47 protein-coding genes (1 of these 47 running past the window's edge) are annotated in these 57671 nt (G+C 44.9%); 19 read left to right on the top strand and 28 right to left on the bottom strand.

Annotated elements, in window-relative coordinates; genetic code table 11:
• The 3 genes from F0261_RS09440 to F0261_RS09430 form a co-directional block, all read right to left on the bottom strand.
• A protein-coding gene (locus F0261_RS09440; RefSeq protein ID WP_014979963.1) for a sugar efflux transporter crosses the window boundary here: on the bottom strand, nucleotides 1–1009 show its 5' portion. The gene continues 161 nt to the left of window position 1, outside the view; 1009 of the gene's 1170 nt are visible here — the first part of the coding sequence; it begins with the start codon at nucleotides 1007–1009; its stop codon lies beyond the left edge, outside the window.
• A gap of 189 nt (nucleotides 1010–1198) precedes the next feature.
• Nucleotides 1199–1873: a nitroreductase family protein gene (locus F0261_RS09435; RefSeq protein WP_014979962.1), complete on the bottom strand. Its 675-nt coding sequence runs from the start codon at nucleotides 1871–1873 to the stop codon at nucleotides 1199–1201.
• 195 nt (nucleotides 1874–2068) lie between these two features.
• Nucleotides 2069–2437, bottom strand: a complete 369-nt coding sequence (locus F0261_RS09430; RefSeq protein WP_014977175.1) for a hypothetical protein — start codon at nucleotides 2435–2437, stop codon at nucleotides 2069–2071.
• A 332-nt stretch (nucleotides 2438–2769) separates the two neighbouring features.
• On the opposite strand from F0261_RS09430, the gene F0261_RS09425 reads away from it, so the two are divergent.
• Entirely contained in the window at nucleotides 2770–3228 is a 459-nt protein-coding gene (locus F0261_RS09425) for a retropepsin-like aspartic protease (protein ID WP_014950335.1), read from the top strand.
• A gap of 91 nt (nucleotides 3229–3319) precedes the next feature.
• Here F0261_RS09425 and F0261_RS09420 read toward each other — a convergent pair whose 3' ends face one another.
• From F0261_RS09420 to F0261_RS09410, 3 genes are all read right to left on the bottom strand, one after another.
• Complete coding sequence (locus F0261_RS09420) at nucleotides 3320–3730, bottom strand: hypothetical protein (RefSeq protein ID WP_171337809.1); 411 nt, start codon at nucleotides 3728–3730, stop codon at nucleotides 3320–3322.
• A gap of 265 nt (nucleotides 3731–3995) precedes the next feature.
• A complete protein-coding gene (locus tag F0261_RS09415) occupies nucleotides 3996–4304 on the bottom strand; it encodes a hypothetical protein (RefSeq protein ID WP_171337808.1) in 309 nt (102 codons plus the stop codon).
• Complete coding sequence (locus F0261_RS09410) at nucleotides 4304–4852, bottom strand: YaeQ family protein (RefSeq protein WP_014979959.1); 549 nt, start codon at nucleotides 4850–4852, stop codon at nucleotides 4304–4306. The genes F0261_RS09415 and F0261_RS09410 overlap by 1 nt, the downstream gene beginning before the upstream one ends.
• Before the next feature lie 257 nt (nucleotides 4853–5109).
• On the opposite strand from F0261_RS09410, the gene F0261_RS09405 reads away from it, so the two are divergent.
• On the top strand, nucleotides 5110–5751 hold the full coding sequence (locus F0261_RS09405) for a peroxiredoxin-like family protein (RefSeq protein ID WP_171337807.1): 642 nt from the start codon (nucleotides 5110–5112) through the stop codon (nucleotides 5749–5751).
• A 185-nt stretch (nucleotides 5752–5936) separates the two neighbouring features.
• On the opposite strand, the gene F0261_RS09400 is transcribed toward F0261_RS09405, so the two are convergent.
• Nucleotides 5937–6845 carry a hypothetical protein gene (locus F0261_RS09400; RefSeq protein WP_171337806.1) on the bottom strand — a complete coding sequence of 303 codons (909 nt, stop codon included), beginning with the start codon at nucleotides 6843–6845 and terminating at the stop codon, nucleotides 5937–5939.
• Between the two features lie 305 nt (nucleotides 6846–7150).
• Between F0261_RS09400 and add the strand changes: the two genes are divergently transcribed.
• Both add and F0261_RS09390 read left to right on the top strand, forming a co-directional pair.
• The gene (gene add / locus F0261_RS09395) at nucleotides 7151–8146 is read left to right on the top strand and encodes an adenosine deaminase (protein ID WP_014979955.1); all 996 of its coding nucleotides are present in this window, start codon (nucleotides 7151–7153) and stop codon (nucleotides 8144–8146) included.
• Nucleotides 8147–8287: 141 nt separating this feature from the next.
• Nucleotides 8288–9718 (top strand): glycoside hydrolase family 28 protein, encoded by a 1431-nt coding sequence (locus tag F0261_RS09390; RefSeq protein WP_171337805.1) that lies wholly within the window; start codon nucleotides 8288–8290, stop codon nucleotides 9716–9718.
• A gap of 85 nt (nucleotides 9719–9803) precedes the next feature.
• Here F0261_RS09390 and F0261_RS09385 read toward each other — a convergent pair whose 3' ends face one another.
• From F0261_RS09385 to F0261_RS09370, 4 genes are all read right to left on the bottom strand, one after another.
• Nucleotides 9804–10373, bottom strand: a complete 570-nt coding sequence (locus F0261_RS09385; protein WP_171337804.1) for a class GN sortase — start codon at nucleotides 10371–10373, stop codon at nucleotides 9804–9806.
• 43 nt (nucleotides 10374–10416) lie between these two features.
• A complete protein-coding gene (locus F0261_RS09380; RefSeq protein ID WP_171337803.1) occupies nucleotides 10417–12600 on the bottom strand; it encodes a marine proteobacterial sortase target protein in 2184 nt (727 codons plus the stop codon).
• A 104-nt stretch (nucleotides 12601–12704) separates the two neighbouring features.
• A complete protein-coding gene (locus F0261_RS09375; RefSeq protein WP_171337802.1) occupies nucleotides 12705–13865 on the bottom strand; it encodes an MFS transporter in 1161 nt (386 codons plus the stop codon).
• 162 nt (nucleotides 13866–14027) lie between these two features.
• Nucleotides 14028–14981 carry a YihY/virulence factor BrkB family protein gene (locus tag F0261_RS09370; protein ID WP_171337801.1) on the bottom strand — a complete coding sequence of 318 codons (954 nt, stop codon included), beginning with the start codon at nucleotides 14979–14981 and terminating at the stop codon, nucleotides 14028–14030.
• A 398-nt stretch (nucleotides 14982–15379) separates the two neighbouring features.
• Between F0261_RS09370 and F0261_RS09365 the strand changes: the two genes are divergently transcribed.
• From F0261_RS09365 to F0261_RS09355, 3 genes are all read left to right on the top strand, one after another.
• Nucleotides 15380–15934, top strand: a complete 555-nt coding sequence (locus F0261_RS09365) for a type 1 glutamine amidotransferase domain-containing protein (RefSeq protein WP_171337800.1) — start codon at nucleotides 15380–15382, stop codon at nucleotides 15932–15934.
• Nucleotides 15935–15948: 14 nt separating this feature from the next.
• The gene (locus F0261_RS09360) at nucleotides 15949–16641 is read left to right on the top strand and encodes an SDR family oxidoreductase (protein WP_171337799.1); all 693 of its coding nucleotides are present in this window, start codon (nucleotides 15949–15951) and stop codon (nucleotides 16639–16641) included.
• Between the two features lie 273 nt (nucleotides 16642–16914).
• Nucleotides 16915–17802, top strand: a complete 888-nt coding sequence (locus F0261_RS09355; protein ID WP_171337798.1) for an SDR family NAD(P)-dependent oxidoreductase — start codon at nucleotides 16915–16917, stop codon at nucleotides 17800–17802.
• A gap of 67 nt (nucleotides 17803–17869) precedes the next feature.
• Here F0261_RS09355 and F0261_RS20215 read toward each other — a convergent pair whose 3' ends face one another.
• The 4 genes from F0261_RS20215 to F0261_RS09335 are packed head-to-tail and all read right to left on the bottom strand — an operon-like array spanning nucleotide 17870 to nucleotide 22741.
• On the bottom strand, nucleotides 17870–19285 hold the full coding sequence (locus F0261_RS20215; RefSeq protein ID WP_171337797.1) for an ATP-binding cassette domain-containing protein: 1416 nt from the start codon (nucleotides 19283–19285) through the stop codon (nucleotides 17870–17872).
• The gene (locus F0261_RS09345) at nucleotides 19282–20151 is read right to left on the bottom strand and encodes an ABC transporter permease (protein WP_049587892.1); all 870 of its coding nucleotides are present in this window, start codon (nucleotides 20149–20151) and stop codon (nucleotides 19282–19284) included. Before F0261_RS09345 ends, F0261_RS20215 begins: the two co-directional genes overlap by 4 nt.
• The gene (locus tag F0261_RS09340) at nucleotides 20148–21131 is read right to left on the bottom strand and encodes an ABC transporter permease (RefSeq protein ID WP_171337796.1); all 984 of its coding nucleotides are present in this window, start codon (nucleotides 21129–21131) and stop codon (nucleotides 20148–20150) included. Before F0261_RS09340 ends, F0261_RS09345 begins: the two co-directional genes overlap by 4 nt.
• Nucleotides 21131–22741 (bottom strand): ABC transporter substrate-binding protein, encoded by a 1611-nt coding sequence (locus tag F0261_RS09335; protein ID WP_014979943.1) that lies wholly within the window; start codon nucleotides 22739–22741, stop codon nucleotides 21131–21133. Before F0261_RS09335 ends, F0261_RS09340 begins: the two co-directional genes overlap by 1 nt.
• A gap of 375 nt (nucleotides 22742–23116) precedes the next feature.
• Here F0261_RS09335 and F0261_RS09330 point away from each other — a divergent pair, with 375 nt between their 5' ends.
• Both F0261_RS09330 and F0261_RS09325 read left to right on the top strand, forming a co-directional pair.
• A complete protein-coding gene (locus F0261_RS09330) occupies nucleotides 23117–26371 on the top strand; it encodes a glycosyl hydrolase (RefSeq protein ID WP_171337795.1) in 3255 nt (1084 codons plus the stop codon).
• A 159-nt stretch (nucleotides 26372–26530) separates the two neighbouring features.
• A complete protein-coding gene (locus F0261_RS09325) occupies nucleotides 26531–28546 on the top strand; it encodes a TonB-dependent receptor (RefSeq protein WP_342339969.1) in 2016 nt (671 codons plus the stop codon).
• On the opposite strand, the gene F0261_RS09320 is transcribed toward F0261_RS09325, so the two are convergent.
• Entirely contained in the window at nucleotides 28541–29098 is a 558-nt protein-coding gene (locus F0261_RS09320; protein ID WP_171337794.1) for a PepSY domain-containing protein, read from the bottom strand. The two genes, F0261_RS09325 and F0261_RS09320, sit on opposite strands and share 6 nt — an antisense overlap.
• A gap of 113 nt (nucleotides 29099–29211) precedes the next feature.
• Nucleotides 29212–30255 carry a hypothetical protein gene (locus F0261_RS09315; protein WP_171337793.1) on the bottom strand — a complete coding sequence of 348 codons (1044 nt, stop codon included), beginning with the start codon at nucleotides 30253–30255 and terminating at the stop codon, nucleotides 29212–29214.
• Here F0261_RS09315 and F0261_RS09310 point away from each other — a divergent pair.
• The 3 genes from F0261_RS09310 (at nucleotide 30254) to F0261_RS09300 (ending at nucleotide 34484) form a co-directional block, all read left to right on the top strand.
• Nucleotides 30254–31612: a radical SAM protein gene (locus F0261_RS09310; RefSeq protein WP_171337792.1), complete on the top strand. Its 1359-nt coding sequence runs from the start codon at nucleotides 30254–30256 to the stop codon at nucleotides 31610–31612. The two genes, F0261_RS09315 and F0261_RS09310, sit on opposite strands and share 2 nt — an antisense overlap.
• Before the next feature lie 10 nt (nucleotides 31613–31622).
• Complete coding sequence (locus F0261_RS09305; RefSeq protein ID WP_014979937.1) at nucleotides 31623–33419, top strand: DUF1223 domain-containing protein; 1797 nt, start codon at nucleotides 31623–31625, stop codon at nucleotides 33417–33419.
• A gap of 123 nt (nucleotides 33420–33542) precedes the next feature.
• A complete protein-coding gene (locus tag F0261_RS09300) occupies nucleotides 33543–34484 on the top strand; it encodes a dienelactone hydrolase family protein (RefSeq protein WP_014979936.1) in 942 nt (313 codons plus the stop codon).
• 38 nt (nucleotides 34485–34522) lie between these two features.
• Here the strand turns inward: F0261_RS09300 and F0261_RS09295 are convergent, their stop codons facing one another.
• From F0261_RS09295 to F0261_RS09285, 3 genes are read right to left on the bottom strand one after another with little or no spacing between them, the layout of a single operon-like run.
• A complete protein-coding gene (locus tag F0261_RS09295; protein ID WP_171337791.1) occupies nucleotides 34523–36736 on the bottom strand; it encodes a xanthine dehydrogenase family protein molybdopterin-binding subunit in 2214 nt (737 codons plus the stop codon).
• Nucleotides 36723–37748, bottom strand: a complete 1026-nt coding sequence (locus F0261_RS09290) for a xanthine dehydrogenase family protein subunit M (protein WP_171337790.1) — start codon at nucleotides 37746–37748, stop codon at nucleotides 36723–36725. The genes F0261_RS09295 and F0261_RS09290 overlap by 14 nt, the downstream gene beginning before the upstream one ends.
• Nucleotides 37748–38257, bottom strand: coding sequence for a (2Fe-2S)-binding protein (locus tag F0261_RS09285; protein WP_014950302.1), 510 nt, complete (start codon nucleotides 38255–38257; stop codon nucleotides 37748–37750). Before F0261_RS09285 ends, F0261_RS09290 begins: the two co-directional genes overlap by 1 nt.
• A 243-nt stretch (nucleotides 38258–38500) precedes the next feature.
• On the opposite strand from F0261_RS09285, the gene F0261_RS09280 reads away from it, so the two are divergent.
• Both F0261_RS09280 and gloA read left to right on the top strand, forming a co-directional pair.
• Nucleotides 38501–39151 carry a DUF1456 family protein gene (locus F0261_RS09280; RefSeq protein WP_171337789.1) on the top strand — a complete coding sequence of 217 codons (651 nt, stop codon included), beginning with the start codon at nucleotides 38501–38503 and terminating at the stop codon, nucleotides 39149–39151.
• A gap of 170 nt (nucleotides 39152–39321) precedes the next feature.
• A complete protein-coding gene (gene gloA / locus F0261_RS09275) occupies nucleotides 39322–39870 on the top strand; it encodes a lactoylglutathione lyase (protein WP_014950300.1) in 549 nt (182 codons plus the stop codon).
• Nucleotides 39871–40041: 171 nt separating this feature from the next.
• On the opposite strand, the gene F0261_RS09270 is transcribed toward gloA, so the two are convergent.
• From F0261_RS09270 to F0261_RS09240, 7 genes are all read right to left on the bottom strand, one after another.
• A complete protein-coding gene (locus F0261_RS09270) occupies nucleotides 40042–43518 on the bottom strand; it encodes a DUF748 domain-containing protein (RefSeq protein WP_253819367.1) in 3477 nt (1158 codons plus the stop codon).
• Nucleotides 43519–43663: 145 nt separating this feature from the next.
• The gene (locus F0261_RS09265) at nucleotides 43664–44254 is read right to left on the bottom strand and encodes a DUF2780 domain-containing protein (RefSeq protein WP_171337787.1); all 591 of its coding nucleotides are present in this window, start codon (nucleotides 44252–44254) and stop codon (nucleotides 43664–43666) included.
• A gap of 306 nt (nucleotides 44255–44560) precedes the next feature.
• Nucleotides 44561–45802 carry a TonB family protein gene (locus F0261_RS09260; protein ID WP_014979930.1) on the bottom strand — a complete coding sequence of 414 codons (1242 nt, stop codon included), beginning with the start codon at nucleotides 45800–45802 and terminating at the stop codon, nucleotides 44561–44563.
• The gene (locus F0261_RS09255; RefSeq protein WP_014950296.1) at nucleotides 45795–46187 is read right to left on the bottom strand and encodes a BlaI/MecI/CopY family transcriptional regulator; all 393 of its coding nucleotides are present in this window, start codon (nucleotides 46185–46187) and stop codon (nucleotides 45795–45797) included. The genes F0261_RS09260 and F0261_RS09255 overlap by 8 nt, the downstream gene beginning before the upstream one ends.
• Nucleotides 46188–46349: 162 nt before the next feature.
• Nucleotides 46350–48335: a class I adenylate cyclase gene (locus F0261_RS09250; protein WP_014979929.1), complete on the bottom strand. Its 1986-nt coding sequence runs from the start codon at nucleotides 48333–48335 to the stop codon at nucleotides 46350–46352.
• A gap of 169 nt (nucleotides 48336–48504) precedes the next feature.
• A complete protein-coding gene (locus F0261_RS09245) occupies nucleotides 48505–49164 on the bottom strand; it encodes a hypothetical protein (RefSeq protein ID WP_014979928.1) in 660 nt (219 codons plus the stop codon).
• Nucleotides 49165–49339: 175 nt separating this feature from the next.
• Nucleotides 49340–49915 (bottom strand): DUF4136 domain-containing protein, encoded by a 576-nt coding sequence (locus F0261_RS09240; protein WP_014979927.1) that lies wholly within the window; start codon nucleotides 49913–49915, stop codon nucleotides 49340–49342.
• Nucleotides 49916–50167: 252 nt separating this feature from the next.
• On the opposite strand from F0261_RS09240, the gene F0261_RS09235 reads away from it, so the two are divergent.
• From F0261_RS09235 to F0261_RS09225, 3 genes are all read left to right on the top strand, one after another.
• On the top strand, nucleotides 50168–51229 hold the full coding sequence (locus F0261_RS09235) for an L-dopachrome tautomerase-related protein (RefSeq protein ID WP_014979926.1): 1062 nt from the start codon (nucleotides 50168–50170) through the stop codon (nucleotides 51227–51229).
• 17 nt (nucleotides 51230–51246) lie between these two features.
• Nucleotides 51247–51798: a DsrE family protein gene (locus F0261_RS09230; RefSeq protein ID WP_014979925.1), complete on the top strand. Its 552-nt coding sequence runs from the start codon at nucleotides 51247–51249 to the stop codon at nucleotides 51796–51798.
• Nucleotides 51799–52029: 231 nt separating this feature from the next.
• Nucleotides 52030–53367 carry a GGDEF domain-containing protein gene (locus F0261_RS09225; RefSeq protein WP_171337786.1) on the top strand — a complete coding sequence of 446 codons (1338 nt, stop codon included), beginning with the start codon at nucleotides 52030–52032 and terminating at the stop codon, nucleotides 53365–53367.
• 120 nt (nucleotides 53368–53487) lie between these two features.
• Here the strand turns inward: F0261_RS09225 and F0261_RS09220 are convergent, their stop codons facing one another.
• On the bottom strand, nucleotides 53488–55164 hold the full coding sequence (locus F0261_RS09220) for an acyl-CoA dehydrogenase family protein (protein ID WP_014979923.1): 1677 nt from the start codon (nucleotides 55162–55164) through the stop codon (nucleotides 53488–53490).
• Between the two features lie 249 nt (nucleotides 55165–55413).
• Here F0261_RS09220 and F0261_RS09215 point away from each other — a divergent pair, with 249 nt between their 5' ends.
• On the top strand, nucleotides 55414–56214 hold the full coding sequence (locus F0261_RS09215; protein WP_014979922.1) for a PaaX family transcriptional regulator: 801 nt from the start codon (nucleotides 55414–55416) through the stop codon (nucleotides 56212–56214).
• A 185-nt stretch (nucleotides 56215–56399) separates the two neighbouring features.
• Nucleotides 56400–57512, top strand: a complete 1113-nt coding sequence (locus F0261_RS09210) for a hypothetical protein (RefSeq protein ID WP_014950290.1) — start codon at nucleotides 56400–56402, stop codon at nucleotides 57510–57512.
• Nucleotides 57513–57671: the final 159 nt, after the last annotated feature.

The following is a 57671-nucleotide window of genomic DNA, read 5'->3' as shown; positions in this document are numbered from 1 at the left end:
AATAAAACGCTGAAGTGAATCCAGTTAAGTCAGGTGCTTGTTGTTGCAGTAAGGTCAATCCAATACCAGCATATAAACCGTAGAACAGCGCGTTCAATATTTGAAGGGTCAATAACTCCCAACTTGACTGAGAAAAGTACACGCCAACGTAAAAGCAACAGCCGAAAATAAACGCCACTGCCATGATACCCGCTGGAGGGAATCGTCGGGCTAATTTGGCTGCTAGCAACATCGTAGGTATTTCGAGTGCGGCCACAACACCCATCATTAGCCCAGGCAAATTTTCCGGTAACCCAAGTTCATTCATTACGTACAAAGGCATGGATGATAAATACATGACATTGCCTGCCATTCCGGCAAGTATGGCCAACCCAACAAGCCAAAAAGGCAGCGATAGCGAGCCCTTTAGAGTAGTATTGAGTGACTGTTGATTGGCTTTTTGAGGCGGCACAACGTTCACCACAAAAAGCGTTGCAACAATCACGCATGCAATGGCCACCGAGAAGGACGCTGCGAAGCCAAAATTGGCAACCAGCGTAAATGCCAGCGGCGGACCTACTACCCAAGCGAGAGAAATGGCAGCGCGAACTTTTGAGTTAAATGCGGCTAAGTCGATGTCTTGGTTTTTTGCCCATAATCCCGAAACGGTCAACATTTGAGACACGGCTCCAGCGCCCACCGACATAAACAAGACGCCTGCAAGAAATACGTGCCAAAACTGTTTGCTAAAGATAAAGGCGACCATGGCAATGCCCACGCAAATCATGGTTAGCCCGTAAAGGCGATTTGCGTTAAAACCTTTGTCTGCCAAGTGCCCGAGGTACTGACTGATCACCAACCCTGATAGCGTAACGGACACCATATAAACACTTATATAAATAGGCTCAACGTTGATCTCATCAATGAGGAAATAGCTCATCAGTGGCGTAACAAACGACGATGTTAGGCCAGTTAATAGACTTAACAGTAAAAAAGGAAGTTGTGGAGAGAATGCGTGACGCGATGACATGAGGATACGAGCTCCGAGGGACTGTTAAACGTGGTTGACCGAAATTCGTAAAGAAAGGTCACAGCCCTTAATAACGAGGGCGCATTATAAGTGCTGCGTATCTCATGTCTATGACAAAGCTTTTATTAGTTATGCCGTTTTAAATACTTGGTTTACTTCATATGCTCAAGCACTGCGCGCTTTTTAAATTTAAAGAAAGCTCGCAATTTCGCTAAGCGACTTTTTTTGCATGGCGTGTGCAGGAATTGTGGCGTTATCCGCCGGATAACCTGCAATAATCAGCATGTAAGCGCGCTCGTTATCAGGCCGTTGACAGACTTCGGTTAAAAAGTTCATTGGCTTTGGTGTGTGGGTCAAGGTTGCCAAACCTGCGTTGTGAAGTGAGGTAATAAGCACACCCACCGCGATACCCACCGATTCGTGCACATAGTAGTTTTGGCTTTTTTCGCCCGTTTCTGTCTCTCCAAACTTTTGACTGAATACAGCAATAAGCCAAGGCGCGGTCTCCAGATAGGGTTTACTTGCGTCAGTGCCTAACGGCTTTAGGTCATCTAGCCACTGTTGCCCCGCACGCCCATTATAAAAACCGCGCTCATGCGCTTCAGCCTGTTCGCGTATTTGTTGTTTTACTTCGGGCGACTGAATAGCGGCGAAATGCCAAGGCTGATGATTCGCTCCACTAGGTGCAGTGCCAGCAGTCAAAATACAGTTTTCAATTACCGTTTTACCAACGTGCTTGTCACTAAAGTGACGAATACTGTGGCGGCGCTGCATGGTTTTCAAAAAATCTTCGCTTCGGGAAAGCATTTGCTCTTCAGGGTACTCAATAAAATCACTGAGCGGAGAATGGTCGTGAGGCTGCATTTATAATCTCGTTTTTCTGCTTTTTTACTACTCTATCGTTAGTGACGGGTTATTAAAAATAAAAACGTGCTAACTAGGGCGTGTTATATACATCGAAATAGAAAATGGCGTAAACAAGTATGCACAATAAAAAAGCGACTCACTCAGGCAAAAGTGAATCGCTTTGGTGCAATTTGTTGGTAGTAGAAAACGCTGTTAGTGGCGTTTGAACGGCGGACGAGTGCCGCGTTTTTGCGTGTCAGTTTGCTCTTCTAGCATTTCAAGTTGGGCGACGTCATACACAGGCATCATGGTTGTCACTCTGCGATACGGTGGCTTACCGCGCATGATGACTTCTTTCACTTCTACGTATTCAATAGCTTCTTGCCCTACTGATTCCAATTGCGCTACATCGTTAACCGATAAGCTTACGATCTTGCGTTTAAATGGAGGCTTTCCTGAATAATCAACTACTTGTACATCAACCGTTTCATCAGTTGATGATGTCATAGCTTGCGCTGCGTTTGCAGAAAAACCAAGTGAAACAGCCGTAATTAATGAACCCAATACATAGCGTAATTTCATGTCGTGTCCTCTCGTTGACATACTTACCTTTCTACATTGTATGAGCGAAAAAGTTCTAAACAATGACGATTGGTGATAGGTGATTGCTATCACCTAACTGGATATAGAGAATTTGAGTAATCAAGAGAATGGAGAGCTGTTGAAAGAGAAGCTACTGCGTTGAAAACGGAGTGTTTAACGATGGTGCGGAATGGATGGTTTTGTGCACTATTATGGTGCTTTGGCACCGTCTGGTATTGTAGAGTTTCGGTAAAATCAATCATTTACCCTTTGGTCTTTATCTTGCTGTCCATCAACACCTATGTAAAGAGTCGACAAAGGGTGTATGTGCGGTGAGTGTAAAATCTAAAATTCCCTTATTTGTTCTGCTAACTTTTTGGTTAGCGTGCACATCTGCCGTGTCAGCGATAGAGCAAAATATTCCTCTTTCACAAAGCAAAGGCGGAACACTGTATCTAGAAGCGACCCTAGAATCGAACATAAAGGCTTCGTTTCTATTAGACACGGGTTCAAGCTTGTTAACCCTCAATCAAGCTACGTTCGACGCGCTAACAAGAAATCAAAAGCTTCTTGCCACCAGAACCTCTGCTGCCAGAATGGCAAATGGAAAGATCGTTAAAATATCTCAGTATCAATTAAACTCGGTTCGTATAGGAAATACGTGCGAAGTGGGGCCAGTGGAAGTGGCTGTGCTTCCCAAAGGAAACAATATTTTAGGTATTAATACTTTGCTGCGGGTCGCGCCTTTAACCATAACACCAGACGCTGTGATTTTAGCCGGGTGTGAATAGCGTGAATGATTCACTTTTGTTTGATTAAACAGCAACAAAAAAGCGAACCCGAAGGTTCGCTTTTAAATTTGCTTTTCGCTGGAAGATTAAATTAATCGTCGCACTCGCTAACGTCGCCGCCCATTTGCTCTTTCATTTTTACGCAAGCTTCATAAGCTTTCTTCGCTGCGGCGTCTTTAAATTCGCCTGCTTTTTCAGCCGTTGCGTCGTATGCGTCAGAGGCCATTTTCTTGCTATCTTCGTATGCGTCTGAAGCCATCTCTTTGCCGTCATCAAAGGCATCAGAAGCCATTTCTTTACCGTCTTCGTAAGCTTCAGAGCTCGCGTCTTTGGTTTTATCCCAAGAATCTGCAGCACTTTCTTTTGCGTTGTCATAGGCGTCTGCTGTCGCTTCGCCCGCTTTTTCCATCTCTTTTTTTACTTCGCTTTTCGTCTCTTCGCTAGACTCAGTACAGCCCATTAAAGACAGTAACAGTGCTAACGCCATTGCTTTAGTTTTCATTGTGAAGCTCCTTTTGCTGGGATAGTGGCTTGTTTCAAAGCCGGTCAACATGGTGTGTTCAAATATCCATTCTAAACGTTCAAGATGCCTGCCGTTTTATTGTCATATTCGGCAAGCTGAATATTCGACGAGACCAGTCTAGCCTACTTACCTGATAAAGTGTAAGTAGACTTTATACCGAAAAATGAAAGGATTATAACCAAACATTTACCTTGCAAAACTGCATGCGGATTGTTGAGATATTGTACAGCGAAGTTGAACAAGGCTACGCTTCTGGGCCTTGTGTGGTGAACACGAGGTGCCGGCGCATATCCTTCAACACGACGCCTTTTTTAAGTAGCGCTGCGCTTAATTTTCGCTGCCACTTCTTTAGCTCAGGTTCAGCGTTTGACACCGCTTCTTCATTTTCGAATTGAAAGCGAAGCAGTAACGAGCCGGGGAATTGGTGATACTGAACCTCAAACCAACACTGTTGCATACCATTTAACTCTTCAAGCGCTTGTGCTTCAAGGCTATCGGCTACACTAAAGACCAGTGCTTGCTGTTTGAGTTGAACGGCAGAGAGTTTTTTCATTACAAATGCTTCTCTATAGACACTTCAACGCTCTCGGTGACATCTGCACCTTCAATGGTTAGCCACATTTGCCCATCTTGAATAGTAACCTGTATTTGCATAGAGCGATGAACAGCATTGGCCAAAGTAGTGGCAAGCGACTCTGGCAAAGTAAAAACTGATAAGTTCTTTTTGGTTTGTAGCTTGTTATGTTCTTTCTTCCACCACGCGTCGAAGCTGTTGTCGGCGTAGGAATAAATCATCATTTGTTGGCTTTGATTGCAGCCCTTTTTGATGCGCTGTTCAGAGGGTTGGCCTAACTCAATCCACAGCTCTATTTCATCGCTAAAACTCTTTTGCCATAAATCTGGAACGTCGTCGTCAGACAGCCCTTTGGTAAACTGTAGGCGTTCATGAGCATTAACAATAAACGCAACCACGCGCAGCATCATTCGTTCGTCATTTTCAGAAGGGTGACGGGCAATAGTAAGGTTGTGGTCGTTATAGTAATTGCGATCCATATCCGTTATGGATATGTCAGCTTTAAAAATGGTCGCTTTAAGAGCCATGGTGTTCCTGCTTCGTTCTTAGGAGGCTTGAAGTTAACCCCGTGTGCTATGTAAAAAAATGGCATAGCAAGTTTTGGCGATATAGTAGCAGTAAAAAGCAAATTTCGCTGTAGGTGAGTAGCGCCCAATACAAGTATTTGTCGGTTTATTTTTTGGAGCGCGAAATTGCTAGTGAAGCTTCTCGGTCATATTGGACATCGCGCAAAGCGCGGATAACCAAAAACTAAACAAACAAAAAGTGAAAACGGAGACGGTTAATGAAGAGACTAGTGGCTATGGCGATGTTAATGTTCGGCTGTATAGCAGGCGCATCAAATGCGTACGCTTTGGATCGCGGCACTATTGCAGAAGATGCAGATTCAGTAACGCCGTTGCTTAATGGTCAAGTGGCGCCTAAAACAACGCTTAAAATGGCAGATGGCTCGCCGGTAAGCTTAAAAGCGCTTACCATGCAAAAGCCCAGCATTGTACTTTTTTATCGCGGCGGGTGGTGCCCGTATTGTAATGAGCAGCTTGCCCAGCTTAAAGATATTGAAAAAGACTTGGTGGATATGGGCTATCAGATTTTGGCGATTTCACCTGAATCACCAGATCGCTTGCAAGAGCAAAAGCTTGAAACAGAATTCTTGGTTACGCTTTTATCCGACGACAAACTAGACACTATTCGTGAGTTCGGCGTTGGATTCCATTTAGATACTGTGACTGAGTTAAAGTACAAAACCTATGGCATTAACTTAACAAAAGATGAAAGTGGTAATAGTGTTTTGCCAGCACCCAGCATCTTCATGCTCAATAAAAAAGGGCAGGTTTTGTTTAGCTATGTTAACCCAGACTTCAAAGTTCGCCCGTCGGCAGACCTAGTTTTAGCGGTTGCGAAAACCCTTAAAAAAGAAATGTAATGCGAATAGCCTTACCAAGGCGTTGTTCTTGGTAAGGCATGCCAAAAGAACTTTATGATATCGAGCACTACTTTTCATCGTGTCTAATATTGATTAAGTTAGATTCGCACGTATTTGACAGTCATAACGAGCTGTACTTAACCATTCACCAAGTCACCCTATCTCAAACTGTAAGGAGTAAGCATTTACACTGAGATCAATGAAGTGATGTGCGCGGCTAGACGTTTAGGTTCAATATAAGTGTCGCCTTTACAGTTGTTTACGACGCTCAATAGCTGAGTAAGTAAGTGTTTATTCGCTACGTTCCGCTGACATATAGCGTGAACGGTATTGAGTTCAAGTGTACTTGCTAACGCGTACACACCTTTCAAATTGCGATTTATTAGAAGCGCGTTTAAAACGCGGTTAGCGGTGTATCTACGCCACGCCATATGAAAGCTGTCGAAATCGCACGTTAAGTCAACACTTAACGCCACACGAAGCGCCCAAGACAATGGGCGAAAGTGTAAAAGATGTTCGGTTAGTAAGAATATTTCAAGTGCGTGGTCAACAAACAGTGACGGCTTCGCAGTATCGCTTAGCTCAATAATGGGGAATAGCCCTTCAGCAGCGAACATAGACTCTACGAATTCAAAGGTGTAATACCCGTTACCATGAAGAGCAAGAAGGCATGTCTCAATTTCATCGAGAAGCGTTTCATCGAGGGTATTAGCAATGTCTTGAAGCATTAGGTTATCTAAAAACTTCGCAATGTTCGGGTAGAGGGCATTAATCTCAGCCCATTTACTTTCTTTTGAATGACGTAAGGCCCTCTGATATTTGAGAACGTCGTCATGCCGTGTTAAATCGATTTGGGTGTGCGATTCGTTTCTCGAATAAATCCATCCTGCCCAAGCTATCATTGGCGAGTCCGCTAATCCAAGTGCGTGGAGCTCATTGAGCGAAGAACCTAATGAGCATACCGCTTCCACCAAGCCATGGGCAGCCTTTACATCATTCCCCATAAAATCGGGTTCTTCTTGCATATGTTCGAATGAATACACGCCATTACGCCAGCCTGCTAAATAGCAGCCTTCTATACATTTTCCGCACATGACTGTGCTCCTGTTAGTGTTTTTTGGTGATAACGAAGAGGCCTGTTGCTCTTTGGTGGTATTTAGCCTGTGTGACAAGGCGCACGCCAACGAGCAACTGGCTCGTTGCTACTGAAAGTTATGAAAAGTAATCAAGAAAAGCATCGATAGAGTGAAGTTAGATGCCAAGAGCGAACTTAAAACAAATTTTGTTTCAAAAAAAGTACTGTTTTGTCCCGCTATAAAAAAGTTATTTTCTGCAAGAATGCGAGGTTTACAGCGCCAAGTGGTATAGTAGGGCTTACGCCTTAACTCATCGTATTTCCATGATAAATAAAAACTTTCCATTACTTGATTTACATCGTCATTTAGATGGCAATGTACGTCTGCAAACCATTCTGGAGCTTGGTCAGCAATTTAACATTTGTTTGCCAGCTTATTCGTCAGAGGGCTTGCGACCGCATGTTCAAGTAATGGAGATCGCCCCCGATTTGGTGTCATTTTTAGATAAGCTTACTTGGGGCGTTAAGGTGTTAGGCAGTCTCGACGCCTGCAAACGGGTGGCGATAGAGAATGTAGAAGATGCGGCTAAGCAGGGTATTGACTACACAGAGCTGCGTTTTAGTCCTTATTTTATGGGCGAAAGTCACGGGCTACCAACTCAAGGTGTGGTTGAGGCCGTGATAGACGGTGTAAAAAGCGCAACTAAAAATCACGATGTTAAAGTTAATCTCATCGGTATTTTGTCGCGTTCTTATGGCGCAAAAGTATGTCAGCATGAGCTAGATTCAATTTTGGCCTGTAAAGCGCATATAACTGCAATTGATTTGGCGGGTGATGAAAAAGGCTTTCCTGGCAACATGTTCATAGAGCACTTTACAAAAGTGCGCCGCGAAGAGCTGCCTATTACAATTCATGCAGGTGAAGCAGTAGGCCCGCAGAGCATTTGGCAAGCCATTAACGACTTAGGTGCTGTGCGAATAGGGCACGGCGTTAATGCTATTAATGATGCTAAGCTAATGGACTATTTGCGCGACAACCGTATTGGTATTGAAAGCTGTTTAACCAGCAACGTATTGACGAACACGGTCACATCATTAACTGAGCACCCGTTAACAACTTTTTTGGATCACGGCATACTCGCCTGCCTGAATACCGACGACCCGGCAGTTCAAGGTGTAGAGTTAGATCACGAATTCTCCGTTGCAGCTAAGCAAGCTGGCCTTATGCCTTCTCATATTAAACAAGCGCAAGAGAATGCATTGGCAATTGCTTTTTTAAGTGAAACCGAAAAAGCCGCACTTAAGCGCAAAGTAAACTAATCCGAAAGATAAAAATCGTGCCGTGGTTAAACGGGCCGTAACATTATTTTGATTAATAATGCCACCGGTGGCATTATTGTCGTGATGTGAATATTTTGTTTCTTAAACGTAATCAGTTACGACTTAAATAATGGAGCTTTTATGCTGCGCTTTATACCTGATGTTGACCGTTCTATGAGTAGCTACCCCAGCCGTTTCACACACCGCCGGGCTTTGGGATGGGTGGCGTTTATTGTGACCCTTCTAACTTGTTCCTATGCGTCGGCATCTACTGACGAAGACTGGGAAATTGCTGAACAGATTGTAAATCAGATCCAGCTGCCCACTATTCCAAACGAAAAATTTGTGGTTGATGTGAGTGATACTTCACTAAGTGCAGCGCGAGCGCCAATTCAACGTGTAATTGACAAGGCTTCGGCTAGCGGCGGCGGTATTGTTGTTGTGCCCAAAGGAACATGGCAAGTAGACGGTCCTATTCGTCTTAAAAGCAAAGTGAACTTGCACCTAGAGGAAGGCGCTACTCTGCTGTTTTCCGGCGACCCTTCGCACTACCTACCGGTGGTTAAAACCCGTTGGGAGGGTACTGAGGTATTTACCTATTCACCGCTAATTTATGCGCTAAATGTGGAAGATGTGGCAATTACAGGTAAAGGTACTATCGACGGAAATGCCCAATCGGCGTTCATTGGCTGGTATGAGAAACAAAATACAGATATGCATGCGCTTCGTAAAATGGGGTTTGATGGCGTTCCAGTAGAGAAGCGTCAGTTCGGAGAAGGGCATTACTTGCGCCCTCCGCTTATTCAGTTTTTCCACGCCAAGCGTGTGCTGCTTGAAGATTATACGGCCCTGAACTCACCGTTTTGGGTTAATCACTTAGTTTATACTTCTCATGCTACGGTAAGACGAGTGAAGGTAGAAAGTCACCTGTACAACAACGATGGGTTAGACATTGAGTCGAGCCAGTTTGTGCTTGCTGAAGATAATCACTTTAGAACCGGTGATGACGGTATCGTTATTAAGTCTGGTAGAGACGCCGACGGTCGAAATATAGGTATACCTAGCAAAGACATTGTTGCGCGAAACAATGATTTAGGCGGGGAAGACGGCATTGGTCTTGGTTCGGAAATGTCTGGCGGCATTAAGCGCGTATTTTTTGAGAACAACATCTTGCATGAAGGCGACTCAGCATATCGCTTTAAGAGTAACTTAGACAGAGGCGGGCGCGTCAAAATGGTTCGAATTAGAGGCAGTAAAGTGGCTTCGTTTAAGCACTTATTCTGGTTCCAGCTAAACTACCCAAGTAATTTACACGGTAATTTTCCGGCTACCTATACCGACATTATTATTGAAGATTTAACGGTAGAAAATGTAGGAACGGTTTTGGAAATTCACGCTCCGGACGCAGCCCCTGTGCACAACGTTAAGTTTAAAGACATTAAAATCAAGGAAGCAGAAGAAATTCTTATCCTAGAAAATGCCGACGATATTAGCTTTGAAAATGTCACCATAGGTGAGCAAATCTGGAACGGCACGTTTTCTTCGCTGCACATTGAATCTGTTACTCGCTAGAAAACAGGTTAAACGCGATAGGTTGTTCGCATTGGTCCTTTATTTTCGCCCAAACAAGCGGCTAATTAATTGTGGGCGAACCTATTTAGGTTCGCTGGCTTTCAGTTTCGACCAGCTCAACAACAAGGCGTAAATTACTTTGTGTTGATACCGCATTAAATGGGTAGCAGGTAACTAAATAGAGCTGCTGCCCATTTACATCTACTTTCATTGCCGAGGCGGCATCGACTATCGTCTTCGATACAACCCGATAGGTTACCCACTGTGAGTTCGGCAACTGCAATTGCATAATATCTCTGGCTCTCACCTTCTTTAAGAACGTGAAGTGAGTATCTCTATGCCCGCCAATCACACTACCACCCTGTCCGAGTGGGGGCGAGTCGGTGTGGTGTCCAGGGCCAAATGCAAGGGCGTTTCCCTGTGCGCCTTCTAGTACATACAGCTGCGTTTCGCTTTTGGCATGAACCAGCTTGCTCACTGGCCAGGTATCAGACCAACGCCAAGGCTTCTGGTTAGCACCAGTGGTTAGCGTTTCTTCCCACGAAGATTGAATCAAATACTGCGCGAGCTCGGCTTTCAGTAATATCCAGCCAGCTTTGCCAAAGCTGGCTGTGGCGATCAAGACTAAGATGATGGTAAAAGAGTATTTAATCATTGTTTGTCCAAGCAATATTCAGTCAAAAAATAAAGAAATGAGCCTAAGGTGCTAACCTCGTTCCCCCTTTGTTTCGCAAAAAGGCGATGCTGTGAAAAAGCGACAATAAAAGCATGGCAATCATGCCTAATACGACATGTTCAGATACACCCGCTGCGGTTTGGGGGTAACTGATTTGTCTGAATTGCGTTCCCTGTGGCATTAAGTTTCTTACGTTTTCGGTGGAAGAAGGTATGCGCTGTGTATTTGCTATTTTTTCTTCAATAGCAACGAAGCTGGTGAACTCTGTTATAAGTTTATGGGGCAGGGCTACAGCAAGAATGTCCTGTTTTACTTCATCTACATTTCGCCCTAACGCTTTTTCATCCATTAACGCCGCCACTTTCTTTCTTGCCCACGCAGTCGCTACGCCAATGTGTTGGGTAGAACCTGTCGACGTTGGCGATATTGCTACCGAACTGGTCCACTCGCGAGTGGTGCCCTGCTTGTCTACTAGTGTGCCTTTAAGGGTTATTTTTCCGCTTGTACCGGCGTTATGAGGCAGTTTCACATTCAAGAGCAAAGGTACTCCCGCGTATAAATCAGGGATCTTAGAAGGGTAAATCTCTGCTGACTGTGCATAGCCAGCTGGTAGAGTGAGGCTTAAATTACTCAACACAGGGCTTTCTAACTTATAAAGCAAGCTATCCATTTGCTGTTTAATATCTGCAGTATTGCTAACAAATACATAGCTTCCGCGACCAAACTGAGCGGCTCGGGTCATAAAATAACTATTGGGCGCGCTGCCTATGCCTACTGTAAAAAGGCGCGCATCACCCAGTTCGTTCTTTATTTGCGAGAACAATGCAGCTTCATTGCCTACCGCCCCATCGGTGATAAAGACAACTTGTTTTATAAAGTTTTCAGCTGTCGTGGGTTTAAGTGCGGCATTAAGCGCTGGTGCCATTTCAGTGCCGCCCCCTGCATTGAGGTGCTTTACAAAGTTCCTCGCATATTGCTTGTTTCGTGTTGTTCCCTCTACCGAGGTTTCAAACAAACGCGTGGTGTCATTGTTAAATGCTACAACATTAAATCGGTCTTTCTCACTCAAGCGGTCTATCGCTAATTGTAAACTCTCTTTTGCGTCGACAATTGGCCGACCTCCCATAGAGCCTGACGTGTCGATAACGAAGGTGATATCGCGATCAAAATCCTGTAAATCTTGGCTCTTCACTTGTGGCGGCATTAGCATAACAAGGGCGTAGTCATGCTGATCTTTTGATTCAGTGAAAATAGCTGCTTGTGGTGCACTAGAGGGCGAAGGCTGCCACTCTAGCCAAATGTCTCGGTCCATTTTGATATTGCTTTGATTAAAGGTGACAAGATAATTACCTGTGGATTCTGACCAATTCACACGGTGATTTCTGCTAGTGACGCTATTAAGCGTTAAACCAGTATTTAGTGTTGCGTTGAACGTAAGTTGCGGGCCTTCATTGCCTTCTCTCATATAAGGCGTGATAGCTCTGGCATCGGGTACCTGATCTGTGGGTTCTCCCCAACCTGTACCTGATATTTCAGCCACTGTATTCTCGTTAAACTGATTTAGGGGAATGCCGGGCGAATAGCGAGGAGTGAGCGTAGTAGGCAAGTGAAAAGTAAATTTTCCATCGCGGTAGTCTACCTGTTGGACGTACTGAAGTGTCACCGTTATTTCCTCACCCGGCGCTATATTCGCGACCTGCTGAGTAAATAAATTTGGGCGTTGTTGCTCTGTTAAACTGGCTTTCTTTCCCGCTTTTTTGGCCGCTTCAAATGCTTCTTTCGCTTCTGCCTTCGGCTTAATTTGCCCCCGGATTATTCTGTCTCCTATTAGCATTTCCATACTGTTAATCGCCGCGTTTTCATTAAGCGGAAAGGTATACACAGCATGCTTCCATTCATTCCTAGTGTTAGTGAATTTTTGAGAATAGGTAACGTGCGCAATCATGCCATTCACCTGTAAATCCACGTCAGTTGAATGCAATAGAGCGGGGGAATACTCACCGTCCACGCTTTGCAGCATCAATTCGCCAGACTCAGCGCGACTTAGCGGGCTAACTACTATGCCAAGCAAAAAGCAGAGGAAGGAAGTAAGGATAAGCAACCTGTGATTACGCGGCTTGGCTGCATGTTGCCGTTCCCTAAACCAAGGTTTGTGAGTATTGGCAGGCGTTAAATAATCCCGTTTGGGTGTTTTGGAAAATAGCATCAGGTAAGCTCGCTTTAGTATCGACACTTACCATTAAGCGCCCTGAATAGGGCGAATTGTGAACAGAGATTATGGCAATCTAATGGGCAATGGTGGCGAAGGTGTTACTCGCCTGCCATGGCGCGACCTTTGGTTTTAACACTGGCTATCAGCATATAAATACTGGTAGCAAGTAAGCACGCAAATAAGTAACCCATCAACCCTTGAGGGCCGACTAAAAAGTTATCGGCAATAAGTGGGCCTACTACTGAACCCACGCTGTAGCTGAAAAGCATGACCTGTGTGGCGCATACAATGAAGCTAGCATCGAGTTTGTCGCAGGCCAGATTTATTGCCACTGGGTATAAGGCAAATATTGCCATCCCTAATAGAAACAGACCTGTTCCCAAAGCGTATATACCGCTAACCGCTGCGGTTAATGTTATGGCGGCGACACCCAGTAAACAAAATAGTGCCATGAGTAACGTGCGGCCTAAGTACTTGGATAGTGCAGGAATTAAAGGTTGAACTGCCATAGCGCCTAAAATAATTAAGGCCATTAAGCTACCCAAATCGTCATGAGCAATGCCGCGGCTTAATAGTTCAAGGGGCATTAAGCCGTAAATGGCACCTAGGGTTAAGCCTGACACTATGCAACCAATAATTGCGGCATGATTTAGTTTCGATATTTGCTTTAGCGACAGTGGCGTACTGTGGGAAGCTTCAGGCTGTTCGCTCTTTGCAAACAAAAGTACGCCAATGGCTAAAATCAACATGGTGAAAATGGCAGCAAAAGGAAGCATGCCGCCTACGCCAATAGCGCCAATACCTAACTGACCTAAAGAACTTCCCCCGTAAAGTGCGCCCATGTACAAACCTAAACGTTTGGCTCTATCAGCTTCGTCGCCGTGTAAAAGCCACGACTCTACGATAACAAATACACCCGCTACAGCAACGCCAGCCACTAACCGAGCCACAAGCCAAACTGCGGTGTGAGCAAACAAAGGCATTACTACAATAGTTAGTAATAGTACGCCTAAACACAGCGCAAAACCGTGCTTGTAACCAACGCGGGTTACCAACGGTTCAATACTAAGGGCACCCACTAGTAGCCCAGCGTAAAAGCTGCTAGCCAGCCAACTGGCGATAGCCGTGTCTAGGTTGTAATGGCTGAGCATTAGTGGGATCAGACTCATCAAATAGCCAGACGCAACTGCGTACATACCCAGCGCAATAACGGGAACAGAGATTCGCGCTTTGGCGGGCGGAATTAAGGTGTTGTCCAAGGTAATGCCTTACATCAGAGGAAAGAGAAGATAATTTCGCGGCGCGAATATGAGGCAAATTCTGATATAGGTAAAATGAAAAGAAATGCTCGTAAAGATGCTAAAAAGTGATGGTGAGGAAGGCGCTGCTAGATAGTGCATGCGCCTCAGATAGTTTTAGTATTAGTGCCTTAAGTCATCCGGTGTATGATCTGCTACAAATGCATTTCTTTCGCCCATGGGTCTGTCTTCACCCACCGTACTGTCTGCAGTAGTTTGGAGCTCTATCGACGAGTTCACCTCTGCACCAATTAGAATGATATAGGCGGTTAAATACAACCACATGAGCAAGATAATAATTCCCCCAACGGAGCCGTAGGTTTTGTTGTAACTTCCAAATTCATTGAGGTATATCGAAAAGCCATACGAGGCTACTACCCATAACAACGTGGCAAAAACTGAACCCGGCGTCACCCAGCGCCACTGAGCTTCTCGTCGGTGAGGCGCATAACGATATAAGGCAGAGAGCGCAATATTAAATAGGGCCAGCATCACCGGCCAAGTCACCCACATGGCTTGCTCGGTACTAAGGGCATTTGACGTCATCCAGCTTATTGCTTCGGGTAAAATAGTGATGCAGGCGAGGGATACAATTACAGTAAGGATCATAAATATGGTGCAGGTGATGCGTGCCAGGATACTTTTGAAAAAGCCTCTTCCTTCCGCCTCGCTATAGGTAATGTTGCAAGCCTTTATCAGAGCGTTAGCGCCTTTGCTGCTGCTCCACAGTGACAAGAGCAGAGTAAATAAAAAACTCCAGCCTAATGCAGTATTCGACTTCTCGGTTAAATTTTTAAGCTGTTCTTCAATGATGTAGCGACTGTCATTTGGCACCACGTTTACCAGCAATGCCATGTGGCGTTGCAGTTCGTCGGGTGATACAACAAGCCCATACAAAGCAATGGTTGCCCCTAGTAAGGGGAAGATAGCCAGCAAGCAGTAAAAGGCAACCCCAGCGGAGATAAGAGGAATGTTATCTTTTTGCAGGCTAGTGAAAATACGCTTTGAAATACTCCACCAACTTTTCAAAGAAAGCTCGAATGCAGATTTAGCGTGGTTGAAACGTTCCTTGCTCATGTGTCCTCATGTTTTGCCTAAACGATAGAACTCTTAAAGCTTGATACATGAAAACTTCGCTGTCGGCTTACATCAACTTAAAAAAGGAGCGAGAAAGAAGCTCTGTAAATCGTTCACAAAATCTGAATATGTGCGTGACTATCAATGTTGATGAAAATGTTGGTTTTTTATTTATTGTAATTGAATCAATGGCTTGCGCTTCTTGGTTTGGATGGTTTGTAATTTGCACCTTCAATAGCATCGTAGCTAGATAGTAAGAGCTAGGTTATGCCATGCACAAACTAACGCGTTCACCTGATGGGATTTGCTAAAGGTGGTAGGCGGACAGTTATTTCTGTCGTGCAGTGACCCCTGTTTTTACTAGCTTTACATTTCGTCTTTCAAAAGGAGTGAACATTATGAGCAACACCCAAAACCTTAAAGGCAAAAAAATCGCTATTTTGGCAACCAATGGTTTTGAGCAAAGCGAGTTGATTCAACCAAGAGACAAGTTTATTGAGCAAGGTGCTGACGTTGATGTGCTATCTATTGATGATCAGTCGACGATCAAAGCATGGGACGAAGACAACTGGGGAAAAGAAATTAACGTTGATAAACAAGTTACGTCTGTAAACCCTGAAGATTACGATGCCCTTGTGCTACCCGGCGGTCAAATCAATCCCGATGTGCTGCGTACCAATGAAGATGCTGTTGCCTTCATCAAAAATGCAAACAGCGCGGCAAGTATTAAAGCAATAGGTGCTATTTGTCATGGGCCATGGTTGCTGGTGGAGTCTGGGTTAGCGAAAGGTGCAACACTCACATCATTTCCTAGTATCCAAACAGATCTGAAAAATGCTGGTGCGACCTGGGTTGATGAAGAAGTGGTGACCCACTCAAAACTAGTCACTAGTAGAAACCCAGATGATATTCCAGCTTTCGTAAACAAAATTAGTGAAATGGTTGCCCAGTAAAAAGGAGGAAGTGTATGTCCACCGCAGCTACAAATAAAAAGGTTATCGCGATAACGGGAGCTTCCAGCGGCATTGGCAAAGAAACGGCAAAGCAACTGATAAATAACGGTTTTAATGTTGCCCTTTTAGCAAGAAGTGAGGACAAATTGCGTGCCTTAGTCGAAGAGCTTGGCAATGATGTTGCGTTCGCTGTAAAAGCTGACGTTAGCGACTTTAAAGATGTCGATACGGCGTTTAAAAAGGTGAGCGAACATTTCGGTCGCATTGACGGCATTTTCGCTAATGCCGGGCGTGGCGCGAAAGCCGCCGGCATTGAAAAGGGGGACGTAGATGACTGGGATGGCATGCTGGGCGCAAACGTAAATGGACTGCTTTATACTGCAAAAGCTGGATTGCCGTACCTGCGCGATACGCAAGGCCACTTCATTATTACGTCTTCGGTCGCCGGTCGAATAGCTCTCAAAGGCTCTGTATATGGGGCAAGTAAGTGGTTTGCTTATGGTTTCGGTCAGAACCTCGCAGAAGAAATGCGCGAGTGGGGAGGCCGCTGTACAACTATCTGCCCTGGTATGGTGAATACGCCATTTTTTGATGAACCTAAGGAAGATAAGCTTCAGCCAGCGGATATTGCAAAATCGGTATTATTTGCCCTAAGCGCAGAAGAGTCAGCCTGCGTTCGCGAGGTTTATGTTATGCCGGCGAAGTAAACGAACTAACCGCGGGTAAGAGATAATTTATTCAAGCAAAGGGCAGGGTTAGTCACTGCCCTTTTTTTGTTTGCCCCGCCCTTACTTTTAACCTGCCTTATTAATTTCATGAAGCTATTCAAATTAGCCAAATAAAGTATTTTCCCCATCCGGTTACCCCTAATCTAGGTGTGTAGATAAGCGCTAATTGAGTGATGTAGGCGATTTCTAATTCCTCATTGAAATGGCTTCGCCTAAGGGCCCGCGGCGCAATAACAATAACAGGAGAGTAAGATGTCTAACGAATTTACAGGTAAGACCGCTATTATTTCTGGCGCCGCTGGCGGCATAGGGTTAGCGCTGGCAGAGGCATTGGCAGGGCAGGGTATGAATATCGTCATGGGCGATATTGATAACGTAGCTTTGACAGAGTCGGGTAATGATTTACGAGAGAAAGGTTTTGACGTACTAACCTGTGCCCTTGATGTTACCGATTACGCTCAGTGGGAAGATATTGTAGCTAACGCCAAAGAGAAGTTTGGCAGGGTTCATATGGTCATCAATAATGCTGGTGTTGGCGGTACGCCGGGGAAAGTTGAAGATTCGGAGCATGAGACCTGGCGCTGGGTAATGGACGTCAACGTTATGGGCGTACTCTATGGCGCACAAGCATGCGTGCCAGCTATTAAAGAGCACGGCGAAAGAGGCTGGGTGCTAAATGTGGCGTCGATGGCAGGAATGATGGGCATGCCATATGCGGCGGCCTATTGCGCATCAAAGGCTGCGGTTGTTTCTATGACAGAAAGCTGGGTACCAGAACTGAAACCTTTTGGCATCCATACTTCTGTATTGTGTCCAGCATTCGTGAAGACCCGCATTCACGAGTCGTATAGAAATAGGCAGCAAAAATACGCAGTAGCCGCTGAAAAACGCATTAATAAAGAGAAGCTTAAGGCCGGAGCTCAAGCAGCCACTAAAGCAGTAGAGTCGGGAATCGATGCCTCTGTGCTAGCTGAACGCGTGATAGAGGCGCTTCAGTCAGAGCAAACTTATATTTATACACACCCGAATTATCGAAAAGTTACTACCGCGCGCTTTAGCGCGATTGATAGCGCCTTTGTCGATGCTGAGCAGAGTCAGGCTGTTGGTCATCTTATTGATGATGAAATCGTGACTTTTTAGTTCATTCGCGGCTACGGTTTGCGTATAAACACACGAAAGTGCCCTGAATTTTGTATTCCAAAAGCCGTTATATAACGGCTTTTGATGTTGTGAGAGTCTGAAGGTCAATGACGCGGTCACAGACTTTTTCTAGCTGTGTTCTATCGTGGCTGATAAAGAGCACCGTGCAATTTTCTTCTCTGCATTGATCGACAAGTAAGTGAGTAATTGCCTTACTTGTAATGGGGTCGAGCCTAGATGTTGGCTCGTCAGCTATAAGTAGCTTGGGCTTTAGTAGCAGCGCGCGCAGCAATGCAATGCGTTGAAGCTCACCTCCACTTACTTCAGAGGCGCTGCGCTCAAACAATCGCTGGTTAAGGCCTAGTTGAGATGAAAGTAAATCAGCACGCTTTTTAGACACCTTGTGAAGCTTTATTACGTCATCAATCAATGATTTAAGCGTAGTGTGGTCGGAAAATGAACTGGGGGGATCTTGATACAGCTTTAGGGTTTGATAACGGTGTAAAAGCGTATGAAACGCAATATTGCCTTGATAGGGTAGAAGCCCAAGTAGAGCATCACCTAGAGACGTTTTTCCACTGCCGCTATCACCACAAAGCCCGACAATTTCGCCTTCCCCTAAAGAAAAACTAAGGCCAGTAAATAGTGTACGGTTACCTCTCATAATTGTGAGGTCATTCACCGATACCAGCGGTGCAAACCTATGCGTTTTTTTCGTTGTAGCCGTCCAGTGTTGCGGAGCCGACGCAATAAGGGTTTTGGTATAGTTTGAAGACGGGGAGGACAGTATCTTGCGGGTATCACCTGTTTCAACCAGTTTCCCGTTTTTAAGCACCATACATTTACCACCCAGTGCCTCTGCCACTGAAACATCGTGCGTAATGGTAAGTAGCGTACCGTCGTTAGCTTTTTGCTTTAGTTGCTCAATAATATGATGTTTGCGTCCGGCATCTAGCCCTTTTGTGGGTTCGTCGGCTAGAAATAAAGGTGCATTAGTCGCTGATGCACAGGCAAAAGCAACACGCTGTGCCATTCCACCGGAAAGTTGAGAAGGGACCTTATCACTGTCGTCTTTAAGAGCCAGGTTGTCTAGCTGTGTCTTCGCACTCTTTTGTGCTTCGCGAGCACCGTTACCCAATGTAAACCGAAAAACTTCGGCGACTTGCTGGCGAATTTTCATCATTGGGCTTAGAGAATGCCATGGCTCTTGCGGCAGCATAACAATGTCTCGCCCCCACAATTGTTCACATTCACGTCGGTTCGCACGAAGCATATCTACACCGTTTACCAGAACATTTCCCGTAACCTTCAGTGCAGGCGGTAAATCACCCATAATTGCTTGCGCTAGCAGACTTTTACCTGCCCCAGTTTCACCCAATATAGTAAGCGTCTCGCCTTGTTCAAGGTTAAGGGATAAATCCTCTACAATAACGGTGTCTTGCGCGTAAATTGATAAGTGTTCAATAGCAATATATTGGCTCACAGTTTGCGCTCCAATGCATCACTCTTTGATAGTCTACTGCTGCTGTCAAAAATGAACTTATTTAAACGAGGTGTTTTGTCACTCTTCGCAGAAAGTAAGTGAAAGCCCAGTACGAGAACGAATAGGGCGAAAATAGGTTGTGCGAGCAGCCAAGGTGCTTCGTGATAGTATGGAAAAAGCTCAACTATCATCAGCCCGAGTTCAGGGCTGGGTGGTTTTAAACCAACATAAACGAAGCCCACCGATGCCATGGCGATAATTGAGGAGGAGGCACCAAAAGCAGCAAGTGATAACACGTCTTGTCGAATGGCAGGCCATATATGCTTACTAAATAAATAACGTTTTGGAAAACCCATTAGCGCAGAGTTTTCCAGTGCAGGGCCTGTCACTACTGGTAGAGTGATAGCACGTACCAGCCTGAAGTATTCGACGGCCAGTACTAAGGAAATGGCTAAATACAGCATAATGAAAGAGCCGGGTACTAGCGCCGCGAAAAGAAGAATAAGTACCAGTCCGGGGAGCGCCAATATCGTATTGGCAATGAAATTCAACGTCGTATCTACCCAACCTCTACACCACGCTGCAATTACGCCCGTTAGCACGCCAATGATTGATGAACTTAATACACACAGTGCAGCGAGAGAAAGTGATATGCGCAGACCCTCTGAGATTCTGGCCAACATGTCTCGTCCGAACTGATCTGTACCTAACCAATGTTGCGCACTCGGGGCTTCGAGCACTTGCTTTAAATTTTGTTGATTACCGTTTGTTCCCAATAGAACAGGCTCGCCCAACGCAAGTAATAAGAGCAGCATCAAAAGTGAAAAGCCAATCACTTTTTCAATAGGTAAGGCGGGTGTCTTCATTGGCTATACCCTCGATTCTCTCTCACCCTTGGGTCGAGTGCATACTGACTTAAATCGACTAGTGTGTTGACCAATACGAATAACATGCCCATCAGCAAAGCTGTGCCTTGTAACATAGTGATGTCGCGGGCAAAGACAGCATGGGAAAGTCCGTGTCCTATGCCGGGCCAAGCAAAAAGGCTTTCAATCATAATTACGCCTTCAATTAAACCGATAAGCTGTATGCCCATGAAGGCTAGAGCAGGTATTACAATGTTAGGTAGCGCATGGCACCTGAACGCCTCTAGAGCGCTTAACCCTTTTATCTTGGCGAAATGGAAATAACCCGATTGAACCGCATTAACAGTACTATTGCGAATTACGCGGTTTGATATAGCCGCCAGGCTTAACCCTAAGGTCATTACAGGTAATATGGTATAGACAAAGCCAGAAGAACCCGCAACCGGTAGCCAGTTGAGCTCTAGTGCAAAAATAAAGATGAGAATTAGCCCCAAGCAAAAGACCGGTTGAGAGCGCACGAACGTGGAAAATACTAATGCTGTTTTATCAAAAAGAGAAGCACGGCTTTTAGGAGTATTTTCACTTTTTCGAGCGCTTCTGATGCCGCTATAAATTCCCAGAGGAAACGCAATTAATGCGGATACCAGAATAGCGAGTCCAGCGAGAACAAGGGTGTAAGAAAGCTGATTTTGTAGCTCAACAACAATGGGGGCACCCGTGACCAAGCTTTTGCCTAAATCCAGAGAGGCTAAATCAGTCATCCAGCTTACGTACTGTTCGAAAGCGCTTCTGTGCAGACCAAGTTCTTCTGCTACGGCGTTAGCGGCACTTGTACTTACCGCATCGTCACCGTAGCGGCCAGCCGCTATTTTGTAAGCCAAATCTCCAGGTAGTGAACGGGTTATAACAAATGTGAGTGTGCCTACACTCCACGCCATCAGTACAGCTTGAAGCAGCCGTTGAAGTAGAATTTTTCTCATTAGTATGGGGCTATTCTCATTTGAGATACGCGAAAAGAACGCTCGTAAGGGTCGAAGCTGAAGTTTCTTAGTCGGCTAGAAGTCGCCGTTTGCTGCACATAGTACATAACGGGGATAAGAGGAACGTCTTGCTGAACTTCTTGCATAATTGATGATATCAACGATTTGTAAGCGTGTTCATCCGTGGTGTGACTCAATGTCTTTAAATCGCTAAACACTTTTTCATTTTGCCAGTTCATTGGCCCCCAATCGCCGCCTTCTTTTGAAGAAAAGTCAGCCAGCATTATACCGAGAGGGTCTGGGATGTTAGCAAAGTTACGCGCCATAAGTGCAGTTTGTAATGTACCATCAGCATGCCCTGAAGGAATGGCACTTACATTTTCCATATGGACAGAGAGCTTCACTCCAATGCTAGCCCACTGATCTTGAATTGCCGTGGCAATGGTAATGAGTTCTGGGCGATTGGCATAGGTAATCATATCCAGCGTTAAAGGTGAGCCATTTTTGTAGCGCACTCCATCCTCACCTACTAACCATCCCGCGTCGGTTAGCAGCTGTGCCGCTTTTTTCCTGTTTAATAATAAGTCGCCATTTTCAACGCTATTATTAATTGTTGGATTATTGTCAGCGTCACTCATTGAAATAGTATTGGTAGCATTATCTGTAGAAGAACGAATATGCCAGTCTCGAATATTTGGGCCAAATAGCTGATCAGCAGAGATATTCGATATACGCATTACGCCAGATGCAATGCCTTTTCTGTCAATCGCTAAACTCAGTGCTTGCCTTACTTTTACATCTGAGAGGATAGGATGGCCGCTATTTAACTTAACTAAAGTGGTGCGAGGGATCCTGTCGCTAAACACGTTTACGTTAGAGTCAGTGCGCAACATGCTAACCGCGGCAGGGTCGAGGTTGTACACAATATCTGCTTGCCCCGTTCGTACCATAAGCGCCCGCGTCTCAGAGCGGTGACCCGTTACGTACTCAACGTTTTCAATAACAGCGGGCTCGCCCCAATAATTGTTGAAGCGTGTGGTTGTAATATTGTGGGGTGGTTCAAAGTGCGTAATCTGATAGGGGCCTGTACCTATTAAGGTTTTAATTCGATTGAACTTGCCGAAGGTTGCAGGTGCCACGATCGCAGTTGCATAATTACTTAACAGGGAAGGGAAAGGACGGTAACTTTGGTTCAAGGTGAACTTGATAGAATATTCTGATACCACCTCCATGTTGGCGATCATATCTTTTGAAAATGGCGTTGGTTTACCAAACGCGACCGAAAGGCTTTTGTAGACGGCGTCGGCGGTCATTAATGTGCCGTCATGAAAATACACATCAGGACGTAAATTAAATGTCCAAACAGTAAAGTCCTCATCATTTGACCATGAGCTAGCAAGTCCTGGGATAAGCTGACCTTGGTTATCCACGTCTATGAGAGTTTCCAGAATTTGCATTCGTGTAAACATGTAGCCGGTACTTGCCGGATCGTTATTGACTGGTTCAAAAGGACCACTAATCAGAATTTTGTTTGTAGGTTGTGAAGGTGTGCAGGCACCAAGTAGAACGCTGGCAACGACGAGTAAAATTGTTAGATGTCTAATTCGCATATTATTTTTATGTATTCCCTTCGAGCCTTAAAGCTTTTTCGTGTCTATTTGAATCCTGTGAATCAGTATCAGTATTCTTAGGCTGACGCCCTGAATAGTAAAACAAAGAGCCAGATTGGATAATATACGATTCGTTGAATAAATGTACAGATTGAGTCGGTAGGGCTAAACTACTTTTTGAAAAAATGCACTGGCTAATGACCATCAAGATATTAAGTAATGTTAAGTCGGTGCACAATATTTTCAACTTTTGAAATGGGCAGTTGGTCGTATGTTACATTGTAACTTTAAGCATTTATTAGTAATGCTATAGAGTGATAGTACTACAAATTAAAAAAGGGTTTTGAGCCCTATCAAACACACTGGATAACAATAATGAAAAAGCTTCTTAAAGCGGCAGTTGCTGTATCAGTTGCACTTGCGTGCACCCCCGCCTTTGCAGGCAAAAACGACAAGAATGAAGTCTTCAGCAGTTCAACATTCAAAGCCATGGAGCTGAGAAATATTGGGCCTGCGTACATGTCTGGGCGTATCGCTGATATCGCAGTCGATCAGAACAATCCCTCAACATGGTACACCGCGGTGGGCTCGGGTGGCGTGTGGAAAACTACCAACGCGGGTACGACCTGGACGCCAATTTTCGACGACCAGCCAGTTTACTCCATTGGTGACGTGACCATTGCGCCAAGCAACTCAAATATTATTTGGGTGGGAACGGGCGAAAATAATGGTGGCCGTCACATCAGCTTTGGCGACGGTGTATATAAATCGCTAGATGGCGGTCAAACCTGGAAGAATATGGGTCTGAAGAAGTCAGAGCACGTTTCTGACATTATTATTCACCCTACAAATCCAGATATTGTATGGGTATCTGCCCAAGGGCCATTGTGGAGTGGCGGCGGCGAGCGTGGGCTTTATAAGACGATCGATGGCGGTGAAACGTGGAAGCAAGTGCTTAAGCCAGCTGACGAATGGACCGGGGTAACATCACTACTTATTGACCCGCGTAACCCAGACAAACTTTATGCTGCAACGTGGGCGCGTCAGCGTTCAATTGGCGCCTATGTGGGAACGAACGAAGGCGCAGGTATCCATACTTCCAGCGACGGAGGCGAAACCTGGACTGAACTTAAAACAGGTTTACCACAAGGCAACATGGGTAAAATAGGTATGGCTATATCACCCATGAACCCAGATGTGATTTATGCCACCATTGAAACCGATAATCGCGGTGGTGGCTTCTACCGTTCAGCCGACCAAGGTGCTAGCTGGACTAAAATGTCAGATGAAGTAGGCGGTGGCACAGGTCCTCACTACTATCAGGAAATATTCGCTGACCAACATCAATTTGACCGTGTTTATATTGCCAGTAACTACAGCAAAGTGTCGGATGACGGCGGCAAAACGTGGACGCCCATCAACACTAAACGCAAGCACGTAGACGACCACGCCATGGCGTTCCATCCTACCGATCCAGATTTCGTATTGATGGGATCCGATGGTGGTATTTATATGTCTCACGACAGAATGGCGAATTGGCGCTTTATGGCGAACCTTCCATTAACCCAGTTCTATAAAGTAGCGCCAGATGACTCTAAACCATTTTATAAGATCTACGCTGGCGCACAGGATAATTCCACCCAAGGCGGTCCTTCGCGCACTATGCGTGAAGAGGGGATAAAGAACAAAGATTGGTTCTTAACCTTGGGCGGTGATGGGCACGGCCCAGCGGTAGAGCCTGGTAACCCTGACATTATGTATTCGCAGTGGCAGCAAGGAAATTTAGTGCGTGTCGATACGACTACCCGAGAAGGGGTGTATGTTAAGCCTCAGCCACTACCAGGCGACCCTGCAGAGAGGTTTAACTGGGATGCGCCGATTAATGTGTCTGCTCATGATCCTGCGCGTATCTATTTCGCCTCACAGCGGGTTTGGCGAAGTGATGATCGCGGTGACAGCTGGACTGCAGTGTCGGGCGATCTCACTAAAAACGGCAATCGCATGCATTCGCCACTTATGGGGCGCACGTGGTCAGTAGAAGCCGGCTGGGACCTGTATGCCATGACAGAGTTCCATACTATTGCCAACTTTGCTGAGAGCCCGGTAGATGAAAATATTCTGTGGGCAGGTACCGACGACGGTATTATCCAAGTGACCACTAATGGTGGTAAATCTTGGAAAAAGATTGAGCTAGATGACATTAAGGGGATTCCAGCCAATTCGTACGTGAATGATATTCGCGCTGACTTGTTTGATCCCAATACGGTGTACGTTGCACTTGATAATCATAAATATGGTGATTACAAGCCTTACTTAATTAAGTCGACTAACTTAGGGAAAAGCTGGACTTCATTAGCTGATGATTTACCTGAAAAACACTTAGTGTGGCGTATTGTACAAGACCACGTAAATAAGGACTTATTGTTTATCGGTACTGAATTCGGTGTGTTTTTCTCGGTAGATGGCGGTAAAGACTGGGTTGAGTTAGACGGTGGTATGCCGACCATCTCAACCCGCGATGTGAAAATTCAACGTCGCGAGAATGACTTAGTCGCAGGTACGTTTGGTCGCGGTATCTACATACTTGATGATTATGCGCCGCTGCGTTCATTAACCGAGAAGTCGATGCAAAAAGACGCCATCTTGTTTGCGCCAAGTCGACCGGTTAAGTGGTTCCAGTTAGATGATAATCACACAGACTCTGATGGTGACGATCGCTTTGTTGCCGAGAATCCCGAGCACGGTGCAACTTTCACCTACTACTTGAAAGACAGTTTGCTAACGACAAAAGAAAAGCGCCAAGAAGCAGAGAAGAAACTTATAGAAGACAAAAAGTACCCTAAGTATCCAAGCTGGGAAGCGGTTGAAGCTGAAAACCAAGAAGCTGCCCCCGCTGTGTATGTCGAAGTACGCGACAGTGATGGTGACTTAGTGAAGCGTGTAGAAGGTAACACAAAGAAAGGCTTACACCGTATTACTTGGGATATGAAATATTCACTCACTATTCCGCTTACCGACAAAGACAGCAAGAACAATGGACTCATGGCGCTACCAGGAAGCTATACCGCGACGTTATTTAAGCGAGAAGGTGCCACAGTAACAGCGCTTTCTGAGCCAGTGTCGTTTGTATTGGAATCTATCTATGACGGCGCGCTGAAAGGTGCTACGCACGCTGAAATTGAAGCATATGGTAATGCGGTGAACGATGCGCAAAAACGTGCATTATCATCGACGACTGTACTGAAGCAATTAAAAGAAACCATGGACCTTTTGCGTACCGCGATTGATCGCACGCCAAGTGATGTGAAAAGTCTTGAAGCGCAATACGCTGCTATTCAAGATGAAATTAACGGGGTAAACAAAGTTCTGTTTGGCCTTTCATCTCGCGATAAGATGGGTATTAAGCCTGCAAATGTGTTGAGCCGATTGGGCTATGCCCGTTCTGCACTAGGGTCTTCTTACGGACCAACACAGCAGCATAAAGACCAGCTCGGTTACGCCAACGATGGTCTAGATGATGTAGTGAAGCGAATCGGTACATTGCAGCAGCGTGCTGTACCATCACTTCAACAAGCGGTGGTTGATGCTGGTGGACCGTGGACTACGGGTCTTCCTGTAATCGCTAAATAGCGGTAATTGAGCATCATCTTGCTAAGTACGCGGCGGTAGTTTTACTGCCGCGTTTTTCATTTTCTTCGCCAACTTTTTCGGTGCACACTTATTTTCACAGGTAAGTATCGCGTAGTGAGATCATCATTGTTTTCTTTTTTGCTAGATTCAAGTTTTTCAGTGTCTTCTAAATCCTCGTCTGGTTTATCGGTATCTATTGCAGCACTACCTTTACTGCTTACATCATCTTTTAGCGTTGCCCAAGGTTCACCACTCAAGGAGGTAGAGCGCTACACAGTAACGGCTGCACGACCCTATTACGACGAGACGCTTTCGCGCATTTTTCCGCAATATGAGTTTGATAAAAGTGGCCTAGTAGCGCCGTTACATACCAATGATGTCTTACTTCAATCTCCTTCTGTGTCGTTAAATGGGCAGGGTGGGCAAATACAAAGCATCAGTATCCGAGGGTATTCGCGGTGGCGAATTCAAACCCTGCTAGACGGCGTACCGATTGTGAGCGACAGGCGTGCAGGGTCTAGCATAGGCTTTATTCCACCTGACTTTATTTCAACAGTATCTGTATTACCGGGCGCCGCTTCCACTTACCTAGGCTCGGGAGCGATAGGTGGCGCGGTGAACTTGCATTTTGGGGAAATTCAAAAGCCTCACCTACGCGTTGGCTACAGCAGCAATCAACAAATGAAGGCGCTGAGCTATGCTGGCAGCACACGCCGTGCAGACAATAGCAACAGCCTAACTGAAGAGAGCGAGACAGACTGGAACATTTCATACAGAAGCGCCGACAATGGAGAAGATGCGACCGGGGGCTCGCTGTTTGATCAATTCGAACAATCAGGGCTATTTGTTAGACACAGGCCGGTAGATAGCGTCATAAAAGAGGCGTGGACGCTTTATTCTGATAATAACGACATTGGTAAGTCGAGCAGTGACTTCCCAGAAAGTAGAATAACCACCTACCCAGACAACACGCACTGGCTTGGCAAAATAGCGTTTGAAAGTCATTTATTTACTGGAAATGTCTGGTGGCATAAATCTAGCCTAGACACCTCGGTGTTGCGACCAGAAAGCCGCATCAACGACAGCGAAAACAAGGCGTTTGACTATGGGTTTAACATAAGCACAGATACCCAGCTGAAAGACTGGGATTTGAACTGGCAGCTACAAGTTACTGGTCGAGACGGCGTAGTGGCAGATGAGAGAGAATTCACATTAACACCAGCGGAAAGCGCTTCATCTGACACCACATCGCCCAGTTTTATAACAAACGCATTTGAAGCAGAGCTTGCCTATGAAGTGCGTACTCTCGATGCAAGCGAGATTACTACCGCAGCGGTTGCTGATGCCTCACGTCAGTGGCAAAGCTTGTCGCTCGCCCTTGGCGCACGGGCTGACTGGCAGCGCCAGTCTGATGATTCAGGTGCCAATACATTCCAATCTAGCACTGCTCAGACTAACACTAATCTAAGCGGGTATTTAGGCGCAAATTATCAGCTTTCTCAGCATTGGGCGGCCGGTATGTATGTGTCTAGCGCGTTTCGAAATCCTTCCTTAACTGAACGTTTCTTCGCTGGCGAAACGCCTCGCGGTACTGTGTTGGGCAGCCTCAAACTTGAAACAGAGCAAGCGTTAAATATGCAAGCCAGTGTCGCTTACAGCAGTGAGCAACTGCAAGGCTCGATAGAGGTGTTTAATCAGAAAATTGATAACTATATTGAACGCATTTTGGTTGCTGAAGATGTGCTTCAATATTCTAATTTAGACAGTGCAACGATAGAGGGGGTGAGCTATCAACTTAGTTGGCAATCGCACAATGACGCATTAGACGCTCGACTTAGCGGAATGTGGATTAGCGGTGAAGACGATTTGGGTAATAGCATCGCAGATATACCTGCAAACAGTCAGAGGCTTGATTTAGGCGTTCAATGGCAAGCTGTTCGATTTTTTACGGTATTTGCCTATCGTGCAAGTAAGACGGATATTACTGACGGAGAGCGAGCTCTTGATGAGGTATTTACGCTGGACATGGGCGCTGATTGGCAGATAAACGAGCGGGTTCAGCTTCAAGCTAGCTGGCGCAACTTAACCAATCAACAGTATTACACCAGTGCTGATGACAAAGCGGCATTTGCGCAGGGCGAAAGTGTTCAACTGGCGATAACTTATCTGTTATGAGTTGTTTAAGGGCTGACGAAATTTGTTCTTTCGATATTTACTTTTCATGGTGGTGTACAGCATGACAAGGCCAGTTACCCACAGCACAAAAAGCAATAGGGCAGCGGGCAAAAACAGCCATAGCTTAGCGCCCTCAAAGAACCAGCTACCGTCATGAATAGCTTCAATGGTGTCTGTGCGTCGGTACGCAACCTGAAGTACATCACCATTTTGTGCATTCAGTTGAACTTCCCAATGGTTCTTCCCTCGCACTTTAATGATGCCTTTTGTGGGGCGCACGTCTAATCGGTCTATATCGTCCCAGCTGTTTAAACTAACCTCAGGCACTTGTTTTACAGCGTGTAGCACTTCGTCGAAGGAAATCGTAGGCCCGTTGGTTTGGGTACTCTGCACTTTTTGTGTTGGTGGTTGGATCCAGTCGAATTCTTTTTTAACCTGCAATAATAAACCGCTCGCAATAACAATGATCACAGGAATAAAAATAACCAGCGACAGCCACAAGTGAATACTGCGGCTGTATTTGCGACTGTTCTTGCGAAAGGAACCGGACATGAAACAACACTAATACTAAAACAATGAAAACATTGCTTACTATACGGTAATCTCAATAGGCAGTAAAAACCCTCTAACGCGAGGTTTACCCGTTTAAACGGAATTGCTTAGCGTCATTTGATTGCAGGGTGATTAAAGTGAAGTTTCGTGTCGCAGGTAAGGGAGGCCACTGATTCAGTCAATGTCATTTCACCTATCTCTTGCCATTGGGCTTTATCTACCCCTGCATCGTTAAAATTGGCAGCAGATAAAACCCAAGATAGCGTCTTATTTGGATAATGCTGCAACGACAACTCATCCCTAAAGTCATCTTTATTCACAAGCGGAGTATCAGGTTTCAACGACGCTTTTAGCCAGTAAGGGCCTTGCGTAACATTCTTCGCTTTATCGTTGTTGGGAAGCACTACTTCTGCCAAATGCGAAACAGGTCTAAAACGCGCATTCGCTTTTTCACCGCTAAACCCCTTATCAGCTTCTTCAAGCTCGCTTTCCAAGCGATAAGCGGTGAGCAATTGACTAAAAGGCGGCAATTCGCCCAGAGCGGGCTCGTTGGTCATAGGTAAGTTGGCCACGTGCTGGGTTTTAGTGCCACCCAGCGAGTGCATTAAAAATATGTTTTCAGTAACCGTACTTTGGGTATTGGGGAAAAGCTTGATTGCCATACCAAAAGCACGCTTATCTCGCTGCTTTGTACCGCTTAAGCTGACTGACGCTCTTACGATAACCGGCACGTTTGTGCGTGCTTGAAAAAGCCCGGAGTAAGGGCTGCTGTGATTAATTTTCCATGTGCCAGCGAAGCAAATACCATTAGCTTGAAGTAGCTTATGCTTGGTACCTAATTCTATAAAATTTGCGTTGGAAGAAAGGGTTCTTTTAGCGTGACTTAGCAGCAGGTTTTCACCGTCAGCATCGAAGTGTTTCCGCGACACTTCATATTGCGGTAGCGCCGAATAGGGATCTGAAAAAACACGGCTTTTTACTTCTTCGAACGAAGTCGACGTTGTTGTGAATAGCGATTGGTTTTCAGTTGTATCAGAAGAAGCGAGTGCGTTGCATGACGATAAAACTAGTGCAAAAAAACGGCACGCCGTGAAAGTATTTTTATGTGTAATAGGTCTTTGTTGATACTGTGTAGTTCGAAAAAGGCGCATTGACATGGCGTGCTCCCCTGGTATCACTAGAAATCAACAACTTCTTCATACCCAAAAACGCATGGGTGAACATTTCACCCCAAATCAGTTGCTGGGCCGCACGCACACCATAGGTTGTGTTGCTGTTGAAATCACGCAAAAGTGTAATCTTGACTGCACCTTATGCTATTTATCTGAGCATTCGCAAGCGGTTCGCGACATTCCCATTCAAGAAGTATATAAGCGATTAGACAATGTCCTTCGTCACTATGGTCCTGGTACCAGTATACAAATAACCGGTGGTGACCCTACGTTAAGAAAGCGCAGCGAGCTAATTGAAATTGTCGAATATGCCAATAAGCTCGGCTTACACACTGCACTGTTTACCAACGGTATTACTGCCTCCCGTGACCTGCTTGCATCTTTAGCTAAAGTTGGCTTAAACGATGTCGCTTTTCACGTTGATACCACCCAAGAACGTAAAGGTTTCCCTGATGAAGCATCGCTAAATGCTATCCGCGAAGAATACATAGAGCGGGCCAAAGGCTCGGGGCTTATGATTATTTTTAACACCACCGTGCACACCGACAATTTCAAAGCGCTTCCCGTGCTGGTGGATTTTTTTGTGCAGCATGCAGACGCCGTTAGTTTCGCCTCGTTTCAGCTACAGGCAGAAACGGGCCGAGGGGAATGGGGAGCAATAGCTGATGTAATTGACCCCATAACGGTGAAAGCCGCTATAGAAAAAACAATTAGCAAAGCGCTGCCGTGGGAAAAAGTACGTATTGGGCATAACGACTGTCATAGCTACATGCCAACGTTAGTGGCTAATAAACAGGTTTATTCCGTCGTTGATGATGCACACTTATTTGCGCAGTTCATTGAGGATTTTAAGCACATACAAACAACTCGACAGCACGGCATGGCAAAGATTTTATGGGATTACAGTAAAGCACTGCTTGCTAGGCCAAAGTGGATTTGGACACTGGCTAAAGCGACCTCATTGAAACTGTTTGAAATGCGTAGCAGCCTTTTCAAAAGCAAAGGACGTGTGCACAAATTGTCGTTTTTTGTTCAGAACTTTATGGATGCCAACGCCCTTCAGCAAGACAGAATTGATGCGTGTTCATTCATGGTTATGACCGCAGATGGTCCTATCTCTATGTGCAAGCACAACGCCGAGCGCGATGAACATATATTGAAACCTCTGACATATACCGACCGCCATGGGCAGAAAAAGCAGTACCAGCCACTTGGAGAACGCTACAAACAAAATAATGTAATACCCATTCGCGAAATCCCAGATACAGCAACACCTAGTTCGCTGTCAGCAAATGCGCTTAGTACAAATGGCAAGCGTCACCATCCAGCCAAAAGCGTGTAAGGAGAAGATCATGAAGCCTCGCCGATTTCCTCAATTTGGGAGTGTGTTAGCCATTATCTTGTCCATGCTGCTGTTGTATATTTTACCAGCTGCTAACAGTAGCCAGGCATCTGATAAGCGGAGAATTGACTACAGTGTTGAAACCGCAGCGATAAAAGAGCTTAAGCAAGCCTATCGAAAGGCATCGCAAGACTGGGAATATGTACTCCAACACTATGTAGATGATCAGGGACGAACCGATTTCAAAGGGTTATCTAAAGATATAGCGCCCCTTGAAAACGTCATTAATTTTATTAGTTTTGCTAGCCCTGAAATGACGCCTGGATTGTTTGACTCACCACAATCCGTAATGGCCTATTACATCAATAGCTATAATGCGTTAGCCATGTACGGTGTCATTGAAAAAGGTATTCCCGATGGCTTTACCAGTTTCTTTTCACGAGCAGCTTTTTTCAAGTTTCGCGATGTGGTGATTGGCGGTAAAGTCACAAATTTATATGATTTTGAAAACGATATAATTAGACCGCTTAACGAGCCCAGAGCCCACTTTGCGCTTAACTGCATGGTAAAAGATTGCCCAAGGCTACCACAAACGCCGTTTTATGCAGAAACCTTAGACGACACACTTGAACAAGCCTCCCGTGAGTTCTTTGAGAGTAAGAAACACTTTTACTTTGATGACAAACACAAGCGCGTGTACGTTTCGGAAATCCTCGATTTTTATACTGAAGACTTTGTCGCTTCAGGAAAAGCAAAGGACTTACCTCAATACATTAACCAGTATCTAGTCGAACCTATTCCTAAGAATTATAAACTGCGGTTCATTGATTATGACTGGCGTATTAATGCACAACCGGAACAAGGGAAGGTTTCAATATCTACAAATAGCGACGTGGATAATGCTTCAAGCCAATCCGCAAAGAACCCTATAGTTAAAGCTGCCCTTACTCTGCACTCTAACGAAAGCAAAGCGTCAGGTTTAGCACATACACTAGCGTCAGAATCAGCGCTATTAACTACGCTGTCATCTACGCCGCTGCTAGCAACAGATGTAGCGACAGACGTATTAATTAACGAATCAACAAACACGCCTTTTATACTTACCAGTACGCCTAATCAAACAACCGTCTTGGAACTTTATACATCCCAAGGTTGCAGCAGCTGTCCGCCTGCGGAAAAATGGATTTCACGTTTTGTCGAGAGCGATAAATTATGGACAGAACTGGTTCCCATTAACTTTCACGTGGACTACTGGGATTATCTAGGCTGGAAGGATCCATTTGCTGACAGTACTTTTAGTAAACGGCAGCGAGACTACAAGCGTGTAGGCAAAGCAAACACCATTGCCACGCCAGGTTTTGCTTTAAACGGTCGTGCTTGGAATGGATGGTTTCGGGGGCAGTCGTTACCTAACCGAGTCGCCCCTTTGTCTGGTGCGCTTCATGCTTCGGTTCAAAACAACATCGTTGATGTGTCCTTCAACAATATCAACAGAAGTACATCGAACACGCTAGTTGTTCACGCTGCGTTACTTGGCTTTGGCATAGAAACCTCAGTCAAGCGGGGAGAAAACGCTGGGCGTAAACTCACTCACGACTTTATAGTAGTCGATTATGAAAACGCGTTATTGAGTAGCAATGGCGACAATGCTCATGCTCAGCAATATGTGGCTAGTCTGCCTTTACCCAGTAATACTCATATAAAAGCCAAAAAACACGCCCTCGTTGTTTGGGTCTCTGATACCAACGATCCCTCGCCACTTCAAGTTGCTGCGTCTTGGTGGTTACAAGGTACTGAGTCTATGTGACGTAGAGAGTTATTGCTTTGGAAATGAGTTGCGCTTTGCTTTCTTAGTTATCCCACGTAGAGTAGATGTTATCGACAATTTTCGGAGCACGGGGTTTGTGCTACCACATTGGAATTAAAACAGATGAAGCGAAACAACACCCCAAAACCGCAAAAATTATCGCAAGAAGTATCGCAACAAAAAGAACCTAATATCCCTCAAGAGGCGTTTGATTGGTACGATGAATACGCCCACGGGGACATAGACCGTCGAACGTTTTTAACCAGGCTTGCTTCGCTTTCAGTTGCAGGTTTGTCCGTGAGCGCTATTGGTGGCGCACTGATCCCTGACTATGCCAAAGCAGAACAGGTTTCGTTTAACGACCCCGCTATTAAAGCAACTTACGAAGTTTTTTCTTCGCCCAAAGGCCATGGTGAAGGCGGCGGTTATTTAGTGCAGCCTACTAGTCTACCGGAGTCTGGCGTTGCGCCTTGCGTTTTAGTGGTTCACGAAAATCGCGGGTTAAACCCTTATATAAAAGACGTAGCCAGAAGGCTCGCCATGCAAGGCTATGTAGCGTTTGCACCTGATGCGCTGTTTCCGTTAGGTGGCTACCCGGGAAATGATGACGATGGCCGTGCTATGCAAAAGAGCCTTGATAAGGACAAGATAGAACAAGATATGGTAGCGGCAGCACTGTGGTTAAAAGAGCACGAAAAAACCACAGGCAAGCTTGGTGTAGTAGGTTTTTGCTTTGGTGGGTATATTGCTAATTTTCTAGCAGCCAGCATACCTGACAAGGTGGACGCTGCTGTTCCTTTCTACGGGACCCCAGCGAAACAGCCCTTAGTCGATCAAGTAAAAGGCCCCTTATTGATTCACTTTGCTGAAAACGAGAAGCGAGTGAATGCGACATGGGAGGAATACAAAGTAGTATTAGAAAAAAATGCTGCTGAGTACGAGGCCTTTACTTACGCTAAAGCACAGCATGGCTTTCACAACGATTCAACAAGTCGTTATAGTCCCACAGATGCTGAATTAGCGTGGCGTCGAACGGTAGACTTTTTTGATAGCCATTTGAAATAGTAAAATGTTAAGCGGCCTTGTTAGGCCGCTTTTTTTGCTTAGTTTTTACCTGCGATTATTTTATCCATGGTAATGGGGAAGTCTCGTACTCTCACTTTGCATGCATCATAAATTGCGTTAGCGATGGCGGCGCCTGCTCCAGTAATGCCTAGTTCACCAATACCTTTTGCACCCACTGGCGATGCCGCATAATCTGCCTCTTGTAAGAAATCCAGGCTAACTTCGGCAATGTCCCGATTGACTGCCACATGATATTCACCAAAATCTGGATTTACAAAGCTTGCCGTGTCTTTATGGTGATGGATCCCTTCAGTAAGTGCGTAGCCAGCGCCCCATACCATTCCCCCTTTTATTTGAGATGCGGCTGTTTTCAAATTCAAGATTTGCCCCGCGCTGAACATACCGTATTGGCGAAGTAGCCTAACTTCACCCGTGTATTCATCTACCTCAACTTCCGCGAAATGAGCGCCACATGAATACTGCTCGTCATCGCTGGTGTCATCTTCGGATACGTTACCGGTTGCTGATATGGGGAAGTCGCTGTCGGACATAAAGTTGGCGAGTAATACCGGACTACTTACATCATCATCATCACCTTGTGCAATCGAGACTAACTTTATTTGCCCATCTAAAATTTGTACTTCAGCTTGGCTAAGGGCTGGGGGAAGTGAGCTTTTAATATTCGCAATAAGCGCTTCACAGGCTTTTTTAACCGCCGAACCAGAGCTCGCTGCGCCAAATGAGCCACCTGAACCACATGAAGCAGGGTAGCGGCTATCACCAAGTTTTACTGTGACATTGTCTACCGACGTATTTAAAGTATCGGCGGCAATTTGTGTGAGAATTGTGTAGGTGCCTGTACCAATATCTGTCATATCAGTGCGAACCGTTACCTCACCGGTAGCACTCAATTCCACTTCAGCTGAACTTTCTACCAGCACATTCATACGCATAGCACTGGCTACGCCATGGCCGATTTGTTTACCCGGTGTGGGCTGTGTTTTATGCTGCCACTTGAAGTTTTGCCCGCCTTGACGAAGGCACTCACCTAAGTTGTGGGTGGTAAACCGCGTGCCTTTCATAGGGTGAACTACGGGCAGGTTTTTTATGCGAAACGTAAGCGGGTCGACACCTGCTTCGTGAGCAAGTTCATCAATAGCCGATTCAAAAGCAAGGGAACCAATGGCATCTCCGGGAGAACGGGTAGAGTCGATAAGCGGCAGGTCTACGTCTTTGACCCTATGCGTACTTTCAATGAACTGAGATTTATAGGTAACCCGTGCGCCAGCCCCTGTTGCTTCGGCAAACTCATAGCCTTTAGCCTTTGGCATAGCGCTTTTGTGTTGTACGCTTAACAGTGCATGATCATCACCAGAAGCAAGGCTAATTTTCTGTATGCTGTGCCCTCGATGAGGGGTGTTATAAAAGACCTGTCGCCTGCTTAACACCACTTTTACAGCCCGCTCTAAATACCTAGCCCCTATACAAGCGAGCGTTGCATCGTAATGAAGACCTAGCTTAGAGCCAAACCCGCCACCTACAAAGGGGCTCTGCACTACGATGTCTGCTGCATCCATTTCAAGCGTAATCGCAAGCGCCTCAACAGCCGTCGCTATAATCTGAACGCTACAATAGACTTCAAGCTTTCCATCTTTAAAGTCGGCAACCGTGGCGTGAGGCTCCATAGCAGCAGAGATTTGGCTTGGTGTAGTATAAGTTTCGTTAATGCTTGCTTGAATATCACTTTGCTTCGGTTTATCACCACTAGACGCATCTGCCTCAAACCCACCATCTAGCGACGCAGGCTTTTGCGTTGCATCATCGAATTCTGTTAGCAAATCTGGTATTGCACCGTCTATGGTGAAGCTTACTAGACTTGCGGCATAGCGTGCTTGCTCCAACGTATCAGCAATAACTAGAGCGACCGGCGCACCGAAATGACGAATGTGAGGTTCGTTAAGTACGGCGCGACTTTGAGTAAACCGACTTTCATCCGCAGGCTTGCTAAATGGCTTAAGAGTCCCTGCATTTTTATACGTGATAACTGCATGTACGCCTTCGGCCTGTTCCGCTTGCTCTGTATTAAGGAATGTGATTTTACCTACGGCAGTATCACTTGATACAACCCAGCCTATCAAAGGAGTGCGATCGCTCATATGCTCCGCAGCGTACTTTGCTTGACCTGACACCTTTGCTGAACCATCAACTCGATTAACTGGCGTCCCTACAGTTTTGGCATTATGCGTTGTCATATAAAGCTCCTTCATGTGCTGGGTGCTTTACCTGATGTTCTGCTAACTCTAAAAGCACTTTTGTTAACGTCCTGCGCAATAGTTCTGGTTTAAAGTCATTACTGCCAAACGTTTTTGCTTCGGATAACTCAGCTTCCGCGGCTTGCAATATGACTTCTTGGGTTGGTTCCGCGCCTTCAAGAACACTGATTGCTTTTTGCGGATACCAAGGCTTGGTGCCCACACCACCAAAGGCGAGAGAAAGGTCTTTAATACGACCATCTTCAATTTTCAAACCAGCCGCAACAGAAACGAGTGCAAACGCATAGGAAGAACGGTCGCGTACTTTGTGATAGTACTGAGTACCGTTTGCTTTTTTCTTTATGCTGACATGGGTGATAAGCTCATCTTCGTCTAATTGGGTTTCTATGTGCGGCGTGTCGCCAGGTTCACGGTAGAAATCTCGTAGCGCGACTTGACGCGTGTTGCCATCAGGTTGCTGCGTATGTACCTGTGCGTTAAGCGCAATCATGGCTACGGCCATGTCAGAAGGGTGTGTGGCGATACAGCTCTCGCTAGTGCCAAATATGGCATGAATTCTGTTCATGCTGTCATATGCGCTACAGCCAGTGCCTGGCTCTCGTTTATTACAGGCTTTCGTGGTGTCATAAAAGTAATAACAGCGGGTACGCTGTAACAAATTGCCTGCCGTGGTTGCCCTATTTCTAAGTTGAACTGTTGCACCGCTTAATAAAGCTTGCGCAAGTAAAGACAGAGAGGGCTGCGTGTGAGCAAACTTCGCTAAGTCAGAATTCGTCACCATGGCGCCAATATAATAGTAATTGTCGTCTTCGCTGATAGCGTTAGCTTTATCCCATTTCGCAAGACTTACTAATGTTTTAGGCGTTTCTACCTGTAGTTTCATTAAATCTATTAGGTTTGTTCCTCCGGCCAAAAAACGTGATGTTGTGTCCAGGGGCAGGCTGCTCAACGGCTTCTCGCCGTTATAATGATGAAGAGTGAATGGCTGCATTATTGTCTCTCCAAAGCAATGACATCGGTTATAGCATCCACAATATTAGGGTAGGCGCCGCAGCGGCATAGGTTACCGCTCATGCGTTCGCTGATATCTTCTTTCAGTGAAGCTTTACTGTGGCGAGTTTGACTGTAAGTAACTGCGCTAGGGTCTTCATTTTTCATTTCCCTAAGCAGGGATACGCCTGAACATATTTGACCGGATGTGCAGTAGCCACACTGAAACGCGTCACGCTCGATAAAAGCTTTTTGCAGCGGATGAAGACTTTCACCTTCACCGATGCCTTCAATAGTTGTGACTTCAGCGCCTTCTAACTGGAATGCAAACACTAAGCATGCATTAATACGCTTGCCGTCAGCGATAACGGTACAAGCACCACATTGACCGTGGTCACAACCTTTTTTGGTGCCAAAAAGTGATAAATGCTGGTGGAGAAAATCTAACAAAGTCGTTCGTGGATCATCGGGAAGACTGACGTCTTTCCCGTTGAGATTTAATGTTGCCATGGAAGTATCCTTCTACCAATGAGCTCAATTTCGGTACGCCGATGAAATGAGCGAAACCAGATGTACAATGTCGTTACGCCAAGTACGTTAATTTGGTTTCACTATGTGTTGGTAGAAATTACGCACCCGACAGCCCGCAATAGATGCAAATGGCTAAGTAGTGTAAAATATGCGAAAGCGCACGTTGCGCTACACTGTAATCCATACCAATTATTGGCTACTCCACTTTTCAGGCCCATTTTCATGATCCACAACGATGTTTTACGTCGCCTTCGTTATGCATTAGCGATAAACGATACCGCCGCCATAAGTATTTTTAAATTAGTGAACTACGACATGGAAATTGATTATTTACATGCTGTGATGAAGCGGGAAGGCGAAGAGGGCTATCTGCCGTGTCGCGATAAGATTATTGCGCTGTTTCTAGATGGATTGATCATCAAAAACCGTGGGCGTCAAGAAGGGCAAACGCCTCAAGAACTGGGGCCAAAAGAGCGATTAAGTAATAATGAAGTACTGCGCAAAATCCGTATTGCGATGAGTTATAAAGATGACGATATGATAGCGGTGCTTAAACTAGCAGACTTTAGAATGAGTAAAGGTGAGCTGTCGGCGTTTTTTAGAAAGCCAGACCATCGCAACTTTAAACCCGCTGGCGATCAAGTGGTTCGCAATCTGTTGCAAGGTATGGTGAAAAAATATCGACCGGAGTCCACGCGACAAACTTCGCCTAAAAAATCAGATAGCCCAAGCACTTCTGGTACTAAGTCAGGCTCATTTAATAAAGGCGCTAGCAAACAAAAAGAAGCGGCTGGCAAAAACACCAATTCTAAAGTGCCGCCGGTGAAAAAGAGTGATGAAGGTTCGGTTTGGGGAAAGCTCCCTAAAAAATAATAGCGCTGTAAAAAATAGACGTTGTATAAAACGCATCTGAGGTAAAGCGCGTAAGAGGATAGACTAAGTGCTGTTGTGAAAAGAAAATTACCCCTCACTTTTATGCACTCGTTTTTAGGCAAAGCAAGATTGCCTTGCCTTAATTATCTATATCGCTAAGGACGACTATTATGAGCCGACATTTCGATAAGGCCGAAGGCCTGTATGAAGAGAAAGATGCCGCGACACAAGGTTTTGTGTTCAACCAAACTATGCTGCGCATTGCCGACCCCAAGCGTTCGCTAGATTTCTATACGCGAGTTATGGGAATGACGCTAATTAAGCGTCTAGATTTTGAAGAAATGAAGTTCAGCCTTTATTTTTTGGCGGCAGGTGATGATTTCTCTGATATTTCTGACGATGTAGACGAACGTACTCAGCAAACTTTTGGTCGCCCGGCCATGTTGGAATTAACCCACAATTGGGGCGATACTCCAGAAACAGTGGATTATCACAACGGAAATACAGAGCCAAAAGGTTTTGGGCACATTGGTTTTCATGTGCCTGATGCTGAAGCAGCATGTGCACGATTTGCATCACTAGACGTTCCTTTTCAGAAAGGGCTTAATGATGGTTCTATGAAAGGGATCGCATTTATCAAAGACCCAGACGGCTATTGGATTGAAATTTTCAACGCATCTAATGTATCCGCAACTTGCGCGCCCCATTTGAAGAAATAGGCGAGGCACGCGCTACGATACCATTTGCTAGTTGGGTTTTAAGTAGCAAGTAGTATCAGTAGTCACTGTTTACAAAAAAGGGTAGCTTAACTGAATAAGCTACCCTTTTTTTGTTTAGTGACCTTATGGCTCCCTAAATTATCGGGTTTTATTGTTAAGCCTATCCGTTCATTACTTCGCCTCTAACGTTAATTCCACACCGCTAAATGCGGTATGTAGGTCGTGCTGAGTATTTAGCAAGAATAAGCGATTCGCTTCAACTTCAGCTTCATTTGCCAAATAACCTTTCACCGCTTTACTGCGCGCGTCAGCCAGAAGAATCAAGTCACTTTCAGGGATATCAATGTTGTTACGTAGTTTGTTGTATCGGGCAATGCTTAATGCTCGATTTACACTTTCTTCGTTAATGACTTCCTTATTGTTATCAGCACTCTTTTGGCTCTGTTCATTGCCTGAATTTGCGAGTTCAGGGTAAAGCTGCGCCACCATGTTTTCATATTCTTGATTAAGGTCAGGTGTAAACACCTCAACATAGTAGGATAAAAGCGCATCGGCTAAAGGGCCTTCCAGTGGGATGCTACTGCCACTTATTGAGTCGCGCTGTACGCTGCCAAGGGTGTTGGAACTTTCATTTTCACCGCCAGCAAGAGAGTTTTCGTTAGTACTAACGTTGCCGGTAGTTGCAGATGCATCAGCATAGCCGCTTCTTGTTAAAAGTGTAGTGTTCAACTGACGTTGCGCTAGCTCACTAGCATCAGACATGGCGTTGACTGTACCTTCGATATTAACCCTAAGCCCTGGACGTTTTTTAAGGGCTTTGGCAAGGGTATTCAGTTTTTCTTGAGCGTCCTCATTGAGCGAATGCTCTCCAAACCCAAACTCAACGTTGTCGAGTTCGTCGTTACTGCCAACCAGGTTCGCAAGTAGCGAAAACGGTGCAGTAACTGCTTTGGTAATAATATTACCAATGGCATTGAGGATAATAGAGCCAAAGCTAAAATCTGGGCTGTCGATATCGCCAGACACATCCAATCCCAAATCGATAACGCCGTTTCTGTCTTCTAATAACGCAATAGCAAGGCCAAGCGGTAAGCTTAATGCCTGATCAGAGTTCGACTTTTTGCCCAACGTTAATTGGTCAATAACAACATGATTTTTACCTTCCAGCGCCTTACCGTTTAGTTTGTATTGCACAGCCAAAGACAGCAAGCCTTTGTCAATGTAGTAGCCCATGTAGGTGCCTGAGTAGGGGTTAACTGAAGTCAGTTCGGCGCCTTTGACTGAAAAATCTAAATCAAGGTCTATATCATCTTTTAATGGGTGAATAGTGCCTGCTAGTTTGACCGGAGCATAGTTGTCTATCTTTCCGGTGATATCCACATTGGCAGGGGAAGTTGAGCGCGAGTCAATTCCCAATACTTTGCCATTTAAACTTTCTATAGCAGACGCAAATTTGGGCGTTAGTGAATGGTCAGCAAAATACGCTTTGCCGTTTTCTATTGATATGGTGTCAACGGCGATGGCCAATTCGTTGGCTTGTGAAGGCTCAGCTGTAGTGCCCGCAGGCACGTTTGCGTTTGATGCTTTCGACGTGGTTGCGCTGCCAGTTTCGCTGGAACTTTCACTGTCAGCGGACTTGTCTGATGAAGCGACAATCAGCTTACTCACATTGGTCTGTTTAGCTTCATCAATAATAAGTCGTGCAAATGGCGCTTGTAGGTGAATGTTGTCTGCGCTTAGCTGGTTCGATGCGTGGTCAAATTCGATGTTGTCTACATTTAAGGACTGCCACTGTAGTAGGGGAGAGCTGGCGTCATCCAGTACACTTAAATTATCAATGCTCATGCTAGCCTTAACGTTTAGTGAGTCGATATTGTCTTTATCAGTTGCGTCGTTAAATGCCGCGTTAAACTCAACGTTTAGATTAAATAGCCCTTGTTCAAGGGTCACATTTGCGTGGGGGGAAACGTACTGCTGGAACTGACTTAGCACCAGTTGCTCAATCGCTGCTTTACCCTGCACAGTTTGTTCTGCAATAACTACGCTGCCGCTACTGCTTAGTGCACCTTTGGATGTGTCGCTAAACGTCTGTGGGTCGGCAGAGACATGTAAACTGGTGGTGTAGGAAATAGGTTTAGAGAAGTCAGTAGTGACTTTTCCGCTTTTAATATTGAGGTTGCTGATGCGGTAGTAAGTACCGTCACTTACGCTACGCTCTAAAAGGTCAATGCTACCGTCATTAAATGCAAATTGGTGAAGTTCAACATACCACGAAGTGTCATGTGCGAGTTCATTTGTGTTGTCGATTGCTACGTTGGAAACATCCTTATCTTCTGTTTCACTATTTCCCTTTTGCGCTGCGCTATTACCTATATGCGCTGCGCTATTTCCTTCTTGCGCTGCGCGGGGATTAGCGTTAGCTGATGTAGCATCTGCCTCTGAGCTTTTTGGGGTAAACAGACGCTGTAAATCAAGCCCTGACTTGTCAAATAGACCCGACACTCGAACGTTGTCAAAAGCAACTTCAGCAATGTTAACTTGCTGTTCTAATGCGTTTACGTTTATATCGTGTATGGCAAACGCGGGTATGGCAATGATCTCTTGCGAACTCTTAGCGGTGCCTGTTGTGGCGGGCGAAGTATCAGCGTTAAACACAAGGTTGTTAACAGCAAATTCGCCACGCTCTAGAATAAACTGGAAGGCTGTATCTTGTTCAAAAACTTCAGCATGTAAGCTTAAGTTAACCTTGCCGTCTACTAAATCTGCTTCTATCAAATCTTTCGAAAGTGACCAAAGCGGCGTAAGTGCTACATCGTTTATCGCTATGTCTGTCGTAACTTTTAGTGGAGATAGCTGAAACTCGCCATCAATGGCGATGTTACCTTTCTCTGCAGTGAGTAAGTTAAATTGATATTGGTTGAACGCCAATTTACCTTTTGATTGATCACTCTCACTTTTATCGCTTTTAGGGTTAGCGTTTTTATTGCCAACATTGCTTGAACTGATCAAAGCGTGAGTATCCAAATCTTGCAAGTCAACGCTCAGTTCTGGGTAATCAAGTAGGGTGTTGGTCACCTTGTCTTCAATAACCACTCTCCCTTCGTTAAGTGCAAAATCACGTAACGTAATTCGGGGAATTTGCCCTTCGCTAGTGTCATTAGGCTCTTCAGGTGCTTTTGTACTGCGTTTCTCTATGTGGGTAAGAATGTCAGAGAAGTTGAATATTTGTATGTCTTCACTTTCGCTGAAACGTGCAATTGAAACAAAAGGTTCGTCTATGGTTAGCGATTCAACGGCAGGAGTGAAGGTGAAAAGTGATTGCCAGAATCCTAGGTCCAGTGAAACATTGCTAACGCTAAAGAAATGATTTTCTTGGTTCTGGATTACGGCGTTATCTTCGCTTTCATTTGAAGAGTGTATATTTGGATAGATAACAAAATTAGTCACTTCTATCTTTAGCAAGAAAGGGTTGATTGCAATATCTTCAACAGCAGCATCTCTTCCAATGTTTTCTTTGACTATATTGGGTAACTTTGCCTTTAACACCGCAGGCGTAACTATGCCGATAAGAAGCGCGTAAGTAAGGTAGATGAGAACAAGATAAGTGGATAGTCGAAACCATTTGGGCTTGGTAGAAAACCGAGACATTGCATTTTGCATAGGCGATTAGGCTGTGTATTTGAGTGTAAAAAGATAAACAGGAGTTGCTATTTCACCAAGCTAAAAGCCCCTGCAAAAAAGTTAAAGCGTATTAATTTGGATTGTAGAAGAGAATTAATACGCCTTAGACAGGTTACAGAGCGGTTAGCAAATTATCTAGGCCAGATTTAAACAACGCCTGTGTTTCTTCATCTGCATTTACATTTAAATACGAGCTGATTTGAGTGACGAAGCTGGCAATCATATCGGTTGAAAGGCCTAGCGCTTCAAATTGTTGCTTTAAGTCGTTTACCGATTTAAGTGTAGAGCTGTACTCAGAGGCCTTATTGAGTAAGCCTGATAGTGAAGAGCTTGAGCTTGCTGCTGAGTTACCACTAAGAGAGGGTACATCTTCAAGCAGGCTATCAATACCTGGAATGCTGCTTGCCAACTGGGCGTATTCAGCGCCTGAAAGGTTGCCTTGTACATAGTTCATAATTGACGCTATGCCACCTTCCGATTGGTTTTCAGACACGTTAAGGTTACCTGCAACTGAACTCACTAAGCTAGCCAAGTCGATATTAGATGCTGCGCTGGTTGCCATTTCAGTTAGGCTACTGGAAGTTACTGTCGATTCCGCTTTCTTACCGCCTAACAGACCTTTAAGCTGATCAATATTGGCACTAGCACAAGTAGTAAAAAAAGTAAGGGCAAGCACTGTAGGTGCTAAAACGATACGATTCATTATAGATTTCCTTTTTGTACACCAGCAGCGAAAGCCCGTCTGGAGTAACTTGATTGAAAATAACCATAGCAATTGCGCTATCGACTATTTAAACCTTCCATAAATTAGAAGTTTTCAGGTGTGTGAATACTCACATTCTAACGTAGTGAGGTCGTAAATTCTCTATAGAAATTGTAAAGGCACTTTACATTTTATAAGAGACTTAAGTGATCGAGTGGTAGTGTGCAGTAGGCAGGAACTAAGTCAATTAGACAAAACACTAAAAGGAGCGATACGCTCCTTTTAGTATTCTGATAATTTTGGGGCTTACTTGCTCTGTTTGGGTGGAACGATTATGCGCTCTACATCAGGGGAAGCATTCTTTTCAACACTCGCCGTATCAAGAGAGGCACCAAGTTGATAGTCTAGCTGCACCAGAAGGCCGGTCTGCCTCACGCCTTTGCCACCTTGAATACGAGGCTTGTATTCCCATTGTTTCAGGGCAACTTTTGCACTTTTATCAAACACGCCAGCAGGTACCGATTTTACTACTTTCACATTATCTGTAGCGCCCGTTTCAGTAATATCGAAAGAGAGTACAACGAAACCTTCTACATTTTGCTGCGCTGCTTTTTCGGGATAGCTTGGTGGAACGCGTTTAACCGGCGATGCCTGGTTAATCTTAGCTTCAGGTTTTGTCTCTGCTACTGGAGCATTGGCCAAAGCCGTGTTGATGGTGAGCATGGCGGCAATTGAAAGTACGCCTGCAGCTACTACCTTATTGTTACGCATAGGTTGCTTTATTGCGTTTAAACGTTTGATCATAGTCCTTTTTTCTCCAAAGGTTGGGTAAAGCCCGCGTGTAAAGTGCAGGGCGTCTGAACCATGCTCTGCACACTGCACGAGTGCTTTTGCATAGGTAAGTTTTTCGTTGTCTGTCTTGTCTTTCAGTACTGCGTGATCACAAGCCAGTTCTTGATTAATTCTGAAGGATTTTAGCGCAAGCCAAATCAGTGGGTTGAACCAAAATACAATAGCGATAATCAGCGCTAACGCGTTCCACAGGTGATCGTAATGTTTGCGATGCACGTTCTCGTGCTCTAATACCAGTGCTTGTTGTTGAATCGAAAATGCACTTTTAAATGAGAAGGGAATAAGCACCTTTGGGAAGATAAAACCAAATAGCATAGGTGTGGTAGCTTTACTGGAATAGTAGGCATTGGTGTGGATAGCGTGGCGCTTTCCTATCGATGCCCATATTTTAAGATGATGCGCTAAGACATAGGCTGTAATTGCGCTTACGCCAATTGCCCATACAGTAAACCAGGTTTCAAACTCAACGGTGTTTAATGTGGGCTTAACGCCAACCACATAGCGAGCAAAGCTATTTGATTGAATGTTAACCAGCGACATTGGAAGGTTGTTGACTATGAGGCAAGCTGGTATCAGCGCCCAAAGCTTATAGGTAAGCGAAGCCCCAATTTTATTAGTGAAAAAGTGTTCGCACACCATGAGTAAAACAAGCGCTAGCGACAAAACACCCTGCTGAGCAATAATCCAATCAATCATTGTTTTCTTCCCATTTCTTGATAAGGGCTTTGAGCTCGTCCACATCTTGTTTAGATAACGAATTTTGATTTGCAAAACCGGCGACCATAGGGGCGATCTTGCCTTTAAACAGTCGGCTAACAAAACTTGTGGTTTCTTTCTTTGTATAGTCTTCTTTAGCAATCAGTGGATAATAAAGATACTGGCGCTGCTGCTTTTCAAACCCTAACACTTCTTTTTTTACCAAGCGGCCTAACAAGGTTTTGACGGTTTTTTCGTGCCAGTCTTTTTTGTCATTAAGTCGCGCAATAACCTCGTTCGACGTGGCAGGATGGTCGTCCCACAATACGTCCAGCACTTCAAATTCAGCGTTTGAAATTTCAGGTTTGTCTGACATTTTACTCATAATTACGACGTCTTTTATTTTGATTACATTTGTAGTCCATGTTTTTAGATTACACTTGTAATTCTAAAGCGCAAGCTTTTTCTGCGTATTTTTTAAACGGAGAGATAGTGTGAGATGGAGTACTACGCTTGGCGCTTCTTTGAAAGCGTTACGTTGGGTGTATCAGTATAAAACGGTGAAATTAAGTTCGTTAGCTTCTAAGAACTCGCCGAGTATTCGTGCTTGTTGATTTCCACGTGGCACCATTACATAGCACGGCGGCTTTGGGGTTACTTCTTGTAGGTCGTACCACAGCGTATCCAGCACGTCGCTGCCTTGTCTCAAAAAGGTTTCACCCCAAGACGTCGTGTAAAGAATGGATACATTCTCTACCGTGGCTTTTTGACGTAGGGTGGGGAAGTTCACAATGGCAAAACATGCCGTTATGCGTTCTGGCGCCAACAAGTCATTACGCGGTAGTGACGACACTTTGACTGGAGGAAAATACTTGCACAAATGCTTAAGCAAATCGTTCAAGTCTAATTCGCTCACTTCACCGTAATTGTAATCGAGATAAACCTTACTGTTTGTATCTATTATTTTGCTCGACACAAGCCAGACCATCAGTGCAATGGCGCTAGCCGCTTGAGTAACTTTTTGTGAATCGTCGATAATGCCCGATTTACTCAGTAAATCACCAGCATAGGCTGACCATACTTCATCACCATTTTTGAGCTGACGCATAGCAATGGTGATTTTTTCACAGTAAAGGCTTTCGTCAAAAGCGCGTCGCAAAAACTCAATTTTATCCGGCTTTTTAGCGTAATAGGTACTTAATCGGCGACCTAGAACGGTCATGTCTTTTTGATCCATCACCTGTTGATGATGACTAATCTCTTTGGAGATGCGGCGGTAACACTTTAATAAAAAGCGGTGAATTCGACGGCTCAGCTGCACACGTTCATTGAATGTCCAATCTTGTTGGTTATCCAAGTGGGCAAGTAGTTTGCGGCTCCACCCCCACTGTTTTGCATACGAGGCCATAATTTTGCGTTTGAAATTCGCTTGCTCACCTTCTACAAGCGGGTGGCTCAATGTACACCCACATTTCAAATATAAACACTGCTGCAATACAGCAATATCTTCCGCCTGACCATTGGCTTTGTAGTGAGCGATGAGTTCGTCAAACATGAGTGCGTAAGGGTCGATATCTGCAACATGCCCTGGAGCTTCAGCACCGCGGTGTACATGCTTTTTCAAAAGGTTGCACAGTGGTTGTCCGTGAGAGATATTGGCAAGGTATACTTCAAGCTTTGCCATTTTTAATACGGATTTGAATGGCGAGTCCATGGCTTTGCCTAATTGCCAGATGGCGGCGCCAAAAAGTTCGCTTGCGTCTAGTCGCTCTAAGTGACCCAAGTCCATGAACCAGTCTACGTCTGGTGAGCCGCCTTTTTCCAAACTATTATAAATAGCCTGATACTGCTTCTCTGTTGTTTTCTCTGGAGTAAGCCACCAAAACGGCGCTTTGCCTGCTACCACTATATTGGTGTTGTAAAACTCAGCTTTTAGAAACAGGGCTTGCGCAGAGCCCGCGCTTTCACCTTCAGCGACGCCAAAATCGTTTTGCTTAACTTTATCTATCTCAGATAAAAAGAAATGCACCTCAATACCAAAGGTGTTATCCGCCCATTTTTCAATGGCTGTAAGCTTTTGTTGAAGTAAAGCCAGCTCAGTAGTCGAAAAACGTTTACCGTCAATACACACCCAAAAATCAAAGTCTGAGTCGTCAGTCTGAGCGATAGTCCCCACGCTGCCCATTAAAACCAGTGCATCAACCGCCCGCTGTCTTGGCCAAATTTGCTTAATGTCTGAAAACAAGTGACTCTGTGCAGGAAAACAGCGCTGCAAAGCTTGTTCTACATCAGGTCTAAACGAGTAATTGTTGATACCAAATGGAACGGTTTCACCCGAAGTGAGTGGGGCCACATATCCAGGAAGGGCTTCGTGGTTAACATGCACAAGAAAGGGTAGCACATGAAAAAGCGGCCTGTGCTTTTCAGGCATGAGCGTGAGTGCACGCTCAATACGTGCTTTGTTGTATCGCAATACGCGCAATAACCTAATGGTAAGGTTTTGCTGAACGGAAAGCGGCTGTTGCGCTGCCATTATGTCAATCTGCACTTCATCATGCAGCCAAGCATAGCGTTATTTCGCGTCGACTTCCTCTAATTTCGCACAGAAAAAGTGATTCTTAATTTGTGATATTCGGTACTTATCTGCTCTCGTGTGAGAGGAAGGTAATGAATAGAGACTTATTCACTTTGTAAGATTGCTCCTACTGCTTCTCAAATGCATCAATTAGCGCATCAGTTTTACCATCGGAAGAAAAGCCAAATCCATTTTTATTGAATATCAGCGTATTGTCAGACGTCACTGACGTGCGGGCTTCTTTTAAAAATGACTGGATAGTCGCTTCGTCAGTGCCTTTCTCTTGTAGTGTTGATGCAAATGACGTGGCATCTCCCCACTCGTTGAACTGAGACAGACGAGATGTTTGTTGAATAAGTGACGTAAGGTTGGAGTCCTTTTCTAGGTACTGTTGTAGGCGCAACGTGGTTTTATTAAGCTCTTGCTCGCCCTGACTGCTATCAATCACCAGCTCGCCTTTACTCACCGTTAGCTTGGTATCGTCTGAAATACCAAGTTTTGCCGCTAAATCACTTAATTCCGAGGCAAGCTTTTGCCGATTAAAATCGAGGTAGTTTGCAATTGTGTTGCCGTTGAGTGAGGCCTCGCCGCTTTCTATTTTTTCAAGATATGTGTCAATTTGATTGCCCTGTAGTTCACCATTAAACGCACTGAACGCATCACCGAGAGCATTGGCCTGCTTGGATTTTTCTACAACATCTTGAAGTGCGCTTTGAGCATTTGCTGTGTCGCCCAAGTAATTGAATAGTGAAGGTGAAGACGACAAGTGGCTGTATGTGGTATCCATTTCTGACTCTGTGTAGCTCACTTCATAGCGTGTGGCATAAAAGTGGGGGACCTAATATAGGCGTTCATACGCAAAATCAGCGCCAAGTTCATCGTCAAGAAGAGTTTTTATGGAGTAGGGGCTCTTGCGAGCCCCTAGCGAAGAAGTCGGTTCTTATTGCTGACCCAGGTGTGAGCTATCTGTTCGACGGATATTGCTCAAGGAGCTTGATGACGAGTTCATCAAGTTTATTTTGAATGCTGATACTGTCTTTCGACTCCAGCTCTACCACTCCAGACGCGCTGTAAACAAATGTATCGTCTTTAACCATGTCAATTTGAAGCCCTTGTTGAAGCGTGGTTTGCTCTCCAACCGGAATGCTAAAAATGCTGCCCAATGAAATGCCGCCAGAGCGGCCGTAACTTCCGGTGCCCAGCCCTAGATTCAAGGTGGTGCCATCCTCTTTAGTGGTGGTGGAAGGTAGGTATCCCACCGCGATATCGGCGTCCTCCTCCGAAGATGGGGTGAGGCCTTTCTCAATGAGCCGCTGGGTAATGGCTGAGGAAAGATGATTGGCCAGCGTCGCGTTGATTGGGTTTAAAGGAGGCTGAATATAGAACGTTTTAATATCGGCAAAGTTTTGTGTTTCATCCATATTTACTTGAGGCTTACTACTACTGCATGCGGCAACCACGACCATACATGCTGTTAAAAGTAGCACTGTTTTCAAATACTTTGCCTTTTGCATTAAACCAGTTTCACGTTTTTTCATCATACTGCTGTGCATAATTTTCAGTAAAGTTTGTTAGCTCTTAACTTAAACGAGAGCATAGCGTGTTTTGGATCTCATAAGTGGTAAAGCTAGTTTCATCACTTGATTTTCGTCAGCCTGCATAGATAAGCCGCTAAAAGGTGTTCCACATTCACAATAAGACCGTATGCTTTATTCCATTCAGTTTTGTTAATGCGCATCGCTTTGTGGTGTGTGCAGACAAGCGAAGCCACTAATTAAAGGTAAAAGGACATGAATACAAAGCGTATAAAACAAGGGTTACTTGCCACCAGTGTCGCCGCACTTTTTTCTGTAAATGCAATCGCGCAACGTTCATCAGACGCGAACGTTGAATTAGTGGGCGACATAAAGGGCACGCAAATTACTGGTGTTACGGTAAGTAATGATGGACGGGTATTTGTGAATGCGCCTAACTGGCGTGACGGCGTTCGCTTTTCCGTAGCTCAGGTTACCGACACTGGAGAATTTGTCGCTTACCCTAATAGCCAAACAAATGAATGTGTGGCACAAAGTGAAGTAAGAAAAGACTGCTTTTTAGCGGTGCAGTCAGTGGTCGCGCACAAGGATAAGCTGTATGTATTGGACACCCGAAATCCTAAGTTTAAAGGTGTAGTGGATGCACCTCGCTTATTTGTTGTTGATTTAGCCTCAAACGAGATAGAAGGAACCTTGATACTTAGCGAAGACGCTTACCATCCTGATTCGTATATTAATGACTTGCGAGTAGACGAAAAAACGAATCGCATTTATATGACCGACTCGGCTCACGCGGGTTTAGTGGTATATAACCTTGATGACAATACTAGCTATCGTATTTTAGATAACCATAAAACCACTAAAGCTGAAGTCGATGCGTTAAGTATTCAGGGCAAACCCTTTACTATGCCTGTTCAGTCTGACGGGATCGCGCTAGATACGTTAAACGACACACTATATTTTCACGCATTGTCTGGTTATTCGCTGTATGCCATCAACACATCTGATATCGAGAAATCGTCAAACGACGTGTTGGCAGAAAAAGTGCGAAAAGTAGCGACGACAGGCGCACCAGATGGCATGATTTTTCATCAAGGTAATGTTTATTTAGCTGACCTGGAAAAGCAAGAAGTACAGTACCTTACGCCAAGTCTAGACCTTCGCACCCTTGTGAAAGGTGATGTGGTGAATTGGGCTGATACCTTTAGTATCTACAACAATGCGCTTTACTATACCAATAGCAAAATACAAGATGCGGGTAGTGATGTTAGCGACATGACATTTGAAGTGTATAAGACAGCGCTACCTGCGCGTTAACGTTCGAGGAATTAGCAATGAGCATCACAAAAGGGATTGGCAGCGCGTCACTGGGGTTTGCAGCAGCACTCTTAGTAGCCGGGCAAGCTTCAGCTAAATCAGATTTTGATTATGGCCCTGTGTTTGACACTTTCGGCAAGCATGCTCATGTTGAGGGCGTAAGTTTTCCTGAAAATCAGACATTCAAGGTTGCGTTTGACGTAGCCAAAGCGGCAAGCCCTGGTGAGGTAAACCGCAAGTTTGAGTCGCTGGCACGGTTTATCAATATGCACGTAGCCAACGGCGTTAAGCAGGAAAATCTTTCGCTTGCGCTTGTCGTTCACGGCTCTGCCACAGAAGAAGTGCTTAAAACTGCAAACTTCAAAGAGCGTAAGAGCTTACCTAATGGAAACGAAACGCTACTTGTAGCGTTGATGGAGAAAGGTGTAGACGTAATAGTGTGTGGGCAGTCTGCCGCTGCCCATGGCGTTGAAAAAAATGCGTTGATAGACGGAGTGAAAATGGATTTGTCAGCCATGACAGCCCACGCGCGCCTGGCGCAAAAAGGGTATTCGGTTAACCCTTTTTAGGTTGGTTATAATTTGCGAGGAATGGGTTAGCCTATGATATTAGCTTGTTTAACACAAAGAGAGGGAGTTGAAGGATACAAAGAACTCAAGCTTGTTTAGCGTCTAAAAATGCCTTGCTTGTATTAGCACTTAGGCGGCAGAAGTTTACGTTTTGCGAGGACAGAAAATATGATATAGCTACAAATTAGACATGGATACTTTGATAATCGAATGAAAAAGGGAGTATTTCTAATGAATAAAAGTATCTTGAAAAGCCCATTGTCACTCTTATTGCTCAAGAAAATACTTTTGGTGAGTGGTTGTTTAACTATCATTTTAACTTGCTTTCAGTTGGCTCTGTCCTATGGAGAAAGAAAACAAGAAATGGAACAATTTCTTCGTGATATTGAAAGAGTTCATGGGCAACCTATCTCAAGAGCTGTTTTTGAATTAGACGCAAGTGGTGTTGAACTCATAGCTACAGGTATTCAATCGTATGATTTCATAAGCTACGTTTCTGTTACGGGTCTAGGTAAAAAGCCGACAGATAAGATTGAAGTTGGGCACCCTATTAGAAAAGGCGGCGAACTAGCATTTTTATCACCTGAACTATCAGGTTTTTTTGGTGGTTTCTCTGTAGAACACACGTTCGACCTTAATTATGGATTTGATAATAATGACGCCAAAGTTGGAGAGGTAAAACTAGTAACCTCTGACGCCTTACTCCTTAATGAACTCAAAAACGACGCATTTATAATTCTAGTATCACAAGCATTTAAGACTTTAATTGTCTCGGCTTTCTTACTATCAGTATTCTACAGTTTAATTGTAAGTCGGATCATATCCATACATAAGTGGTTGTTAAATTACTCGCCTGATGAAGAGTTTTTGCCTGTAGAGTTTGGGCGCAAGAAATTACTCCATGATGAAATTGAGGAACTTAAAAATGGGGTAAACAGCGTTGGGGAGTCGCTTCGAAAACACAATATCGAGCTTGAATCAATCGTGGAGCAGCGCACAGAAGCCTTAATCACCCGAACTGAAGAGTTGGAAGAGGCCAAGGCAGAGCTAGAACATCTCGCATACACCGACAGCCTGACTTCTGTTGCCAATCGTTTAGCATTTTTCAAACAGGCTGAAAGAGAGATTAAGAGGGCGCGGAGGTTATCTTACGATATTGGTATAATGATGCTCGACTTAGATTATTTCAAAAAAATCAACGATACTTATGGGCATGAAGCTGGAGACGAGGTGCTTATTAAGGCAGCAGAGGCTCTTAAAAACTGTCTTAGAGAAAACGATTGCATTGGCAGAATAGGTGGGGAAGAATTTGCCATCATCGTATCTGGCGCAGAAAAGTCGGGTATGCATAACCTTGCTTCCAGACTGAGGAAATCGATTCAAACTCTCAAATTTTCATTTTTAGGGAATGAACAAAATATAACAATAAGCATAGGTTACACAGTGGTTAATGTTGGTGAATCATTCAAGGTTTCTTTGAAACGCGCAGATAAGCATCTTTATTCGGCTAAAGAAAATGGCAGAAACTGTTTTGTCACTGATAAAAACTACGTCGTTAATATCGCATGAGCACTTCTATCTAACGCACTATGAAGCTCTAACCCTGCAATTCTGGGGTACTTAAAGTCAAAATAAGCGAAAGTTACTTAATTAATGCCATCTTTGCTGAAAGAAAGCGTACGATGTTGCTTAGTCATTAGATACCTGCCCAAACACAATAATTTTCTCAAACGGCGTGGTGTCTGGCAGAGTCCCCAAGGCAAAACCACATGCATTGCCAAGCCTTGATTCACAGAAGGTGTGGGCAATGTCGATAAGGGCGTTGTCGTTATCGAGTGAAGAAGCAAGAAGTGAACATGCTTGTAGTGCTAGCGCCATTTGTTCTGTTAAATATCGGCTGCGCGTTTCCATATTCCGCGTGCTTGATAGCTCGTCGAATAGCTTACTAAGATGAATATCATAGTGCTTGTTTTTGCCTGCTTGTGTTTTAAGCTCACTAAACAAAGCCTCTTTAACATTGGGCTCTTTGGCGAGTGCGCGCAGTACATCTAAACATTGTACGTTTCCGCTTCCTTCCCAAATAGAGTTCAGAGGCGCTTGGCGGTAGTATCGTGGCATGGGGTTTTCTTCAACGTAACCAATACCGCCTAAACACTCTTGCGCTTCGTTAACAAACATAGGCGTGCGTTTACAAATCCAGTATTTTCCAATGGCGGTGGCCAGCCTTGCCAGTGCAGCTTCATGATTATTGCTCGATGCACTATCAACCGCTTTGGCAACGCGCATAGTGAGTGCAGTAGCGGCCGCGCATTCAATGGTGAGATCTGCCAACACATTTTGCATTAAAGGCTGATTGACTAAGGTCTTGCCGAATGCGTCTCGATGACTTACGTGGTGAAAGGCGTGAATCAGTGATTGTCGCATAAGTGCTGATGAGCCAATCATACAGTCTAACCGTGTAAGCGACACCATATCTATGATCACCGGCACACCGCGGCCTTCTTCGCCAATCAAATATGCCGTGGCTTCCTGAAATTCAACTTCAGACGATGCATTGCTCCAGTCACCCAGCTTGTCTTTCAAACGCTGAATTCGCACGTTATTGAGTGCACCATTTTCCAACAACCTTGGTAGTAAAAAACAGCTTAGTCCGCCTTCGGCTTGCGCAAGTATAAGATGAGCGTCGCACATGGGGGCTGAGAAAAAGAATTTATGCCCTACGATATGGTAACTTCCATCAGCCTGTTTCACCGCTGTAGTGGTATTACGCCTAACATCCGACCCACCTTGTTTCTCAGTCATCCCCATACCAATAGTCAGTCCATGTTTCTGACTAGCTGGCAGGGAACGAGGATCATAAACACCATTAATGGTTTTCTCTAGGTATACGGGTGGCAGCTGCTTTCCATACCGCATGGCCGGAATAGCTGCGTGGGTCATAGTCAGCGGGCAAGACGTGCCAGACTCAGCCTGATAATGCATATACATTAGCGCTGCCCTGATGGTGTGTGCGCCTTCAATGCCTTCATGCTTCCACGAATAGTTGTGTACATTGTGCTGCATCGCACTTTCCATAAGCGCGTGATAGCTGGGATGAAACTCAACATCGTCAATGCGGCGGCCATAGCGATCGAATGTGTGGAGAGTTGGCTTATTCTTATTAGCAAGCTCTCCGTGAGCCATAAGTGCATCCCCCGCGATTTGACCATACTGGCCTAATAACCCTTCGTCATGCTGGTGGGATGATGGCAAATGCTGAGCGACTAACACGCGCAGCAAGGTGTCATCACGCCACAAATTATAGGGCGTGGAAATGGTGGGTTGGTTTTCTACAACGTGCGTAACAAATCGATTTGATGAAGTCATAGCATTTCCACTTGATGAATATACAAGGTGTACCTTTGAACTGGGCTTTTACTCTAAAGGGCTACGTTAAAGCACTATCCCCAAGTACTACCTTAAAACATTACATCAATAGTTGTAAATTGGTATTTTATGTAATGTTTGTGCGCGGCGCGTGTTTATATAATGATGAATGCGTATATGTTTGGCCTTAAGCCAATTTATATTTTAATTAAAATTACGTCCTATCTGAGACAAAGAAGTAAATAGAGTTTGCAATTAGAAAAACAGAAAAAGCCCAATGCAAGAAAGCTACTGCTAAAGTTATTGGGCTCCCGTGACAATATTCAAATGAATGCCAGTGCAGCTGTTCGCGTAGGGGCGCTGTTTGGTATTTCTGAAAATAACATTCGAGTGACGCTCACGCGTTTACAGTCTGCACAGCTTATTACCTTGGTTGAACGCGGTTTTTACAAGCTGGGCGACAAAGGCATTCGTTTTGCGAAGGAAATTCATCAGTGGCGAGAGGATGAAGATGGGCTTGTGCCCTGGCAAAATGATTGGGTTGTCGTTCAAACCAGCACGCTTCCTAAAAGTGATAAAAAGCAGCTCAGAAATAATGAACGAGCGCTGAAGCTTTTGGGGATGAGAAAGCTGACAAACGACGTTTACCTCAGACCGAACAATTTCTCAGGCGGAGCAGGCGAAGTAAGAGACAAACTTTACACACTTGGTCTATCGAAAAAGGCGCTCGTGTTTAGTGCCAGCGACTTTGACACTAAAGCACACAGCAGGGCGATGGGATTATGGAGCCACCTAAACCTAAAGGCACTTTATAAAGACGGATGCATCGAAATAGAGGAATCTCTTGCTCGATTAACGTCTTTACCCCTTGAAGAAGCAACCAAAGAATCTTATGTGATAGGAGACAGGGCGTTATACCACTTGGTGTTTGACCCCTTATTGCCATCGCCACTTGCAGATGTAGCAATGCGTGAGCGCTATCGTAATCTAGTAAAACGGTACGATGATGCTGGCGCACAAATTTGGCACCGCTTTTTAAATCCAAACTAAGCGAGATTAAAGGTAAACAGCTCAAAAAGAGGGTTACAGATTCGTTACACACAGTTGAGCGTAAATTTCACATATAGATGTATCGTGTGAGAACAGTCAGAAAGATGAGACGGTAAGTAATTATTTGGCCGCATAGAACGCTAAGTGTAATTAGCTCTAATGGAAGTAGCGTAAATGGAGAGAAGATGACCGCATCAAGACCGTTATTTAAGCATATTCGCAATCATACAGCGCTTTTCAATGAGCTTTCTCAGTATCGAAACGCCGCTGTAGACACCTTAGGGTTTACGGGGTATGAATTTCATAAAACGCCAAAGTTCGTAACCGAAGATGGGAGTCGGCTTACCATCGAACCAGAGAGAAGCATTGTACTGCCCAAAGTTCATGCGTTGTCGGGCTTGAAGAATAAGCTGACTCAGGCTATTCCCACGTTACATATGGTAGAGCATAGTGAAATAGGCTATCGCTACCCAACAGCAGCGTTGGCTGGGCTAGACGCGCCATTTATTAAACGCATGCGTTCTGAGTATTTTCACAAAGTGGATGAAGATAGAAGTATTTGCCGCCCTGTGAATTTGTCTTTCGGAATTAAAAGTCGCGGAAAAGCTGACAACCGACAAGAATACGAAGTGTGGATGCCAGACGAAGCGCCAGATCAAAATCCGCTTCCTTTGCTCATCAATGCCTATGGCGAAGACTTACCCGATGATGTAAGACACTTTGTTGAACAACCCTCAAGAGTACACGGTTGGATGGGGGTTAAGCGAGCAGCATTTGAAGCACTTTACACAAACAAGCAACATTGTGGTGATTTGATCATTTGCGTCGCCATGAGTGTAGACGCCTACAACATTGGCGCTAAACCCGATCTAGCTTATTCTCCTGAAGCAGAAAGCTCTATTGCTGTAAGCAACGCAGAGTTTGAGTGGGAAATAGAGGGGTACTATGCTCCGCGAGGCTGGGCGTTTGACCACGATGAAGTGTGGGCAGCAATAAATCACACGTTAGAAGCTATCAATGCGCCGCTTGATGATTTATACGGCAACGAAATTATTCCTATTGCCGAAAGTAAAACGGAGCGAATTTTGTCAACATTGCAATCACTGGGCGTTAGGCAGGAAGAAGTAGACGAACTTAATCTTCAGCCTTGGGAGTTCATGCTAACCGAAAGTGAGCATAGGGTTAAAGCGCACGATCCCAGCCGTTCAGTTAATTTGTTAGGTAGACTAAATCGACTCTTTTACCAACCAGAGCAGCAGTTGCCTTCACTAAATTGGATGCACGATCTGATTTTATAGTTTTAAACTTTTAAGATTACTCTACTGTCCGATTTTAGTTCATATCGTTCACAAAGCTAGGCGCGCTGAAAGCAATTCCATGCGCGCTTTTTTATATTCCTTCTGAAGTCATTCTGTAACTAAAAAGACTTATATGTAAAATTTTATATAAAATATGTT

The organism is Alteromonas sp. 07-89-2 (assembly GCF_013113925.1).
Lineage (GTDB): Bacteria > Pseudomonadota > Gammaproteobacteria > Enterobacterales > Alteromonadaceae > Alteromonas > Alteromonas macleodii.
This window is presented reverse-complemented; position numbering and strand designations above follow the sequence as displayed.

Bases quoted from the DNA above. Each gene is read 5' to 3' on its own strand.
- F0261_RS09435 (WP_014979962.1), bottom strand. From the start codon at position 1,873: ATGCAGCCTCACGACCATTCTCCGCTCAGTGATTTTATTGAGTACCCT.
- F0261_RS09430 (WP_014977175.1), bottom strand. From the start codon at position 2,437: ATGAAATTACGCTATGTATTGGGTTCATTAATTACGGCTGTTTCACTT.
- F0261_RS09420 (WP_171337809.1), bottom strand. From the start codon at position 3,730: ATGAAAACTAAAGCAATGGCGTTAGCACTGTTACTGTCTTTAATGGGC.
- F0261_RS09415 (WP_171337808.1), bottom strand. From the start codon at position 4,304: ATGAAAAAACTCTCTGCCGTTCAACTCAAACAGCAAGCACTGGTCTTT.
- F0261_RS09410 (WP_014979959.1), bottom strand. From the start codon at position 4,852: ATGGCTCTTAAAGCGACCATTTTTAAAGCTGACATATCCATAACGGAT.
- F0261_RS09405 (WP_171337807.1), top strand. From the start codon at position 5,110: ATGAAGAGACTAGTGGCTATGGCGATGTTAATGTTCGGCTGTATAGCA.
- F0261_RS09400 (WP_171337806.1), bottom strand. From the start codon at position 6,845: ATGTGCGGAAAATGTATAGAAGGCTGCTATTTAGCAGGCTGGCGTAAT.
- add (WP_014979955.1), top strand. From the start codon at position 7,151: ATGATAAATAAAAACTTTCCATTACTTGATTTACATCGTCATTTAGAT.
- F0261_RS09390 (WP_171337805.1), top strand. From the start codon at position 8,288: ATGCTGCGCTTTATACCTGATGTTGACCGTTCTATGAGTAGCTACCCC.
- F0261_RS09385 (WP_171337804.1), bottom strand. From the start codon at position 10,373: ATGATTAAATACTCTTTTACCATCATCTTAGTCTTGATCGCCACAGCC.
- F0261_RS09380 (WP_171337803.1), bottom strand. From the start codon at position 12,600: ATGCTATTTTCCAAAACACCCAAACGGGATTATTTAACGCCTGCCAAT.
- F0261_RS09370 (WP_171337801.1), bottom strand. From the start codon at position 14,981: ATGAGCAAGGAACGTTTCAACCACGCTAAATCTGCATTCGAGCTTTCT.
- F0261_RS09365 (WP_171337800.1), top strand. From the start codon at position 15,380: ATGAGCAACACCCAAAACCTTAAAGGCAAAAAAATCGCTATTTTGGCA.
- F0261_RS09360 (WP_171337799.1), top strand. From the start codon at position 15,949: ATGTCCACCGCAGCTACAAATAAAAAGGTTATCGCGATAACGGGAGCT.
- F0261_RS09355 (WP_171337798.1), top strand. From the start codon at position 16,915: ATGTCTAACGAATTTACAGGTAAGACCGCTATTATTTCTGGCGCCGCT.
- F0261_RS09345 (WP_049587892.1), bottom strand. From the start codon at position 20,151: ATGAAGACACCCGCCTTACCTATTGAAAAAGTGATTGGCTTTTCACTT.
- F0261_RS09340 (WP_171337796.1), bottom strand. From the start codon at position 21,131: ATGAGAAAAATTCTACTTCAACGGCTGCTTCAAGCTGTACTGATGGCG.
- F0261_RS09335 (WP_014979943.1), bottom strand. From the start codon at position 22,741: ATGCGAATTAGACATCTAACAATTTTACTCGTCGTTGCCAGCGTTCTA.
- F0261_RS09330 (WP_171337795.1), top strand. From the start codon at position 23,117: ATGAAAAAGCTTCTTAAAGCGGCAGTTGCTGTATCAGTTGCACTTGCG.
- F0261_RS09320 (WP_171337794.1), bottom strand. From the start codon at position 29,098: ATGTCCGGTTCCTTTCGCAAGAACAGTCGCAAATACAGCCGCAGTATT.
- F0261_RS09310 (WP_171337792.1), top strand. From the start codon at position 30,254: ATGGCGTGCTCCCCTGGTATCACTAGAAATCAACAACTTCTTCATACC.
- F0261_RS09315 (WP_171337793.1), bottom strand. From the start codon at position 30,255: ATGTCAATGCGCCTTTTTCGAACTACACAGTATCAACAAAGACCTATT.
- F0261_RS09305 (WP_014979937.1), top strand. From the start codon at position 31,623: ATGAAGCCTCGCCGATTTCCTCAATTTGGGAGTGTGTTAGCCATTATC.
- F0261_RS09300 (WP_014979936.1), top strand. From the start codon at position 33,543: ATGAAGCGAAACAACACCCCAAAACCGCAAAAATTATCGCAAGAAGTA.
- F0261_RS09295 (WP_171337791.1), bottom strand. From the start codon at position 36,736: ATGACAACGCATAATGCCAAAACTGTAGGGACGCCAGTTAATCGAGTT.
- F0261_RS09290 (WP_171337790.1), bottom strand. From the start codon at position 37,748: ATGCAGCCATTCACTCTTCATCATTATAACGGCGAGAAGCCGTTGAGC.
- F0261_RS09285 (WP_014950302.1), bottom strand. From the start codon at position 38,257: ATGGCAACATTAAATCTCAACGGGAAAGACGTCAGTCTTCCCGATGAT.
- F0261_RS09280 (WP_171337789.1), top strand. From the start codon at position 38,501: ATGATCCACAACGATGTTTTACGTCGCCTTCGTTATGCATTAGCGATA.
- gloA (WP_014950300.1), top strand. From the start codon at position 39,322: ATGAGCCGACATTTCGATAAGGCCGAAGGCCTGTATGAAGAGAAAGAT.
- F0261_RS09270 (WP_253819367.1), bottom strand. From the start codon at position 43,518: ATGTCTCGGTTTTCTACCAAGCCCAAATGGTTTCGACTATCCACTTAT.
- F0261_RS09265 (WP_171337787.1), bottom strand. From the start codon at position 44,254: ATGAATCGTATCGTTTTAGCACCTACAGTGCTTGCCCTTACTTTTTTT.
- F0261_RS09260 (WP_014979930.1), bottom strand. From the start codon at position 45,802: ATGATTGATTGGATTATTGCTCAGCAGGGTGTTTTGTCGCTAGCGCTT.
- F0261_RS09255 (WP_014950296.1), bottom strand. From the start codon at position 46,187: ATGAGTAAAATGTCAGACAAACCTGAAATTTCAAACGCTGAATTTGAA.
- F0261_RS09250 (WP_014979929.1), bottom strand. From the start codon at position 48,335: ATGGCAGCGCAACAGCCGCTTTCCGTTCAGCAAAACCTTACCATTAGG.
- F0261_RS09245 (WP_014979928.1), bottom strand. From the start codon at position 49,164: ATGGATACCACATACAGCCACTTGTCGTCTTCACCTTCACTATTCAAT.
- F0261_RS09240 (WP_014979927.1), bottom strand. From the start codon at position 49,915: ATGAAAAAACGTGAAACTGGTTTAATGCAAAAGGCAAAGTATTTGAAA.
- F0261_RS09235 (WP_014979926.1), top strand. From the start codon at position 50,168: ATGAATACAAAGCGTATAAAACAAGGGTTACTTGCCACCAGTGTCGCC.
- F0261_RS09230 (WP_014979925.1), top strand. From the start codon at position 51,247: ATGAGCATCACAAAAGGGATTGGCAGCGCGTCACTGGGGTTTGCAGCA.
- F0261_RS09225 (WP_171337786.1), top strand. From the start codon at position 52,030: ATGAATAAAAGTATCTTGAAAAGCCCATTGTCACTCTTATTGCTCAAG.
- F0261_RS09220 (WP_014979923.1), bottom strand. From the start codon at position 55,164: ATGACTTCATCAAATCGATTTGTTACGCACGTTGTAGAAAACCAACCC.
- F0261_RS09210 (WP_014950290.1), top strand. From the start codon at position 56,400: ATGACCGCATCAAGACCGTTATTTAAGCATATTCGCAATCATACAGCG.